The organism is Pseudomonas sp. NFACC32-1 (genome assembly GCF_900101215.1).
In the GTDB taxonomy this organism is placed as follows: Bacteria; Pseudomonadota; Gammaproteobacteria; order Pseudomonadales; family Pseudomonadaceae; genus Aquipseudomonas.
Genome location: NZ_FMUL01000001.1, coordinates 691133 through 748803, shown reverse-complemented (window position 1 = coordinate 748803; position 57671 = coordinate 691133). Strand labels below are relative to the sequence as shown.

The 57671-nt window shown below is 61.0% G+C and carries 45 protein-coding genes and 5 pseudogenes (1 of these 50 cut by a window edge); 36 read left to right on the top strand and 14 right to left on the bottom strand.

Features of this window, described 5'->3' with window-relative positions; translation table 11 throughout:
• The 6 genes from BLP99_RS03280 to BLP99_RS03255 form a co-directional block, all read left to right on the top strand.
• On the top strand, positions 1 to 1063 hold the 3' portion of the coding sequence (locus BLP99_RS03280) for a response regulator cyclic di-GMP phosphodiesterase PvrR (protein ID WP_092179699.1). The gene continues 125 nt to the left of window position 1, outside the view; 1063 of the gene's 1188 nt are visible here — the last part of the coding sequence; its start codon lies off the left edge, out of view; the stop codon is at positions 1061 to 1063.
• 78 nt (positions 1064 to 1141) lie between these two features.
• Entirely contained in the window at positions 1142 to 4357 is a 3216-nt protein-coding gene (locus tag BLP99_RS03275) for a hybrid sensor histidine kinase/response regulator (RefSeq protein ID WP_092179697.1), read from the top strand.
• A gap of 35 nt (positions 4358 to 4392) precedes the next feature.
• Entirely contained in the window at positions 4393 to 5040 is a 648-nt protein-coding gene (locus tag BLP99_RS03270; protein ID WP_053154013.1) for a response regulator, read from the top strand.
• Positions 5041 to 5279: 239 nt separating this feature from the next.
• Entirely contained in the window at positions 5280 to 5870 is a 591-nt protein-coding gene (locus BLP99_RS03265; protein WP_053154017.1) for a fimbrial protein, read from the top strand.
• A 69-nt stretch (positions 5871 to 5939) separates the two neighbouring features.
• Positions 5940 to 6677 (top strand): fimbrial biogenesis chaperone, encoded by a 738-nt coding sequence (locus BLP99_RS03260; protein ID WP_072458440.1) that lies wholly within the window; start codon positions 5940 to 5942, stop codon positions 6675 to 6677.
• Between the two features lie 176 nt (positions 6678 to 6853).
• On the top strand, positions 6854 to 9319 hold the full coding sequence (locus tag BLP99_RS03255; protein WP_082339815.1) for a fimbria/pilus outer membrane usher protein: 2466 nt from the start codon (positions 6854 to 6856) through the stop codon (positions 9317 to 9319).
• A 9-nt stretch (positions 9320 to 9328) separates the two neighbouring features.
• Here BLP99_RS03255 and BLP99_RS03250 read toward each other — a convergent pair whose 3' ends face one another.
• The gene (locus BLP99_RS03250; protein WP_053154022.1) at positions 9329 to 9697 is read right to left on the bottom strand and encodes a hypothetical protein; all 369 of its coding nucleotides are present in this window, start codon (positions 9695 to 9697) and stop codon (positions 9329 to 9331) included.
• 290 nt (positions 9698 to 9987) lie between these two features.
• Here BLP99_RS03250 and BLP99_RS03245 point away from each other — a divergent pair, with 290 nt between their 5' ends.
• The 7 genes from BLP99_RS03245 to BLP99_RS03215 all read left to right on the top strand — a co-directional run bounded on the left by BLP99_RS03245 (position 9988) and on the right by BLP99_RS03215 (position 18734).
• Complete coding sequence (locus tag BLP99_RS03245) at positions 9988 to 10974, top strand: fimbrial protein (protein ID WP_083526331.1); 987 nt, start codon at positions 9988 to 9990, stop codon at positions 10972 to 10974.
• A 146-nt stretch (positions 10975 to 11120) separates the two neighbouring features.
• Positions 11121 to 12686 carry a M10 family metallopeptidase C-terminal domain-containing protein gene (locus BLP99_RS03240; protein WP_072394671.1) on the top strand — a complete coding sequence of 522 codons (1566 nt, stop codon included), beginning with the start codon at positions 11121 to 11123 and terminating at the stop codon, positions 12684 to 12686.
• Positions 12687 to 12923: 237 nt separating this feature from the next.
• A complete protein-coding gene (locus tag BLP99_RS03235) occupies positions 12924 to 14777 on the top strand; it encodes an ABC transporter ATP-binding protein (RefSeq protein WP_072430498.1) in 1854 nt (617 codons plus the stop codon).
• Positions 14778 to 15005: 228 nt separating this feature from the next.
• Positions 15006 to 15797 carry an AraC family transcriptional regulator gene (locus BLP99_RS03230; protein WP_072394665.1) on the top strand — a complete coding sequence of 264 codons (792 nt, stop codon included), beginning with the start codon at positions 15006 to 15008 and terminating at the stop codon, positions 15795 to 15797.
• 57 nt (positions 15798 to 15854) lie between these two features.
• Positions 15855 to 17279, top strand: coding sequence for an NAD(P)/FAD-dependent oxidoreductase (locus BLP99_RS03225; RefSeq protein WP_072394662.1), 1425 nt, complete (start codon positions 15855 to 15857; stop codon positions 17277 to 17279).
• Complete coding sequence (locus tag BLP99_RS03220) at positions 17276 to 17617, top strand: cupin domain-containing protein (protein WP_092179695.1); 342 nt, start codon at positions 17276 to 17278, stop codon at positions 17615 to 17617. The genes BLP99_RS03225 and BLP99_RS03220 overlap by 4 nt, the downstream gene beginning before the upstream one ends.
• 43 nt (positions 17618 to 17660) lie before the next feature.
• Positions 17661 to 18734 carry a polyamine ABC transporter substrate-binding protein gene (locus BLP99_RS03215; RefSeq protein WP_092179693.1) on the top strand — a complete coding sequence of 358 codons (1074 nt, stop codon included), beginning with the start codon at positions 17661 to 17663 and terminating at the stop codon, positions 18732 to 18734.
• 81 nt (positions 18735 to 18815) lie between these two features.
• On the opposite strand, the pseudogene BLP99_RS26760 reads toward BLP99_RS03215, so the two are convergent.
• The 4 genes and pseudogenes from BLP99_RS26760 to BLP99_RS03205 form a co-directional block, all read right to left on the bottom strand.
• Positions 18816 to 19151, bottom strand: a pseudogene (locus BLP99_RS26760) (sensor histidine kinase); the annotation flags it as partial.
• Positions 19152 to 19670: 519 nt separating this feature from the next.
• Positions 19671 to 20006 (bottom strand): annotated as a pseudogene (locus BLP99_RS26755) (response regulator transcription factor); the annotation flags it as partial.
• A 219-nt stretch (positions 20007 to 20225) separates the two neighbouring features.
• Positions 20226 to 21269 (bottom strand): annotated as a pseudogene (locus BLP99_RS26750) (sensor histidine kinase); the annotation flags it as partial.
• A gap of 1287 nt (positions 21270 to 22556) precedes the next feature.
• Positions 22557 to 23657, bottom strand: a complete 1101-nt coding sequence (locus BLP99_RS03205) for an ABC transporter substrate-binding protein (protein WP_092179689.1) — start codon at positions 23655 to 23657, stop codon at positions 22557 to 22559.
• Between the two features lie 508 nt (positions 23658 to 24165).
• Here BLP99_RS03205 and gcvA point away from each other — a divergent pair.
• The 5 genes from gcvA to BLP99_RS03175 all read left to right on the top strand — a co-directional run bounded on the left by gcvA (position 24166) and on the right by BLP99_RS03175 (position 28747).
• Positions 24166 to 25071, top strand: a complete 906-nt coding sequence (gene gcvA, locus BLP99_RS03195) for a transcriptional regulator GcvA (RefSeq protein ID WP_072430575.1) — start codon at positions 24166 to 24168, stop codon at positions 25069 to 25071.
• A 75-nt stretch (positions 25072 to 25146) separates the two neighbouring features.
• The gene (locus BLP99_RS03190) at positions 25147 to 25974 is read left to right on the top strand and encodes a DMT family transporter (RefSeq protein WP_076407158.1); all 828 of its coding nucleotides are present in this window, start codon (positions 25147 to 25149) and stop codon (positions 25972 to 25974) included.
• Positions 25975 to 26012: 38 nt separating this feature from the next.
• Complete coding sequence (locus BLP99_RS03185) at positions 26013 to 26774, top strand: SDR family oxidoreductase (protein ID WP_092179685.1); 762 nt, start codon at positions 26013 to 26015, stop codon at positions 26772 to 26774.
• Between the two features lie 231 nt (positions 26775 to 27005).
• Positions 27006 to 28256, top strand: coding sequence for an MFS transporter (locus BLP99_RS03180; RefSeq protein ID WP_092179683.1), 1251 nt, complete (start codon positions 27006 to 27008; stop codon positions 28254 to 28256).
• A 98-nt stretch (positions 28257 to 28354) separates the two neighbouring features.
• Positions 28355 to 28747 (top strand): ester cyclase, encoded by a 393-nt coding sequence (locus BLP99_RS03175; protein WP_072394622.1) that lies wholly within the window; start codon positions 28355 to 28357, stop codon positions 28745 to 28747.
• 64 nt (positions 28748 to 28811) lie between these two features.
• Here the strand turns inward: BLP99_RS03175 and treS are convergent, their stop codons facing one another.
• From treS to BLP99_RS03140, 7 genes are all read right to left on the bottom strand, one after another.
• Positions 28812 to 30878, bottom strand: a complete 2067-nt coding sequence (treS, locus tag BLP99_RS03170) for a maltose alpha-D-glucosyltransferase (RefSeq protein ID WP_072394814.1) — start codon at positions 30876 to 30878, stop codon at positions 28812 to 28814.
• A gap of 281 nt (positions 30879 to 31159) precedes the next feature.
• On the bottom strand, positions 31160 to 31522 hold the full coding sequence (locus BLP99_RS03165; protein WP_072458448.1) for a response regulator: 363 nt from the start codon (positions 31520 to 31522) through the stop codon (positions 31160 to 31162).
• A 23-nt stretch (positions 31523 to 31545) separates the two neighbouring features.
• Positions 31546 to 32985: an ATPase domain-containing protein gene (locus BLP99_RS03160; protein WP_072430491.1), complete on the bottom strand. Its 1440-nt coding sequence runs from the start codon at positions 32983 to 32985 to the stop codon at positions 31546 to 31548.
• 179 nt (positions 32986 to 33164) lie between these two features.
• Entirely contained in the window at positions 33165 to 34454 is a 1290-nt protein-coding gene (locus BLP99_RS03155) for an NAD(P)/FAD-dependent oxidoreductase (protein ID WP_092179681.1), read from the bottom strand.
• Positions 34451 to 35197 carry an amino acid ABC transporter ATP-binding protein gene (locus BLP99_RS03150; RefSeq protein WP_072458451.1) on the bottom strand — a complete coding sequence of 249 codons (747 nt, stop codon included), beginning with the start codon at positions 35195 to 35197 and terminating at the stop codon, positions 34451 to 34453. Before BLP99_RS03150 ends, BLP99_RS03155 begins: the two co-directional genes overlap by 4 nt.
• The gene (locus tag BLP99_RS03145) at positions 35194 to 35850 is read right to left on the bottom strand and encodes an amino acid ABC transporter permease (RefSeq protein ID WP_072430488.1); all 657 of its coding nucleotides are present in this window, start codon (positions 35848 to 35850) and stop codon (positions 35194 to 35196) included. The genes BLP99_RS03150 and BLP99_RS03145 overlap by 4 nt, the downstream gene beginning before the upstream one ends.
• A 60-nt stretch (positions 35851 to 35910) precedes the next feature.
• Complete coding sequence (locus BLP99_RS03140; protein ID WP_076407163.1) at positions 35911 to 36669, bottom strand: ABC transporter substrate-binding protein; 759 nt, start codon at positions 36667 to 36669, stop codon at positions 35911 to 35913.
• Positions 36670 to 36832: 163 nt separating this feature from the next.
• Between BLP99_RS03140 and BLP99_RS03135 the strand changes: the two genes are divergently transcribed.
• The gene (locus BLP99_RS03135; RefSeq protein ID WP_092179679.1) at positions 36833 to 37609 is read left to right on the top strand and encodes an IclR family transcriptional regulator; all 777 of its coding nucleotides are present in this window, start codon (positions 36833 to 36835) and stop codon (positions 37607 to 37609) included.
• A 251-nt stretch (positions 37610 to 37860) separates the two neighbouring features.
• On the opposite strand, the gene BLP99_RS03130 is transcribed toward BLP99_RS03135, so the two are convergent.
• On the bottom strand, positions 37861 to 38826 hold the full coding sequence (locus BLP99_RS03130) for a LysR family transcriptional regulator (protein ID WP_072394597.1): 966 nt from the start codon (positions 38824 to 38826) through the stop codon (positions 37861 to 37863).
• A gap of 295 nt (positions 38827 to 39121) precedes the next feature.
• On the opposite strand from BLP99_RS03130, the gene argH reads away from it, so the two are divergent.
• From argH to BLP99_RS03050, 17 genes and pseudogenes are all read left to right on the top strand, one after another.
• Positions 39122 to 40549: an argininosuccinate lyase gene (gene argH / locus BLP99_RS03125; protein WP_092179677.1), complete on the top strand. Its 1428-nt coding sequence runs from the start codon at positions 39122 to 39124 to the stop codon at positions 40547 to 40549.
• 73 nt (positions 40550 to 40622) lie between these two features.
• Positions 40623 to 41501, top strand: a complete 879-nt coding sequence (locus tag BLP99_RS03120) for an amino acid ABC transporter permease (RefSeq protein ID WP_060742901.1) — start codon at positions 40623 to 40625, stop codon at positions 41499 to 41501.
• A 10-nt stretch (positions 41502 to 41511) separates the two neighbouring features.
• Complete coding sequence (locus tag BLP99_RS03115) at positions 41512 to 42276, top strand: amino acid ABC transporter ATP-binding protein (RefSeq protein ID WP_092179674.1); 765 nt, start codon at positions 41512 to 41514, stop codon at positions 42274 to 42276.
• 39 nt (positions 42277 to 42315) lie between these two features.
• Positions 42316 to 43140 carry an ABC transporter substrate-binding protein gene (locus tag BLP99_RS03110; protein ID WP_072430483.1) on the top strand — a complete coding sequence of 275 codons (825 nt, stop codon included), beginning with the start codon at positions 42316 to 42318 and terminating at the stop codon, positions 43138 to 43140.
• Between the two features lie 143 nt (positions 43141 to 43283).
• Positions 43284 to 44126: a polysaccharide deacetylase family protein gene (locus BLP99_RS03105; protein ID WP_092179672.1), complete on the top strand. Its 843-nt coding sequence runs from the start codon at positions 43284 to 43286 to the stop codon at positions 44124 to 44126.
• Positions 44119 to 45003, top strand: a complete 885-nt coding sequence (locus BLP99_RS03100; RefSeq protein WP_092179670.1) for a polysaccharide deacetylase family protein — start codon at positions 44119 to 44121, stop codon at positions 45001 to 45003. The genes BLP99_RS03105 and BLP99_RS03100 overlap by 8 nt, the downstream gene beginning before the upstream one ends.
• Complete coding sequence (locus tag BLP99_RS03095; protein WP_092179668.1) at positions 45003 to 46352, top strand: MmgE/PrpD family protein; 1350 nt, start codon at positions 45003 to 45005, stop codon at positions 46350 to 46352. The genes BLP99_RS03100 and BLP99_RS03095 overlap by 1 nt, the downstream gene beginning before the upstream one ends.
• Before the next feature lie 69 nt (positions 46353 to 46421).
• Positions 46422 to 47600, top strand: coding sequence for an MFS transporter (locus BLP99_RS03090; protein WP_072394573.1), 1179 nt, complete (start codon positions 46422 to 46424; stop codon positions 47598 to 47600).
• Positions 47601 to 47915: 315 nt separating this feature from the next.
• A complete protein-coding gene (locus BLP99_RS03085) occupies positions 47916 to 48767 on the top strand; it encodes a sugar phosphate isomerase/epimerase family protein (RefSeq protein WP_092179666.1) in 852 nt (283 codons plus the stop codon).
• A 13-nt stretch (positions 48768 to 48780) separates the two neighbouring features.
• On the top strand, positions 48781 to 49833 hold the full coding sequence (locus tag BLP99_RS03080) for an isopenicillin N synthase family dioxygenase (RefSeq protein WP_072430480.1): 1053 nt from the start codon (positions 48781 to 48783) through the stop codon (positions 49831 to 49833).
• Positions 49834 to 49907: 74 nt separating this feature from the next.
• Entirely contained in the window at positions 49908 to 50711 is an 804-nt protein-coding gene (locus BLP99_RS03075) for an ABC transporter substrate-binding protein (protein ID WP_072394812.1), read from the top strand.
• 106 nt (positions 50712 to 50817) lie between these two features.
• Entirely contained in the window at positions 50818 to 52326 is a 1509-nt protein-coding gene (locus tag BLP99_RS26700; RefSeq protein ID WP_072394565.1) for an amino acid ABC transporter permease/ATP-binding protein, read from the top strand.
• Between the two features lie 346 nt (positions 52327 to 52672).
• A pseudogene (locus BLP99_RS03065) lies at positions 52673 to 53182 on the top strand (aldo/keto reductase); the annotation flags it as partial.
• A gap of 282 nt (positions 53183 to 53464) precedes the next feature.
• On the top strand, positions 53465 to 54220 hold the full coding sequence (locus BLP99_RS03060) for an aldehyde dehydrogenase (RefSeq protein ID WP_072430479.1): 756 nt from the start codon (positions 53465 to 53467) through the stop codon (positions 54218 to 54220).
• Between the two features lie 141 nt (positions 54221 to 54361).
• Positions 54362 to 56053: a thiamine pyrophosphate-binding protein gene (locus BLP99_RS03055; RefSeq protein WP_092179664.1), complete on the top strand. Its 1692-nt coding sequence runs from the start codon at positions 54362 to 54364 to the stop codon at positions 56051 to 56053.
• A gap of 79 nt (positions 56054 to 56132) precedes the next feature.
• Positions 56133 to 56226 (top strand): annotated as a pseudogene (locus BLP99_RS26745) (type II toxin-antitoxin system RelE/ParE family toxin); the annotation flags it as partial.
• Positions 56227 to 56446: 220 nt separating this feature from the next.
• Complete coding sequence (locus BLP99_RS03050; RefSeq protein WP_092179788.1) at positions 56447 to 57010, top strand: NADAR family protein; 564 nt, start codon at positions 56447 to 56449, stop codon at positions 57008 to 57010.
• Between the two features lie 279 nt (positions 57011 to 57289).
• On the opposite strand, the gene BLP99_RS03045 is transcribed toward BLP99_RS03050, so the two are convergent.
• Positions 57290 to 57643 carry a hypothetical protein gene (locus BLP99_RS03045; protein WP_072458461.1) on the bottom strand — a complete coding sequence of 118 codons (354 nt, stop codon included), beginning with the start codon at positions 57641 to 57643 and terminating at the stop codon, positions 57290 to 57292.
• Positions 57644 to 57671: the final 28 nt, after the last annotated feature.

Below are 57671 nucleotides of genomic sequence, written 5' to 3'. Positions count from 1 at the left end.
TTGCCTTAACAAGCGTGATTTCGATCTGGTCCTGACCGATCTGTTGATGCCCGGCATGGACGGCATCCAGTTCATCCAGGGACTGGCCGCCTCCGGCGCCCGGCCCGCGCTGGCGATCATGAGTGTGGCGTCCAGACGAATGCTCACGAGCGCAAGCCTGGCCGCCCGTAACCTGGGCGTCAAAGTCATAGGGCTGATATCCAAGCCGGTCAAGCTCGCCGCATTGCGCAATCTCACCGATCAACTGGGCGGCCTGCGCCAGGCTGACCTGCCCCTTCCCGGCCCGCAGATCGACCACCTGGCCATCAGCAATGCACTGGAGAGCGGCGAGTTGCGCGCCTGGTTCCAACCCAAGAAGTCCCTGGCCAACGGGCGGATCGTGGCCGCCGAAGCGTTGGTGCGCTGGGTTCATCCCGAGCATGGGCTTCTGCTGCCCGGGGTTTTCCTGCCGGCACTCAAGGCGTTCGACCTGGAAGAATGCCTGCTCTGGCACATCCTGGAGCAAGCGATCATCGCTCAGAACCAATGGTGCAGCCAGGGCTATGCCATCCCGGTGTCGATCAACCTGCCCACGCATCTGCTCAACAGCCCGGACCTGGCGGACCGGATCCTCGCGTTCGTCCTCGAGCACCAGGGTGTTCCGGCGATGATCTGCTTCGAGTTGATGGAGTGCTCCATGCCCGAAGACATCAGCAACTTCTACGCCGGTGCATGCCGGTTGCGCATGAAGGGGTTTGGCCTTTCCCAGGACGACTTCGGCCAGGGCTACAGCTCGTATATGAACCTGGTCTCGACACCGTTCACCGAGTTGAAGATCGATCGGGCGCTGGTGCATGGCTGTACCACCAATGAAGAACTGACCCAGGCCCTGACCAGCATCGTCGCGCTCGGCCGCCAGCTGGGCCTGACGGTCGTGGCCGAAGGGGTTGAAACGGCGCAGGAGCTGGCGCTATTGCGTAGAATCAACTGCACCCAGGTGCAGGGTTTCCTGATCTCCCATGCCGTGTCGTCCAGCGAGTTCCAGCAATTGCTGACTCAGGATGGGCCGGCCTTGGTCGACTGACGACTGGAAATCCATTTTCATTTTGTCCAAGGTCGCGCGGTGCGCAACGTTTCCGAGCGTCCTTCAAAGGTTGGCCAAATGACCCATTCCGATGATCTTCTACAGAAACTGACCAGCAGCTCCTTGAAGATGAACAAAGGGCTGATCGTGCTGGGCGGTCTGGCGTCGCTATTGATCGGTCTCAGTGCCTGGGGCTTGAACCGAATGATCGAGGAGCAGCGCGACACCGTTCGGTTTCACTTCGCCAGGCTGATGGAAAACATCGGCGAACAGGACGCCTTCCTCGATGCGATTGCCCGGCAAAGCGCCAAAGGCCTGCCGCTGGATACCGGGCAGTTCCGGATGTTTGTCGAAGAGCCGTTGCCGGATGAAGGCGATGGCATCTACAAAGGCCAGGAACTGTCTTTCTCCCTGCCCTTCAGCGTGAAGATCAACCCGGCCACCATCGAGCCGGGGGAACGCCACCGGGTCTTCGGCCTGGGTGCCCATTTGGCCAGCTACTACAGCGCCTTCTGGTCGGCGTCGTATTACCAGTCGCCGCAGGTGTTCCTGTTCAACATGCCGGACAACTTCGATATCGCCGTGCCCGCTGCCGGCCGCCTGCGCGGCGTCGGCCAGATCCAGGGCGGCACCTACCAGCAGGTCATGAACCAGATATTGCAACGGCTGCATGAGGACAACCCTCGGCCTGCGGACAGTCGCGTGCACTGGGTGCGCTACAGCGCCGAAACGGACAACAGCGCCCCGCCGACCGTCCTGGCCTACATCAACATCGACATGCCGGCCACCCAGCTGGGTATCCGGGGTGCCAGCCCCTGGGTGGTGGTGGCTTCGCTGCTGAACCTGAACCAGCTCAACGAGATCGAGCGCATCATGGAGTGGTCGATCTACGATCGCTTCAGCCTGGTAGCCCCCAACGGTGCCCTGCTGGTAGGCGCCGAAAAGCCTGGGCAAGACCTCAAGGACGGGCTCAACTTTCGTCTCGATGGCCTGGTGTTCAAGATTTCCAGCGACGGGCAACAGCCCTGGACAGCCGTCTATGTGGTCGGCTTCAAGAGCTTCATCGACTATGCCTGGTGGCCCTTGCTGGGCATGTTGACGCTGATGCTCGCGAGCATCGGCGGTGGCTGGGCTTTCAACCGGTGGTACAAGACTCGCGTGGTCTTGCCCGCCCATGAGGCCCACCAGAGCATCGCCGAAAGCGAGGCCTTCAGTCGCGCGATCATCGACAGCGCTCCCACCGGCCTGTGCGTGATACGTCGCAGCGATCACAAGATCCTCCTGCAGAACCAGCGTCTTCAACAATGGCAGCCAAGTGACAAACTGATCGCCGCACTCGAGCAGAGGCAACTGCTCACCCGTGCGGGCCAGACGGAGCTGCAGATCGACGGTCGCCATCTGCAGGTGGGTTTCGTCGGGGCTCGCTATCACGGGCAGGAGGTCTGGATCTGCGCATTCAACGACGTGACCCGCCACATCGAGGATGCCGCGGCGCTGGAACAGGCACTGCACGCCGCCGATTCCGCCAATGCGGCAAAAACCCGTTTCCTGGCGACCATGAGCCATGAGATTCGCACGCCTTTATACGGCGTACTGGGCACGCTGGAACTCCTGGGCCTGACTGAGCTGGCCCCCCGCCAGCAGGAATACCTGCGCACGATCCAGCGCTCGTCGGCCACCTTGTTCCAACTGATCAGCGACGTACTGGATGTATCGAAGATCGAAGCCGGGCAGATGACCATCGAGGCCCAGGACTTCTGCCCGCTGGAACTGACCGAAGAGACCCTGCGGGCCTACAGCGCTTTCGCCCAGGCCAAGGGCTTGCAGCTTTACGCCTGTATCGACCCCGCCGTTCCCGACCAGGTGCGGGGCGATCCGCTGCGGATCCGCCAGATCCTCAACAACCTGGTGAGCAACGCGATCAAGTTCACCGACAACGGACGCGTCGTACTGAGGTTGCGAGTCCTGGACAAGAATGCCGACGTCGCCAGCCTGCTGTGGCAGGTCAGCGACTCCGGCATCGGCATCTCCCAAGCGCAACAGGCCCAGCTGTTCGACCCTTTCTACCAGGTTCGCGATGCGTCCAGCGAAGCGGGCGCCGGCCTGGGCCTGGCGATCTGCCGGTGGTTATGCGAACTGATGGCCGGCGAGCTGAAAGTGGTGAGCGAACCCGGGCTCGGCAGCAGTTTTTCATTGCAACTCAAGCTTGCCTGCGGCCAAGGCCATCTGGGCGACTGCCCGCAATTCGATCCGCACACCCCGCCCGTCTATGTACAGGCACCCACGCCTGAACTGGCGCAGCATGTCTGCAACTGGCTCGAACGACTAGGCCAGGAAACCCGTATCGTCAACCCGGAACAGCCGCCGTGCGCATCATCGCTGTTGCTCGATGTACTGCCCTCGTCCCAGGAGTCCTCCTGGACTGGCCCGCGGATAATCGCCAGGGCCGCCGGTCCTAACCCGCCGGAGTACACCCGCGCCGGTTGGACCGTGGATGCGTACGACATCCGGGCGATGGCATGGGCAATACGTTTCGCCCAGCAGGGCACCGACTCGCGGACATTCCCATCGACCATGGAGCCGCCACGACACCTGGACCTGAACATCCTGGTGGCCGAGGACAACCCGATCAACCGGGCGATCATCAAGGAGCAACTGCAGGCGCTGGGCTGCTCGGTAGTCGCCACGGCGAATGGCGAGCAGGCCCTGCATCAATGGTTGCCCGGCTCATTCGACCTGGTGCTGACCGATGTGAACATGCCGGTAATGAACGGCTATGAACTGGCCCAGGCACTGCGCAGGAACGAGCCGGACCTGCCGATCATCGGGGTGACCGCCAATGCCCTGCGCGACGAGGGAGAGCGCTGCGCTGCGGTCGGCATGAATGCCTGGCTGGTAAAGCCGCTCAACCTGCACATGCTGCGAACACAGCTGTTGAAACACTGCAAGCTCGCCGAGCCGCTCCCCTTCAGCCCGGCACCGCCTGCGGCCGACACGGTGCACAATGCCGACCGGCCACAGCTGTCGCCGAAAATGCGGGACCTGTTCCTCAGCACGATGCAGCAGGATATCGACACGCTCAATGCCACGCTCCAAGGCAACGACACCGCCGCGGTAGCCCGGCAACTGCACAGCATGGCCGGGGCATTGGGCGCCGTGCAGGCGGCCGACCTGGCGCAAACCTGCATCGACCTGGAGAACCGGTTGGAGGGCCGGCACATGACACCTGACCTGGCCAGCGACATCGAGGCTATGCTTGGGCGATTGAGAGCGATGCTCGACGCACTGGCATGACGGTATGACTCAATAACGTATTAGGGATAGCCAACATGGCCACACTCAACGTCGTGATCGCGGATGATCACCCCATCGTATTGCTGGGCGTGCGTGAGCTGATAGAACGCGACGACCGCTTCCGGATCGTCGGTGAGGCGGTCTGTTCGAATGGACTGATAGAGCTTCTCAAACACCAGCCGGTCGACCTGGTGATCACGGACTTCAACATGCCGGCCGACTCACCCTACGGTGACGGACTCAAACTGGTGGAGTACCTGCGACGGCACTTCCCGGAGGTGAAAATCCTCCTGCTGACGATGATCTCCAACCCGCTGATCCTGACACGGCTCCATGAACTGGGCGTGGTCGGTGTCATCCAGAAGAACCAGTTGCAGGACGACATCCAGCTTGCGCTCACGGCCATCGCCCAGGGACGCCCTTTCAAGAGTGCAAGGCCCCTGGCCCATAGCGTGAGGGAGCAGAACGTCGCGCTGGATGAACGGCTGTCGAGGCTATCGCCCAAGGAGTTCGAGATTCTGCGCCTGTTCGTCTCGGGGCTGAGCGTCACTGCCATCGCAAAAAGCCAGTCCAGGAGCGCGAAGACCGTCAGCACCCAGAAAATCGCCGCCATGCGTAAACTTGAAGTTTCCAGCGACCAGGATCTGCTGACGTATTGCCTGGAGAACAATATCTTCAGTTGAACAACTCTCTTCGCGCCTACTTGTCATTTCTATAACTTTCAACTTTCGCGCGCCCTCCTCCAACATTCATACATTGACGGTCTGTGCATGAGGCGCAGGCCCGTTCATCGCTCTAAACGCTCCGCCCACAACTAGCCCATTGACATCAATCAGAATTGTCTGATGGCCCGTGCCCCGGCAAAAAACTAAATTGGCCCGGCGTTTAGAACGCAACTTATCTCCGACATATGGATATTTAAATGAAGAACATATCGCTGACACTGCTGACACTTTCAATGCTCGCCGCCGCGGGTCAATCGTTTGCAGCTGATCCGGTAACGCCCACCCTGGCCGGCAGTGGCACTATCAATTTCAGCGGCATCATCAACAACGACGCCTGCTCCATCGAAAGTGCCGGCCTGAATAAAACCATCTCGGTGCCCATGGGTGAAGTGTCCATCAAGGACATGGGCACAGCAGCAGCACCCATCGGCAGCGGCAAGCTGAGCGCGGAAAACTTCGACATGAAGATCAACTGCAACGCCGGCACCAAGGTTGCGATGATTTTCGAACCGACCAAAGGCGCGGGCTCGGGCATCGTGACCGGCACCAAGGTCCTCAAGCTGACTGACGGTGTAGGCGCAGCCAAGAACATCGGTATCGCCCTGCTGAACGCCAATGGCGACCAGATCGACCTGAGCTCCCCAACTGCCGCCAGAATCGAAAACACCCTGCAGGACGGCAGCGCGACCCTGAAGTTCTCCGCTGCCTACGTCACTACTGCCGATCCGAAGACCGCCGTGGCCGGTCGCGGCGACGCCACCCTGCCGTTCACCCTGCAATACGAGTAAGGGCCGGACGGGGCTGATACTGCGCGGGACTTCAGGGTCCCGCCTTTTCTCAATTTCAGGCATCCAGTCATGTTCAACCGACACTTCCTATCGTTGTGCGTGGGTTTGCACTGCGCACTGCTCGCAGCACAGGCAAGCGCCGGCATCTCGCTGAGCGCGACCCGCCTGGTGTTCGACGCCGAGCACAAAGAGGTCAGCATCAAGGTACGTAACAATGGTGACGACCTGCTGATTCAATCCTGGATCGACGGCGAGACCGAGAAAGCGCCAGTCCCTTTTGCCGTGACACCGCCGCTGGCAAGGATCATGGCCAAGGAACAGCAACTGCTGCGGATTATCTATGAGGGCACCGGCATGCCAACCGACAAGGAATCGGTGGTATGGCTCAATGTCCAGGAAATCCCCCAGGCCGCCAAGACGCCGAACACGTTGCAACTGGCGGTACGCCAGCGCATCAAGGTGTTCTTCCGCCCTGTCGGCCTTGCGCCAGAAGCGTATCTGGCGCCTGAACAACTGTCGTGGCGACTGGGCGAGCAGCAAGGTCATGCGACATTGACGATAAGCAACCCGAGTCTCTATCACGTTTCATTGTCGGAAGTGGCCGTTCGTTCAGGCTCCAGCACTGAACACCCGGTGGACTCCATGATGATTGCGCCCGGCGAGACCAAAACGCTCCCTCTTAAACAGGCCACACATTCGAACTATTCGAGCGTCAACTTTTCAAGCATCAACGATTACGGTGCGCAAGTTCGCTATGCAGCGACTTTCACCGGTGCATCGGCCGTCAATGGAAAAGCAGTGCAATAACGATCGCCGTACTCACAGCAGTTCCCGACGCTCTCCGATTTCAATAACGAACCTTAACTTCTGTCGTCCGTAGCGATATAGGGCTGGGCATGTCTTTATTCCCACGCAGCAACTCCAACTCCCCGACAAAAACGACGTCGTCCATTAACTTTGGTCTTAACGCGTTATACCTGGCGATGTTGGCAGGCCTGACCCAGCTCGCAGAAGCTGGCGACCCGGCAGTTCAAGAACCCCTTCAAGTCAGCCAGTTCAATACCTCATTCCTGCAAGGCGCAGCGTCCTCCGTGGACCTGGATCTGCTGCTCTCGGCCAACAGCGTTTTGCCAGGAAATTATCGGGTGGACGTCTACAGCAACGACGTGCTGGTCGGCCGTCGCGATATCGATTTTCGGCGCGTTGAGAAAAGCGCAAAAGTGGAAGCCTGCCTGACCCTGGAAACCTTGCAGCAACTGGGGATCAACCTGAGCCGGCCCGAAGTGGCGGACCGCCTCAAAAACGCTGCGCCGGACGCCTGCCATGACCTGCCGGCCTTGATCGACCAGGCGACCGTCAACTACGACCCCAGTCGCCTGCGACTGTCGATCAGCATTCCGCAGATCGCCATGCAACGAGGCATGCGTGGTTATGTCGACCCCGCGCTGTGGGACGCGGGAGTGCCCGTTGGGTTCATCAACTATCAGTTGAGCAGCAATCGCAACAGCACCGACAGCGCCACGACGATTTCCAACAACCTGGGTCTGCGCAACGGCATCAACCTCGGCGGCTGGAGGCTGCGCAACGAATCCAACTTCAACAGCCAGACCGGCCGGCCGAATACGTTCACCAGCAACCGTAGCTATGTGCAACATGACGTCACGGCCCTGAAGGGACAGTTCAGCGCGGGGGACATTTTTTCCGACTCGCAGTTGTTCGACAGCGTCCGCTACCGCGGGCTGATGCTGAGCTCCGACGAGGGCATGCGCGCCGACAGCGAACGTGGCTACGCACCGGTCATCAGAGGCGTTGCGCAAAGCAACGCCACCGTGGAGATTCGCCAGAACGATTACATCCTGTACAGCACCAACGTGCCGCCTGGTCCTTTCGAGATCAGCGATATCTACCCCAGCGGCTCCAACGGTGATCTCCAGGTGACGATCATCGAAGCGGACGGCCGCCGACGTGAAACCATCCAGGCCTTCTCCAGCCTGCCGATCATGGTGCGCCAGGGGCAGGTCAACTACAGCGTCTCGGCGGGCCAGTACAAGAGCAACACCGAAGGCCTGGCATCGCCGCAGATGCTCAGCAGTACCTTGGCCTACGGCCTGAGCAGCAACACGACCGGCATCGTCGGCGTACAGGCAACCGATAATTTCAGGGCCTTGTCCATGGGCCTGGGTCGCAATACGCCCTGGGGGGCCGTGTCGTTCGACCTGACCCATTCGTCCAGCCAGTCCCACGGCCAGACCACACAAGGCAACAGCCTGCGGATGCTGTACGCCAAGACTTTCAGTGGCACCAACACCAACTTCACCCTCGCTGCCTACCGTTACTCGACCGAGGGTTACCGCACGCTGACCGAACATATCGAGGATCAGAGCTACGCCGAACAGCGTCGCGGCAACTCCAAGACCCGCACGGACCTGACCGTGAGCCAGAGCCTGGGCCGCAACCAGCAGTTCGGAAGCCTTTACCTGAACGCTACCGACCAGCGTTACTGGGGACGAGGCGGATCCCAGAGTGTGTCCGCCGGCTACAGCAACAACTGGGGTGACCTGACCTACAACCTCGGCGTGATCCACACCCAGGACGTGGGAAGTTTCGGCCCCTCGAACAACGACACACAGATGAACCTGTCGCTGTCGTTTCCCCTCGGTTCCAAACCACGGGCACCCCGGGCGTATTTCTCGACCACCAGCCAGAAATCCGGCGACAGCACTCAACTGGGGGTGAACGGCTACCTATCGGAAAACAGCGACACCTATTATTCCGTACAGGCAGGCAACAGCAGCACCAGCGGCAATTCGGGATCGGCGAGCATCAGTACCCGACAGCCCTTCGTGGACATCAATGCGGGCTACAGCCAGGGGCGCGGCTACACCTCGCAGAACCTGAACCTCGCCGGCTCGGTGGTAGCCCACGCGGGAGGGATCAACCTCGGGCAGACCCTGGGTGAAACCTTTGCACTGGCCGAGGTGCCAGACGTACCCGGCGGCGTCAAGATCAGCAGTTTCAGCGGAACCAAAACCGGCCGCAACGGCTTTGCGGTCATCCCCAACACCCAACCCTACCGGGTGAACTGGATCAGCCTCGACACTCGTGATCTGGGCGCCGATGTCGAGATCGAGAATGCCACCCAACAAGTCGTGCCTCGACGCGGCGCCGCCGTACTGGTGCGCTACGCCTCGCAAACCGGTCGGCGGGTCCAGTTCGAACTGTTCGATGCCATGCACAAGCATCTGCCGTTCGGCACGGTGCTGGAAGACTCAAGCGGCAAGCAGATCGCGATGGCCGATCCTTCCGGCAAGGCCCTGGCCCTGGTGCAGGACCCGAGCGCCACGCTCACCATCAAATGGGCGGACAAGCAATGCCAGGCGAGTTACTCCCTGCCCGAGCGCGACAAGGCTCTGAACTACGAGCGGGTCAGGCTCGAATGCAGGCCCTGACGGTGCGCCTCATGGCGCCGTCAGCGTCACCAGCCAGGTGCCATCGAGCACGGGCTTTCCGGCCGCGTCCACCAGGGCGTAGCGCTGATTGTAATAAGGCTCGTCCGTGCCGCTGTCCGCGATCAGGCGTGCCGAGACGCCGGGTGTCTGGTTGCCCTGGCCGCCCATGTGTGTGACATCGAGAGTAGCGCCGCGGGCCGCACGCGGGCATTCGACGAGTTCGATCGCGACGCCGGGGTTCATGTCCGTTCGGCACCCTGGCTCGACGATGCTCCCGGTAAAACGGATAACGCCTTCGGTCAACGCCGGTTCGGCCTGACACGCCCCGTTCAGGGCCACCCACAGCGACACGCCCATCACTACCTCTTTAACGCCCATAGCGACTGCTCCTTGGCTTGAGTCATCAAGGTCTATGTCGTCAGCGGCAGAGGGATCTTGAGTGTTGTGAAAGAGCTCGGGACCACCGTCCAAGCGATTCCGGCCCCAGCGCAGGCGTGTCCACCCGATCGGTTCGGTGCTGCGGACGTGGCGTATAGGAATCTTCCGATTCCAAAAGCCGACCACAGATCTTATCGTCGAATTCCAATATCCCTGTCCCAGCCTCCGTCAACCTTCCGACTTCAAATCGATCCCCGCGCAGCGTCGCACCCACCCAGAGCAGGTCTTGAATGACACCAGGAAAAATCATAGTACCCATCGTTTTCCTCGCCTTGACGGGCCAGGGAGCAGAGGCAGCCTGTTCCTTTGTGAAAGGACACGGCCTGACCACCATGCAATTCGATTTTCCGCCGACGATATCGGTGCCCCGGGATGCCCCAAATGGAACGGTCCTTTATGAAACGCCGACAAAAACCTTGCAAGGCGTAAACAGTTCCTACACGTGCCCCTCGGGGTATACCTATGGCATCAAAAACAGCCTTGGGACGACGACACCCGGCAACAACATATTCCCGATAGGCAATACAGGCATCGCCTGGCAGTGGATACGCGTCGAAATCAACAACACCGCGGCACGCGGCTACCCCAACATTGATAACGGCCCCTCCGGCACCTGGGGGTGGAATGGCTCCCAGCACGCGCTACGCCTGATAAAGATCGCCGACACCCAGGGCGAGCTGCTGAAGCTTCCTTCGGGAATATATGGCTATTACTACTTCGACAGCATCACGCCCCTGGCGATGAGCGTGACCAGCAGCACCTCCATCGTTGCCCAATCCTGCGACACGCCAGACGTGACCGTGGACATGGGCAAACACAAGCTCAGTTCATTTGCGGAATATGGTTCGCAATCCGCCCCGGTCAGTTTCAATATAAGGGTCAACAACTGCCCCAAGGGCATCAACAAGATTACCTACACACTCGCCCCGACCCCGAACAGTCCCGCATGGAATGCCAGCCTGGGTATCGTCAACCTCAACAATACGTCCACCGCCAAGGGCCTGGGACTGCAACTGCTTGGCAACGACCAGCAACCATTGGAACTCAACAAAAGCTATGTCCTTGGCGAGTCCCCCGCCGCGGGCGGAACCTTCAGCATCCCCCTGACAGCGCGGTATTTGCGCGTCCTGCCCTCGGGAAGCAGCGGGATACTCGATCCTGGCCTGAGCGCAGGAACCGCGAATGCAGACGTCTGGTTCATCATGAATTACCTGTGACGGACGCCCGCTTTCGATGAGATGCCTGAGCCCCGCTCATCCGTGGCCAGCTGGATTGCCTGCCATGCCAGTTGTCCAAAAACCCTGGCGCATCAATGGTACTGGGCTAGAGTCAACGCTTTGCGATGCTCTAAAGGACTGGAAACATGGCCACCACCTACAGCGCCCCTGGGACGATGATCGTCGATATCGCGGGACATGCGGATAATGCCCAGGACGTGGTGATACAGCCCGATGGCTCGATTCTGATCGCCGGCTTCAGCCAGTACAGCGACGACCTGGACGAGGGCATGGACTTTTCGCTCACCCGCCTTCTTGCCGACGGCAGTCTGGACAAGGACTACGGCAACGCCGGCCGACAGGTGATCCACAAGCAGATCCCTCTCGAAAAGACATACACGCTTCAGGTCCAGGCCGACGGTGCGGTGGTGACTGCCCACGAAGGGCATGACGATACCGCCATCGTCCAGCGCTGGGGGCCGGACGGCAAAGCCGACCTCACCTTCAACAGCAATGCCGCGGCCAGCCTGCCCAGCGGGTTTGGTTCAGCCCCCCTGGTACAGGCCAAGGCCGACGGGGGCGTGCTGGTCAGTGCGCTGGAAGGTCACACTCTGAAAGTGGCCCAGCTGAATGCCGACGGCACCCGGGACATGGCGTTTGGCACGCAAGGCACCTTGACGCTGCAAGCCGACGGCACGTTCGAGTTCATGCAAGGCCTGACCCCGATGGCAGATGGAGGCCTGCTGGTCCAGGGCGCGCCCGGCTTCCAGAACAGCTTGCTCAAGTACACGGCCGATGGGGAATTGGATACCGACTTTGGCGAGGGCGGCATCGCGTCGCTGTCCTTTCTCGGCAGCTACCGTGGCGACGTGGCCATACAGGACGACGGCAAGATCCTGGTGGCCAGCACCAGCACCTTCAAGGATTTTGCCGTGACCCGGCTCAACGCCGATGGCAGCCTGGACCTCAGTTTCGGCAACCAGGGGACGGTCAGCGTCGACCTGCCCGGCGACTCGGCCCTGGCCAGCGAAATCACTTTGCTGGACGATGGCAGGATCCTGCTGGCCGGACACGCCTACGCCAACCATGGCAGTGACTTTGCTGCGGTTCGCCTGAATGCCGATGGCAGCCTTGACACGACGTTCGGCAGCACGGATGGCACCGCCAGACTGGTGGGCTCCTCTGGCGAGGATAAGCTGCAAGGCCTGGAAACCGATGAGATCCTGCGTGGCCTGGCGGGAGACGATCTGCTGCAGGGCAATCTCGGCCGTGACCTGCTTTCCGGTGGCGCGGGAAACGACGTATTGCGCTATGCCAGCGTGGCCGACAGCTTCCGCTGCGCCGACAGTAGCGGCAGCGATCGCCTGCTCGACTTCAATCCCGACGAAGACCGTATCGATCTCAGTGCCCTGGGCTTCACCGGCATCGGCAATGGATACGACGGGACGCTGGCGATCCGAAACAATGCCGACGACACACGCACTTACCTGAAGAGCTTCGAGGCCAATGGCGACGGACAACGTTTCGAACTGGTGATCGACGGCAACGTTTCCTCCCGGCTCAACGAGAGCAACCTGCTGTTCAGTGCGGCGGACAACAGCGCGCCGGCCAGCGCCGATACTGGCGCGAAGTCCGCTGAGGTGCCCCCGCCGGGGCATGTGGAACTGACGTTGATAGGCACAGGTCCGAACCTGCATACGGACGTGGTCTGATCGGGTCACGGGCCAACCTTAGCTGGCGCCACTGCTCGCCGGGCAAGGCGTGACACGGTTCGCCCTTCAGCCCCCACTCGCCCCTCTCGTGAGGCTTTGCGGTGCAATGGGTCGGCCAATCATGGGCTCATGTCCGGTTTCGTCCAGGTACGCCTTGGCGCGCCGCCCCTGTCTCGCGGCCCCTCAGGCAGCCGTTAAGTGGCAAAATCCCCTATCAAGAACTTTCCGGAGACCCCAATGCTTCGTGTGTTTGAACGAAGACTCGACCCCTTCCCACCCGATGAAGCCCCACCGCCCCCGGTCGGTCTGGTCCGTTTCCTGTGGGCCTGCACCCGAGGCGCTCGCGGCTATATCCTCGCTTTTGCACTGCTCAGCGCCGGCGTATCGATTTATGAAGCCTGGCTGTTTTCCTTCCTGGGCCAGGTCGTGGACCTGCTCTCGACCTGGCAGGCTGGCGGCGAGGCGCAAGCACAGGAAAGCCGGGTGCTGTGGGGTATCGGCATGGTCTTGCTCGCCAGCATCGCACTGGTGGCGCTGCGCACGATGGTGCAGCACCAGGTATTGGCGATCAATCTGCCGTTGCGGCTGCGCTGGGACTTCCATCGCCTCATGCTGCGCCAGAGCCTTTCGTTCTTTTCCGATGAATTCTCCGGCCGGGTGACCACCAAGGTGATGCAGACGGCACTCGCCGTGCGCGAGGTCCTGTTCACCGTCATTGAAATCGCCCCCGGGATCGGCGTGTACTTCATCGCGATCATCGCACTGGCGGGCGGCTTCGCCCTGAAACTGATATTGCCGTTCATTGCCTGGATCGTATTGTTCGGCCTGGCCATGCTGTACTTCGTGCCGCGCCTGGGGCAAGTCGGCCAGGAACAGGCCCATGCGCGCTCGTCGATGACCGGGCGCATCTCGGACGCCTACACCAACATCACCACGGTGAAGCTGTTCTCTCACTCCAAGCGTGAGGCGCATTTCGCCCGCGCCGCCATGGAAGATTTCAAGCTCACCGGCTTTCGCCAGATGCGCCTGGTCAGCCAGTTCGAGATCGTCAACCAGGCCCTGGTGGTCGCGTTGATCCTTGGCGCCGGCGGCTATGCCTTGTGGTTGTGGCACCAGGGCGAAGTCGGCACCGGGGCCGTGGCGGCGATCACCGCCATGGCGCTGCGCATCAACGGTATGTCGCACTGGATCATGTGGCAGATGACCTCGCTGTTCGAGAGCATCGGCACCGTGCAGGATGGCATGGAGACACTGACCCGCGGCCCCAAGGTGGTGGATGCGCCCGATGCCGGCGTGCTGGTCCCCAAGGGCGGCGCGGTGACGTTCGATAATGTCAGCTTCAACTACAACGGTGAGCGCCAGGTGCTCGATGGTCTGAGCCTGCATATCCGCCCGGGCGAAAAGATCGGCCTGGTGGGCCGTTCCGGTGCCGGCAAGTCGACGCTGATCAATCTGCTGCTGCGGTTCTACGACGTCGACAGCGGAGAGATCCGCATCGATGGCCAGAACATCGCCAGGGTGACGCAAGACAGCCTGCGCAGCGCCATCGGCATGGTCACCCAGGATACCTCCCTGCTGCACCGCTCCATCCGCGACAACATCGCCTACGGTCGCCCGGAGGCCACCGATGAACAGATCCGTGCGGCGGCAGCCAACGCCCAGGCCGATGGGTTCATCCGTCAACTGAGCGACCGGCAAGGCCATAGCGGCTATGACACCCTGGTGGGTGAACGCGGCATCAAGCTGTCGGGGGGCCAGCGCCAACGTATCGCGATCGCCCGGGTGATGCTCAAGAACGCACCGATCCTGTTGCTTGACGAGGCCACCAGTGCCCTGGATTCGGAAGTCGAAGTCGCCATCCAGGAGAGCCTCGATGAAATGATGGAGGGCAAGACCGTCATCGCCATCGCCCATCGACTCTCGACGATCGCGGCCATGGACCGGCTGATCGTCATGGATGAGGGGCGCATCATCGAACAAGGCACCCATGCCGAACTGCTGGCGAAAAACGGCACTTACGCACGGCTGTGGCACCACCAGAGCGGTGGATTCCTGGGTGAGGACCAGGGCGTGGCCGAGGCGGTGGAGTAACCGCGCCTGTCGCGGGCCGATTGCATCGACAAGCCAGGCCCGTGAAGCGATGAACCGCAACTTTGCGGGGCAGGCAGCAAGAAACGGACAGGCCGGCTCGGCGGGTGCGCATGAACGACAACGAATGCGCCCGGGCCGGCACCCGCTCCTGTCACCGCAGCCGTGCCTTCCAAACCGGAGGCCTGCCAAGTAATCTGAAGTTCTCCGATCGAAGACGTTGGCCCGCTCATGGCTTGCCCGCCCGATGACACCACCCGCCGCACTCGCGATACCGTCCTGCGCTATCACCTGGCCTGGAAACATCGGGACCTGGAGGCGATCATGGCGCTGTACCATCCCGATGTGCAGTACAACGACTTCTTCCAGAACCGCACCATGGGCCTGGCGCAATTGCGCGTGTATGTGACAGGCACCCTGCCCCGGCAGCCGGATGAATACCTGGAGCACACCGATCGCATCCGGGCCGACGGCAGCACAGCCTTCATCCAGTACCAGACCGCACTGCAGGGCAGCGGCCAGCGGGTGGTTTTCCGCTCCAGCGAAGCCATCACCGTGCGGGACGGGCTGATCTGGCGGGTCAATGAATACGCCTCGCTGGTGCATGAACACCCGCAAGCCAATGCCAACCGGGCGCCGGCCATCAGCAAGCTGGGGTTGTCGGCCCGGCAGTTGACCTACATGGCCCGGGACCTGGACGAGTACTTCCAGCGCCAGCAACCCTTCCTCGATCCGGAGCTGGACCTGCAGACGGTGGCGGCAGCGACGGGTTACAGCCGCAACCAGATGTCATACCTGCTCAACCAGGTGCTGGGCCAGAGTTTCTACCGCTACGTGAACCAGGCCCGGGTGCAGTATCTGCTGCGCCGCCTGGCCGAAGAAGGTGAAGCGATGCCCATGGATGACCTCGCTGCCGATGCCGGCTTCAACTCCACCTCATCCTTCTACAAGACCTTCCGCGCCCATACCGGCTGTACTCCCAAAGCCTGGCTGAAGCTGCATTGCACGCGTACCCGCAGATAAGACAGCCGAAGAAGCCGTTGCCTAAACTCGTGCCTGAATCGGTAAGCGGGGTATGGCATGGGCGACTGGCGCGGTGTGAGTTTGTGGATGGAGCAACTCGAGGAGCCACTGGAGCCGAGGCCGGCATTGGCCGAAGATCTCCAGGCAGACGTGGCTATCATCGGCGCGGGCTACACCGGACTCTGGACCGCCTACTACCTCAAGCGCCAGGCTCCCCACCTGAATATCGTGATCGTCGAAGCCCAGATCGCGGGCTTCGGTGCCTCCGGCCGCAACGGAGGCTGGTTGATGGGGAACCTGCAGGGTGAGGACCGCCTGCTGGGCGCACTCTCGCCGACGGCCCGGGCAGAAGGTTTCGAGCTGCTGCACGGCATACCGGATGAAGTGGCGCAGGTCTGCCAACGGGAAGCGATCGACTGTGACCTGCGCAAGGGCGGCGTACTGTATTGCGCGGCCCGCTACCCCGAACAAGAACGCCGCCTGCGCGAACAACTGGATGGCTATCGGGCCCTGGGCCTGGATGACGCGGACTATCGCTGGCTGGACCGCGAGGAGCTGGATGCCCAACTGAAAGTGGCCTCTGCCTACGGCGGCCTGTATTCGCCCCACTGCGCCACCGTCCAGCCAGCCAAGCTGGTTCGTGGATTGGCGCGAGCCGTGGAAAAGCTCGGGGTGCGGCTTTTCGAACAAAGCCCGGTATCGAGCTGGAAGCCCGGAGAACTGTCGACCGCCCAGGGGAAGGTCCGCGCCGACTGGATAGTGCCGGCACTGGAAGGTTACTCCAGTGAACTTGCGCCCTTGGGCAAGCACCTTGTCGCTGCGCAAAGCCTGATCGTCGCCACCGAGCCGCTGTCGCCAGACCTTTGGGCGCGAATTGGCCTCAGCCATGGGCAGGCTTTCAGCGAGAACAGCCGCCAAGTGACCTATGGCCAGCGTACCCGGGACAACCGCCTGGTATTCGGTGCCCGCGGCGGCTACCGCTTCGGCGGCAGACTGCGTCAGGACTTCAACCTCAGCGGTGCCGAACGCGACCTGCGCCGGCAACTGTTCGGTGACCTGTTCCCGGAACTGCGCCAGGTACGACTGACCCATGCCTGGGGAGGCAACCTGGGAATCGCCCGGCGTTTTCAGCCCCACATGCTGGTGGACCGCCGCCAGCAAGTGGCGCTCTCGGGCGGCTATGGCGGCGAAGGGGTCGGCGCCAGCAATCTGGGCGGACGCACCCTGGCCGAGCTGATCCTCGGTCGTGAAAGTGTGCTCACCCGCCAGCCATGGGTCCTGGCCGAGCGCTCCATTGCCTCGCTGCCGCGATGGGAGCCCGAGCCTCTGCGCTGGCTTGGCTACAACGCGATCATTCGCAGTTTTGTGCTGGAAGACCGGCTACTGGCCAACCTTGAAACCCCACGGTGGCGGCGAAAAATGGCTGAAGGCCTGGCGTCCACCATGGAAAGCCTGATGCACAGTAAGGAGCCCTTCGCATGACCATCGAACACTTCCCAGACACCGCAGCACTGCCCTTGGGCCAGGCCCATCCGGTCGCAGTGCCGTTGGGTGAACCGGTGGCCCACGTATCCAGCAACGCAGTGGAACGCACCGACGGCGTCGAGGCCGGGGTGTGGGAATGCACACCCGGCCGTTGGCAACGGCAAATCGTGCAACAGGAGTTCTGCCACTTTATCCAGGGACGTTGCACCTTCACGCCGGATGAAGGCACGCCCATCGATATCCAGGCCGGCGACGCGTTGATGTTCCCCGCGAACACAACGGGCATCTGGGACGTACAAGAGACCGTTCGCAAAAGCTACGTACTGATTTTCTGACTGCCCCTTCCATAACGCTTAGAACAAAGGTTGAGGTATCTGTATGTTGAAAATGATCGCTCCATTGCTACTGGTCAGCGCCGCCGCACAAGCGGCGGATACCGTAAGGATCTACAACTGGAGCAGCTACATCGCCCCGGATACCTTGCAAGCGTTCACGGCCAGCACCGGACATCCCACTCAGTATGACCTGTACGACAGCAACGAAATGCTCGATGCCAAGTTGATGGCGGGGCACTCGGGCTACGACGTGGTGTTTCCGTCCAACCACTTCATGGCACACCAGATTACCGCGGGTGCGCTGAAGGTCCTGGATCGCAGCCGCTTGCCCAACTGGAACAATCTCAACCCGACACTGATGAAGGCCCTGGAAGCCAACGACCCCGGCAACCGCCACGGTTTTCCCTACCTATGGGGCAGTACCGGCATCGGTTATAACGTCGACAAAGTCAAAGCCGTACTTGGCGACACGCCCGTGGATTCCTGGGACCTGGTGTTCAAGCCGCAAAACATGAAAAAGCTGGCGCAGTGCGGGGTGGCGTTCCTGGATAACGGGCCGGAAATCCTGCCGATCGCCTTGAATTACCTCGGCCTGCCGCACCACAGCCAGCAGAAAGCCGACTACGCCAAGGCCCAGGCCTTGCTGATGAGCGTGCGGCCTTACATCAGCTACTTCCACAGTTCCAAGTACACCGGCGACCTGGCCAATGGCGATGTCTGCGTGGTGGTGGGCTTTTCCGGTGACGTGATGCAGGCCGCTTCGCGCGCAGAGGAAGCTGGAAACGGCCAGAAGATTGCCTACGTGATTCCCAGGGAAGGCTCGCCCATGTGGTTCGACATGGTCGCCATGCCCGCCGATGCGCCGAACGAAGCAGCCGGATACGCTTTCATGAATTACCTGCTGGACCCAAAAGTGATGGCCAACATCAGCAACCACGTGCACTACGCTAACGGTAACGCCGCAGCCGAGTCCCTGGTAACCCCGGCCATCAGGGAAAACCCGATGGTCTACCCGCCGCAAAGCGTGATGCAGAAACTCTTTGTACTCCAATCCGTACCGCTGCAGGTCGACCGCATGCGCACCCGCATCTGGAGCACGGTTAAAAACGGCGGTTAGTTCCGGGCCGGCAACCCAGTGACAACACTGCGACAGCGACAGGTCGGATGTTTCGGTCCGGCCTCCATTCGCGTACAGAGCCTAGTCCTGCGGAACATCGAGGGGGATATCGAGGGTGAACGTTGCGCCGTGTCCGGCCCCCTCGCTGTGCACGGTCAAGCGGCCGCCCATTTCCCGCGCGGCGAGGGCGCAGCTGTGCAGGCCGAAACCATGGCCGTCCGGGCGCGTCGTGAAGCCATGGGAGAAGATCCGCGGCAGGTGCTCCGGCGCAATCCCATTGCCGTTGTCGGATACCGTGATACGCAAGGTCGGTCCCTCGGTGAGGCAGGCACTGAAGGTGATGCACGGCTTGCGATCGAGCACGCCGCCCAACGCCTGCCTGGCATTGCTGATCAGGTTCACCAGGATCAGCAATACCCGGTGTCGGTCCAGGGACAGCAGGGGCAGGTCGGCAATCTCCTTGACCACCGCCACCTCCTGGCGCGACCGTGACCCGGCACTCATGCGCAAGGCGTCGTCGATCAGCTGCGAGACAGGCACTGTCTCGACGATACTGACAGCAACGGCATAGGACTGCTGGGCAGCGACAATGGTTTTGATATGGTCGATGCCCTTGGTGAGCTGCCCCAGCTCCTCGATGATGCCCTGCTGCTCCACTGTCACCACGTCCGCCAACCTGATCAGGTACTCGGGCAGCAACTTTCCCTTTTGGTCCCGGGTGAGGAAATCGCCCAGGTCATCGATGTGTTCGTTCATCATCTGGGCCACCCTGGCCAATCCCTGGGCCTTGGAGGCGCGCATCTGGCTGCTGACCAGTTCCGCCGAAACGTTCACGCTGTTGAGGACATTGCCGACGTTGTGCAGCACCGTCGTGGCGATCTCGGCCATGCCTGCCTGGCGAGACTTCGCATTCAGTTCGGTCTGCACCTGGCTCATGCGCAGCGCCGCACGGACGCGGGCCTTGAGCTCCAGGGGCGAGAAAGGCTTGGCGATATAGTCGTCGGCACCACTCTCCAGGCCGGAGACGCAGGCCTCGGCGCCGCCGCGGGCAGTCAGCAGGATCACAGGGATATGGGCGAATCCGGCGCTGGCCTTGATCCTGGCCGTCAGGCCAAAGCCGTCGAGCTCCGGCATCATCACGTCCGAGAGCACCACATCGATCGGTCGGCGCTGCAGTATCGCCCAGGCCTGTTCGCCATCGGCCGCGGTGACGATGAGGTAGTCATCGCGCAACAGTTCATGGAGGTAGCCAAGCATTTCCGGGCTGTCATCCACCACCAGTACCCTGGACTGCAAGGCGCCCTCCGGGAGTTGCTCATCATCTGCGCCTTGCGCTGAAGCCCGGGCGTCGCCACTGCCATGGCGACCGTCGTCGAAAAGCAGGTGGCGCTGCTCGGACGTGACCGGGGTGGTGGGCGACGGCAGCTCCTGCATGGCGCTGGCTTCGCTCGACACGCTGTCAGGCTCGGCCCCCCGCGCAAATCGGACAAAGAAGCAAGAACCCCGTCCTGGCTCACTGTCGACGCCCACCTCGCCTCCCATCAGCTCGGCGAGATCCTTGACCAGGGCGAGACCGATGCCTGTGCCGCTGTAATGCCGTGTGGCGGAATTATCGATCTGGGAAAAACGCTGGAACAGCAGTGGCAGCTTGTCCGGCGCAATGCCGATGCCCGAGTCATGCACCGCGAATTCGAATCGGTCGTCATCGAGAGCGCTTACCGCCAGATGCACGGTGCCGCCGGCGGGCGTGAACTTGATGGCATTGCTCACCAGATTGAGCAGGATTTTCTCCAGGTGTCGGGGGTCAAGGAACACCGTGCCGAGGGCAGGATCGATGTGACAGGTCAAGGTGCAGCCCTTGCCCTTGGCCACCATGGCGGCATCCTCGGCCAGCACCCCTACCATCCTGTTCAGGTCGATGGCCTCCGGACAACATTCGAACTTGCCCGCTTCGGCCTTGGAGAAATCGAGGATATCGTTCACTCGATTCATCAGGCGCAGCGCGTTGCGTTGGGCGCGCTCGATCTGCACACGCCAGTCCGCCGGCGGGCTGCTCGCCGCCGAGAGCTCTTCCAAGGGAGCTAGAATCAGGGTCAGAGGGGTGCGCAGTTCGTGGCTGACCGTGGCCACGAAATCGCTCTTCGCCTGGTTGGCCGTCTCGGCCTGGTTGCGCGCCTGAATCAGTTCGACGGCCTGGGCCTCCAGCAACTCGGTCTGCCGATGCAGGGTGTCGGTCCGCTCGGCGACCATTCTCTCCAGCGAGGCCTGGACCTGCTGTCGCTCGGCTTCGGCCTCGGCTTCCAGTACCCGAATGCGCAAGGCGTTCTCCTGGAATACCCGGACGGCGCGGGTCATGATCCCGATTTCATCGCCGCGTTCGGCGCTGGCGATCTCGGCATTCAGGTCACCGGCGGCCAGCCGGCGCATCACCGAGGCCAGGGCCACGATGGGCTGCGCGACGAACCGTGAGGTGCTCCAGGCGATGGCGCCGGCCAGCAGGATGGCGACGGTACCGGCGATGATTGTCGCAAGCATGCCGCGATCCTTGTGGACCTGGGCGTCCGACCGCGCCTGCCCGGCGAAGCGCGCAACCAGCAGGCCGGCGCTCCGTGCCTCGTTGCGAACCTGGTCGCGCGCATCGCTCAAGGCATTGCTCGCCTGGTGGAACCTGGCGAATGCCGCCCGGTAGCCGGCAATCTGGTCGCTGACCGTCAGCGGCGTCGCGTTGCCTTGCAGCCCCACGGAAGACGGGAGCACCCGCGAAAGACGGGAAAGTTCGTCCAGGATGAGGCCGACGGAACTGGCGACCTCGGCCGATGGCGACAGGCGAAACGACAAGGTCTGTGCCTCCAGGGTGGCAACACGCTCGGCGAAACGCTTGGATAACGCGGCTGCATTTTGCAGCAAGCCGGTGGCGGCCTGGATATCGCTGGCGTCGTGGGCAACCTGCTGGTCCGTTTCGCCCAGCATGGCTTCGAGGCGCCCGGTCGCCTCCCCGACGGCAGCGAGATGCCCCAAGGCCTCGCCTCCCCGGAGCCTGGGCGCATCGCCAAGCCGCTCGAGCGCCAGGCCGGCCGCGGCGACCGCCGCCGCCAGTTGCTCCAGTGCCTGTGCCTGCTGCGGCGTTCCCATCAGCTCACGCAATTGCTCGACCACCGGCGGGAGTGCGGCGCAGGCATTGCGCGCCGCCGTGGCGGCCGCCCCATCACCGGTCGCCAGCAGCCTGGCCACATTGGCGGTGATGATCCGTTCGCCGTTGCGCAGGATATCCAGGATGCGGTGCGAGTCTTCGATGTCGCTCACCCGTGCTGCGTGATCGGCGGCACGGGCCCCAAGGGTCTTCAGCCCGTCGGCGATACCCCGCTCGACGAGGATCGTCACCTCTCGCATCCGGCCGTAGTGGGCCGTCATGTTCTCCGTTTCGCCATCCATGGTCAGGGTGGCCGCCCGCAACGCCGCGATCGCCGTGGCGAGCCGCTCCAGACTGCCCTTGAGCGATTGCGCCTCAGCCACCGGAATGGCGCCGAGGGCGGCGATAGCCTTTGCCACCATGCCTTCGGCCTGGGACAGGCTTTCCTGGTCGCGAGTGGCGATGAAGTTTTCCACCCGCCCGGCGGCTCCGTTGACCGACGCCAGAATTTGCGCCGAATGGCTGGTCGAATCCACCGCCCGCACCATGCCTCGAAGGCCGTAGAGGTTCACCAGCGACACCGTCAGCATCAGGAACACCAGTGCGGCGACCGCCAGGCCAATCCTGACGGCGATGGGCCTGTCCGTGGCTGATTTGAATGTGAACATGGCGCCTCGCCTCCTCGCCCGCCCCTACTGCTTCGCGGCCTCCGGCAAAGGCGCTGGCGGCGCCGTCCTGTCAAGGGCCGCGTCGATCATCGCCGCAACGGAGGCCTGGCTATAGGAAGGGTTGGCGGCGCCGCCCACCGGCATGGTGGCGAGCCAGGTGTCCAGGTCCTTCGCATCGATACGGACCAGCGGCACCTCGACGAACTTCGGCACCTGCTTGCCCGCCAGGATCTGCTGGGCCACCCAGAAACCCACCTGGGAAACGCTCGGGGAAGCGGAGACCGAGACCGTCTCGTAGCCATTGGCATCGCGCTCCTGTTTCCACAGGGCGAGTTCGTCCTGGCGGTTGCCCATCACGATGATCGGCAAGGGCCGTCCCGCCGCCTTGAACGCCATGGCCGCTCCATAGCCGTCGCCCCCCTGGGTCGCGACGGCATCGATGTCGGGCAGCGACGGCAGCGCCAGCGCCACCTCCTTGCGTGCGACGGAAGCCGTCCAGTTGCCGTACACGGTCTTGGCGAATGTCAGGCCCGGATAGTCGCTGGCAGCCTTGTGAATGCCGTCGCTGATGTTCTTGTCGGTGGCATCACCGGCAATGCCGCGGATCTCCAGCAGCGTTCCGTTGCCCTTGAGACGCTGGGCGATGTAATCGATTTCCACGCGGCCCATGGCGGACCAGTCGTAGTCCACGGTATAGACGCAGCGTTCGGTGACCAGACTGGCCATGACCACCACCACGATGCCGGCGTTGCAGGCATCGCGGATCACCCCGTTGAGTGCCGTGTCGGACGCGGCCAGGATGACGATGGCGTTGACGCCCTGGACGATCATGTCCTGGATATGGGCCGCCTGCTCCGACGCCGAGTTGTTGGCGCTGACCACTGGCGCTTCCCGGATCAAGCCCTCCTTTTGCGCCTGGACCGCAACTTCCTGCCAGTTGCGCACCATTACCTTGCGGAAATCACTGCCCGCGTAGGAGTTGCTGAAGGCAATGCTGTAGCTGGCGGTAGGGCCGCCGGCGATGCCAGCTTCGCCTGCCTGGGCTGGATGGGCGGCAAGCATCGCCAGCCCGGCCAGGCAACCGGCGAAGCGCCCCATGATCTCCTGGAACGGCTTAGTGTTCATGCGGTTCTCCATTACGCTTGGGATTCGTGCCCGAATCATCGAGGTGTTCGCTGATTGGGTCGCCGAGGGCAGTGTTGATACGGATGAAACGATCGAGTCCAGGCAATACCACCAACCGTTCGCTGGGGCGCCTGGAAAGGAAAATCGACGGGGTCAAACGGTCGCCCGATAAGGCGTCATGGGAAGAACCGAACACATACAGACTCCTTTCCCTGGTGGCTGATACCTGAAACCGATGGATTGCTGCAATGGCGATGAGCATAGCCCCAACACGCCCGCTTCGCCCGCAGCCGGGGAGGACTTCAGCCAACGGAGCGATACGCTCGTGACACCTGGGCGACTGAGGGGGCCTACCCTTCGGGCGGCGTGGGGAAAGCATCCGGCGGCCCGGTTGCCAATGGCTATCCAGGCGTTGTCGGCACCGGCATCCCCTCCATCCAGGAGATGCTCTATCATGAGCGAACGTTCATGTCATGCCTATCTGCCGACTCGCCGGGACACTGTATTCATGAGAGACCTGCCGCCGACCGCGACACTGCGCGCCTTTGAAGTCGCCACCCGACACACGACCTTTACCTCTGCCGCCAATGAGCTGCACGTCACGCAAAGCGCGGTCAGTCACCAGCTCAAGCATCTCGAAGCGCTATGGGGGTTGCCGTTGTTCGAGCGCGGCAAGTCATTGAGCCTCACCGCAGCGGGTGCCACGCTGGCGCCCATCGTGCGGGAGTTCTTCATGAGCCTCGAAGCAACCCTGGCCGATCTGCGGGAGCAAAAAGGCAGGGTCCGGCTCGAAGTCAGCACCACGTACTCCTTCGCCCTGAAATGGCTACTGCCCCGCTTGCCGGGACTTTCTCGCCAGCATCCCGAGTTGCTGGTGTCCCTGGACACCACGGACAAGATCATCCATTTCTCCAGTGCCCAGGCGGATGTCGCGATCCGGCTCGGCAAAGGCACTTACCCGGGCCTGTATTCGGAATTCCTGTTCGGCGAGCAGGTGTTTCCGGTGGCGAGCCCCGATCTGCTGCAGCGCTTCGGGACACCGCGCAGCCCTGCCGAGCTGTTGCACTACCCGCTGCTGACCCGTGATGGCGCCGAGCTGGTACCGAAATGGGAAGCCTGGTTCGAAAAGGTCGGGCTGGAATTCCTGCCGCTCAAGGAAAGCGTCCGGTTCGGGGACACCAACATGACGGTCGAGGCCGCTTTGCTCGGCCAGGGCGTCGCCCTGGTGCGCAGCGGACATGTTGAAAACGAAATGAGCGATGGCCGCCTGGTGCGGCTGTTCGATGTGCCGTTCCCCTCGCCACTGGCCTACTACTTCGTTTGCCCGAAAGGCACCGAATCGCAACCCCACATCGTCAGCTTTCGCCAATGGCTGCTCGGTGAGGCGCTGAAATTCCAACGGGCCCATGGATGATGCATGAGAATTCATTCATGAAACGATGAGGAGACTTCGCTGTAGTTCCCGCAGACGGGCTGCCTAGAATGGTGCATGCCTATCCATATCACCTTGCTGGTTCTCTTCGCCGCGCTCCTGCATGCCAGCTGGAACGCGCTGCTGCGTGGCGGTGCCGACCGACTATGGTCGATGACGATCATGTGCGTCGCCATCGCTTCGGTCAGCCTGGTCTGCGCAGCGTGCATGGCGCCACCGGCGGCGGCCAGTTGGGGCTATGGGGTGCTGTCGGCACTGCTGCATATCGGCTACAACCTGTTTCTGGTGCGCAGCTATCGGGTTGGTGACCTGGGGCAGGTCTATCCGATCTCTCGAGGATCGTCCCCGGCGTTGATCACCCTGGGCGCCGCTGCCTTTGCCGGCGAAAGCATCGCCCCCGAGGCATTGCTGGGTATCGCCCTGGTATCGGGCGCAATCATTTCCCTGGCCTTGCGGGGGCGCAGCCTGTCGGTGCCCAGCCTTCCCTATGCGCTGGGAACGGGCTGTTTCATCGCGGCCTACAGCGTCACCGACGGCATCGGCACCCGTCTTTCCGGCGCGCCGCTCGCCTACACCGTGTGGATGTGTGCCCTGTGGGGCTTGCTGATGCCTGCGGTGTACATCGGCTTGCGTGGTGCCCGCAGCCTGTTCTCCATCAGGCCCGGCATGGGCGCCGCCCTGGTGGGCGGAGTGGTCTCCTTGCTGGCCTATGCAATAGTCATCTACGCCATGAACGAAGCCCCCATGGGCGCGGTATCGGCATTGCGCGAAACCAGCGTGCTGTTCGCCGCGCTGATCGGCTACGTGTTCCTTGGCGAGACGCTGACTGCCCGGCGGGTGCTGGCGTGCGCAGTGATCGTCAGCGGCATCCTCTTGATCGGCTGACATAACCGGTTTTCCTGACGCTATAGGAGGTACTCACGATGAACAACGTCTCCCAGGCACCGTTGATACTGATAACCGGCGGCGGTCGTGGAGTGGGCGCCGCCACCGCGCGGCTGGCCGCCGCGCGAGGTTATGACGTCGCGATCAGCTATGTTGCCAACCAGGCCTCGGCACTGGCGGTGGTGGCGGATGTGCAGGCATTGGGGCGCCGGGCGCTGGCCGTGAGGGCCGACAGCGCGGACCCCGGCCAGGTGGCCGACTTGTTCACGGCCATCGACCGCTCGTTCGGCCGCCTCGATGTGCTGGTCAATAACGCCGGGGTCCTGTCCGTTCAGTCGCGCCTGGAGGATCTGGGCTTCGAGCGCATGCAGCGCATCTTCGCGGTCAACTCCATCGGTCCGATGCTCTGCGCCCAGCAGGCAGTGAAGCGCATGGCCTACCGGCACAATGGTGCGGGCGGCGTGATGATCAATGTCTCCTCGGCATCGGCGCGCCTCGGCAGCCCCAACGAATATGTCGACTACGCGGCATCCAAGGGAGCCCTGGAAACCTTCACCATCGGGTTGGCCAAGGAGGTCGCCCGGGAAGGCATACGCGTCAACGGCATCCGCCCCGGGCACATCTACACCGAAATGCACGCCAGCGGCGGCGAGCCGGGACGTGTCGATCGCGTCAAGGACACGATTCCCATGGGCCGCGGTGGCCAGCCGGAGGAAGTGGCGCGGGCCATCCTGTGGTTGGCCAGTGCAGAGGCATCGTTCGTTACCGGTACGTTCCTGGATGTGACCGGGGGGAAATGAGCGGGTAGGCCGGATCCGTCCGTCCCGCCAGGGCACTACCCACCCCGGAATTCTCCGGCCGATTGGCTGAGCGGCGCTGTCGGACGGGTCAGGTGGATTTGAACGGATCAGGCCCCTGGCGGTGGCAGATTAAAAGCTGCCCCACTCCCCGGAACATCCATTGTTCGACGCGCCTCGAAGTGACGCCGTCCCTGAACCCATAACCTGATAGCCACCCTGGAGGAGATGGCTATGACGCACCCCCGTTTTTTTGGACAGACCGTACTGACCTGCACGTTCATCCTGGCAATGATTGGTTGGGGAATCGGTTTCTATGGGCCGCCGATCTACATGCAAGCGGTCATGGATCGCACGGGTTGGCCAATCGCCCAGGTCTCGACTGCCGTCACCCTGCACTTGCTCAGCGGTACGATTGTCATCGCCAACCTGCCGAAGCTTTACGCACGATTCACAATCCCCGGCATCACCCTGCTGGGCAGCATCGTCCTGGGCATCGGCGTGAATATCTGGGCTCATGCCAACCAGCCCTGGGTGCTGTATGCCGGTGCCGTCTGCTCGGGTATCGGCTGGGTCACGTTGGGTGCCGTTGCCGTCAATACCCTGATCGCTCCCTGGTACGTCAAGGAAAGACCCTGGGCGTTGGGCAAGGCTTACAACGGCGCCAGCATGGGTGGCGTGATCTTTTCGCCGTTGTGGGTGCTGCTGATCGAACGTTTCGGCTTTGCCACGGCAGCGTGGATGATCAGCACCATCGCCGTACTGCTCGTCGGTGTCTTCGCCTTCCTGGTGTTCAACAAGAGCCCACAAAGCCTGGGGCAACATCCCGATAACGCAGACCGGCCGGGACCTGTACCGATCGATGTCAGTGCCCCCCCTTGGACCCTCCTGCAGACGTTCAGGTCGGCCAGTTTCCGCAGCCTGGCAGTCGGCATGTCCCTGGGGCTTTTCGCCCAGATCGGCCTGATCGCGCACTTGTATTCGATCCTGGCGGGACGCATGGGAGCCCATGACGCCTCCTTCGCCATGGGCCTGGCCACCGCCAGTGCGATGGGCGGGCGATACGTCGCCGCAGGCCTCATGAGCCGAGGCATGAACCGCCGCCAGTTGGCCTGCCTCGGCTATGCCATCCAGATGCTGGGCACGCTGCTGCTTGCAGTCCTGGACCTTCATCCCACGGTGGTCTGGATAGCCGTGGTACTCATCGGCTCGGGCATTGGCAATGCCACCTCCCTGCCCCCCTTGATCGCACAAACCGAATTCAGCCGCGAACAAACAGCCAGGGTGATCGCCCTGATGGTCGCGATCAGCCAGGCCACCTACGCCTTCGCCCCGGCATTTTTCGGCGTGCTGCGCTGCGCCTTCACCGATCCCGGTCACGCGATCCGAGCCGTGGTAACAGGCGCGGTCGTGGTGCAGGTGCTGGCCATTTTTTCGTTCTATCGGGGAGTATCCATTCGCCCTTTCAAGAAAGTCGTTTCCTGATCTGTCGCATTCGAAGGTTCAAGTACGACAGGCTCTGGATCGCATTGACTGCTGCAAGGTCATACGGTCATGGCTAACAGAACGGAGTAATCGCCCTTATGACTTCGAACCTTGCAGCGCTTTATAACGCCTACATCGCCTGCCTGAATGCGCAGGACTGGGAAAACCTGGGCCACTTCGTGCACCCGGATGTGGTTCACAACGCAAGGCCTCTAGGCTTGCACGGCTATCGCAGCATGCTGGAAGCCGACTATCGGAACATTCCCGACTTGCGCTTTGAAATCCAATTGCTGGTGGTCGACCCACCCCGGCTGGCAGCTCGCCTGGCATTCAATTGCACGCCGACCGGAGAGTTCCTGGGCCTTGCGGTCAACGGGACACGGATCTGCTTCGCGGAAAACGTTTTCTACACGTTCGAGGACGGCAGGATCCGTGAGGTCTGGTCGGTCATCGACAAGGTCGCGATCGAAGCCCAGCTTCCATCGGCGTAGCGGATACTCAAGGCCGCAGGTCGGTTGAGCATCGACCTGAGCAACCACCTCGATTTCCCGAGCCCTAGATCATCGGTGAGCTGCTCACCACCCGCAGCGCCAACCCCTCGAACGCATCCAGCGTGATGGTGAATTCGCCTTCGGGCGTCAGGTCGCCTTCGACCCGTTCGTTGATGATGTCGACCACCGGCCCGGGTGCGATGTTGGGCAGGTGCAGGGTCTCAGTGATCGGGGTCGAACCGAAGTTCAGCGCGGTGATCTGGGTCCCTTTGCCGGCCGGCAGTTCGTGAACCATGATCAGCAGTCCTGGGTGCTCGACGTCCGGAATCAGTATCTGGCGACTGGCGGCGATGTCATAGGCACGGCGCGCAGCGAGGATCCTGCGCAGCTGCGAGACGAACGAATCCGGATCTTTCAACTGGCCTGGCAAGCTGCCGTACAGGGTCTTCGGACGTGGCATCTGACCGGCCGACAGTGTCGCATCAGGGTTGAGGTCCACCAGGTCGTAGGCACCGCGGTGAATCCAACGCGTGTCGCCGTCGCCCATCAGATGCTCGACCTGTTCGGCGGGCAACGGCAACGCGCCCACCAGGTCCCAGCCAGACAATGCGAATACGCCGGGCTGCATCGCGTTATACATCACCAGCAGCAGATGAACCTGGCGAATCTGCTGGATATCTGCCGTCGTAATGGTGTCGAGATCACGAATTCCCAGCGCCGCCGTGATGATGCTCGCCGTGGTGCAGGACACACCGTTGGTGACGAACTTCAGATTGTAGGGCGCATGCTCTCCAGCGAGGCGTTCGTACATCTGCTCGCGGATGTGCTCACGCAGGATGTTGCCGGGGAAGGTCTGCCCCTGATAGAGGTAAGTATCGTGCGCGTGCAGGGTCCAGAAATGCACCAGTTCCAGGGTCAACTCATCATGATTCTGCAGCGCATGAATCAGCGAGCCCGGATCGATGCCGAAGGTGTGCATCTGGCGCAGCATCAATCGCAGGAATTCCGTGTCGCCCGTCAGCAAGGCATGCTGGTAGGCGGGTCGGGTGATGAAATCGTAGGACAGATCCGCCCCTCCGTGGGACATGGCGGCGATGTCGTCTACTGTCAGGTTCAGTTCCTGGAAACTGAATCCGCCGGCCTTGCGAATCGCTCCAGCGAGCAACTGGTTTGCGGTGATCGATAGCGGATGGCTTTCGGACCAGGCGGTCCCCTCGAGCTTGCGCTCCACGCCGAGAAATCCGTTGGCGTCCAGACGCAGGATTTTCGCCCCCGAGACATCGATGGCATGCAGCGCGTCGCCGATGATCATCTGTTGAGCGGCAAAGGTCGGATCCAGCCAGTTCAGTGAAGGTTGCCCTTCCTTGAAGTAATGCAGATAGACCCAACGCCGGGGCTTGCCGTCGACCCCCATCACCACCGGGGTCGCACTCCAATCGGTTTCCTTGACGCCCGGTTCGAAGAAGATCACCCGTTGCAACTGTCCGACGATGTAATGCTTGTCTCGCAGAACGTCCACCTGCTGCGGGGTGAGGTTCTGCGCATCGCGTCCCTGGGCAATGTCGGGCAGCAGCGGCCAGTCCTCCTCGCGGATTTCCACCATGTGGTAGAGCCCCGGGTAATCCTCATACGCCATCTCGGCCAGACGAAAATCCGCACCCTTACCGGTATGAGACGGGATGACATCCTCGATGACGACCGCATTGTGCGCGGCGGCCATCCGGGTCAATGCTTGCAACTGCGCCTCGGTGCCCAATTGCGGGTCGATGTCGAAACTGATGCGGTCAAAATTGCCGTCGATCGTAGGTGTGTAGTCAGTGCCCGAAAGACCACCGGACCTTTTCAAAGGGCCATTGTGAATGCCCTGGATACCGATTTTCGACAGCGCATGCCATAAGGTCTCATCCCCCAGCGCTTCAAGCACAGTGCCATTTTCGCGGGTAACGATGGAAGCCGGATACGCGGTGAACCACACCGAAGCCAATGCCGAGGCGTCGCGAGGCCGGGTATGCGCATAAGGCTGCTGCCACAATCGACCCTGACCCGAGTAGAGCCTGGCGCGCTTCCTCGCTGCATTGAGCATCGATTGCTCGATCAGCCAGTCGACATGGTTTTTCTCAGCTGCCGTCATGGACACCATCACCTCCGTCAAGAAAACCGCAGGCGCCAGCTCTTCAACCGAGGCGCCGCTCGTTTCCATATGAGGCCGCTACGGGACATTCGTTGCATCGAATCAGGAGAAAGCCTGCCAGACGCAATCGGCCAGGTCGGAGCGAAGCTCGATCGGCTTGAAAGTGCGGGCTTCGGACAAAACACCAGGACGATGCCTTGCTGGGGGTGATTGCACTGCAACCTCCCATATCCCTTCGCAGCGGACGCGCAGCGTTCAGCTCGGCAGCTCTCGACGCGGCATCACTCTGCAACCAGCAGCCTCTTCACTTCGGCGACAATCGAGTCTATGTCGAATGGCTTGGGCAGCACCGCATCGAACAGGTCCGATCGCGTCATGCCCAGGTGCGCCTGGGCACCGCTCATCAAGATGATGGGCAGCGCATTGACGGACGGCAAGGCTCGCACGGCCGTGGCGAACTCAAGACCATCCATGACCGGCATCATGAAGTCAGTAATGATCAGGGCTGGACGTTCTCTTTCCAGCACTTCGAGTCCTTTTTGACCATTGCTGGCCGTTACCACCATGAAGCCCTCGTCCTCTAGCGCAAAACTGAGGATGTCAGCGATCAGATACTCGTCGTCGACGACCAGGATGGTGGTCATGTCAATTCAACCCGCTCAAAGACTTATGATATTGAACCAGGCAATGACTCAGCTGAGACTGAAGGTTCATTTCTCAAAGCCTTTTCAAGGAAAACATCTTGATCCCGGATGACCACCTCGAATCGCGACGGGTCATAAGAGCTGTCTCGTACCTTAAGAATGGAGAGCGTCCTTCTTAGTTCAGAGCGATCCTCGAGGAAGCGCATGAGCATCAGGTTGTCGACGATGCTGGACAGGTCCGAGTTCGGTGAGCTGACCTCGGAGCCGAATAGGTCACGCATCTCCCAGGAGGCGAACACCGTAACGCCCCTGGCCCTGAGCTCGTTCATGAGCGCGCTGTAGAAATCCGTAATCCGCGCGGGGTTGGTCGAAGTCCGTGTCATGCCGCTCAGGCTATCGATGAACAGGCGCTTGATACCCTTTTCCTTCACGATGTCCAGCAGTCGTGCGCCGAGTCCGTCCAGCAGGCCTTCGGTGGTGGGCTGCCAGGCAATGCTCAATGCTCCGCTTTTTTCCATGCCTTCGATATCGATACCCAGGGAGAGGCCTTTGAGGCGCAGTCGCTGCGGGCTTTCATAGAATCCAAAATGCAAGCCAGGGGCGTCTGCCGTCGACTGGGCGAGGAATTTGAGACCCAGCGTCGTCTTCCCGATCCCGGAAGGTCCAATGACCAGGGACACACTGGAGCTGTACAAGCCTCCGCCCAATATGTCATCCAGAGAGTCGATCCCGCTGGCGATACGCGTCATGTTGGCACTGTCCGGGGCGGAAGGACGACTGTACAGGCTTTCCAGGCGCGGATAGACAACCAGGCCGTCATCGTTGATTTCACATTCGTGAAGACCGGTCAGCGCGCTGCTGCCGCGGGTCTTGCGCAGCTGGATACGCCGTACCGAGCGCGTCCCGAACAGCTCCTCTCCCATTTCGATGACACCGTCGACCATCGTGTGCTCGGGGCTGCCGTCGTCAAGCCGTGAACTGGTAAGGAACAATACGGTGCAACCGGCGAAAGCGGCATGTCCCTGCAGCTCCGAGATGAATTTCTTGGTATCGATAGGCGAATCGGCCTTGGAACGCGCATTGAGCAGACCATCGACCACCATCACGGTCGCCTTTTGTCGGCTGATCTCGCGTCTGAGCAACTTCACGACTTCATCCAGGCCTTCGTTTTCCAACGTATCGAATGCGCTGACAAACTGGATTTCGGCGCCGATCTTGGATGCGTCGAAAAAACTCAGCGTAGAAAGAAACTGGAAAAGTCGATCATGTGATTCGGCCAACAGCGTGGCGACTAAAACCCGGCCGCCACTGCGGGCGTGATGGAATCCAAGCTGGTTCGCCAGGATCGTCTTGCCTGACCCTGGGCGTCCCTGGATTATGTATGAAGCACCCGCGACCAACCCTCCCTGGAGCAGCGCGTCGAGTCCTTCGATTCCGCTTTCAAGGCGTTTTAGCTTTTCCACAATGCGACCCTGATCTGAAAAAACAGGCTGTTCAAGCCCAATGAAGGGGATGCTAACGCCATTTCCGCTTCGGAGCCATTCAGGTCGAGCGTAAAGTTGGATTGGGGATCGCTCACCTTGAGCCGATACGCCCTCACGGACACCGCCTGGCCGATGCCCGCCGTTTCTTCAATCAGTGCTCAGAACAAGGCATCCAATAACCGGTAATAGCCGATTCCGGCCGCCAGATACAACCGCTGCAACCCGTGAAATGGAATTCGACGCAGCGGCATGACCGGGAACGGGAACGCCTGGGTCGCCCCCGACAGCTTCGCGGCCAGGTGCTTGCCTAACGCCGTGGACAGGGCGATGCCGCGACCGTTGTAACCGAGCAGGACGCACAGCCCCGGCGCAGGCTCATGGACATGCGGAAGAAAACTCTGGGTCAGCGCCACCCGACCACTCCACCGATACTCGACGGGCACCTGCGCCGCTTGCGGAAACAGCGCCGCCAGGGAACGCTCCAGGTGCGCCCAGTCGCGGGGCTGGGATGGCTCCGAAAACGGCCCACGTCCCCCCAGGAGCAAACGCCCCTGGGCATCCAGCTTGAAGTACAGCAGCAAGCGTCGAGAGTCCGAACAGACCTCGCCACCGGGCAGGATGCTCTTGCGGATCGCCGATGGCAGCGGACGGGTCGCAATGATGAAGCTGTTGGCTGCAACGACAGTCTGGCGCAAGCCGGGCCACAGGTCGTCGGTATAGCCATCCGTGGCCAATAGCACCCGTTGCGCACTGACCCTGGCCCCTTGCACGGTGGACAACGTCCAGCCCGACGGCTGTCGCTGCAACCGCGTGACACGGCTGTGGCCGTGGATCATCGCGCCCTGCCCCAATGCGGCCTTTGCCAGGCCACGGGCGTAACTCAGCGGATGCAAGCTGCCGGCCCGCGGATCAACCCAGCCACCCAGATAGTTGTCGGTACCGATGCGTTGGCTGATGGCAGTCCGGTCCAGCAGCTCCACCTGGACTCCACGGCGTTGCCACTGCCCGGCGCGCTGCTCGATGACTTTCATCGCGGCGGACGAACAAGCGGGTTGAATCCAGCCTTTCTGGGTCGCATCACAGTCGATTGCATACCGGCGGACCAACGAAAACACTTCGTCGGCGGCGCAACCGGCTACATCGAGCATCGCTTCGGCACGGGCCGCACCGAATTTGGCGTGCAATTGATCGGGATCGAACTTCAGCCCGGGAATCACCTGGCCGCCGTTGCGTCCCGAAGCCCCCCAGCCGGGCTCCCCGGCATCCAGCACACAGACATCGACCCCCGCCTCGGCCAATCGCAAGGCCGTGACCAAACCGGTGTAGCCGGCCCCCACGATGGCGATATCCACCTGTTTGTCTTCAGCCAGCGCCGGCGTTTGCACCGCCGGCGCAGCAGTCGCGGCCCAGAGCGAGGCCGGCAGTTGCGGTGCGAAAGGGGCATTCATGCCTGCACCTGCGCGTTGTGGTCGAGCAACCGGCGAAGAAAATCCTGGGTGCGTGGGTGGGTCGGGGTGCTCAATACTTCTCGGGCCGGCCCTGACTCGACGATCTTGCCGCCGTGAAGGAAGCAGACCTTGTCGGCCACGTCCCGAGCGAACGCCATTTCGTGTGTCACCACGATCATGGTCATGCCCTCGTTGGCCAGGTTGCGCATCACCGTCAACACCTCGCCCACCAGCTCTGGATCCAGGGCCGAGGTCGGTTCGTCGAAGAGAATCGCCTGGGGGTTCATCGCCAGTGCCCGGGCAATGGCGACACGTTGCTGCTGCCCACCGGACAGTTCGTCCGGGTAGGCATTCATCCGATGGGACAAGCCGACCTTATCCATCAGCGCCTCGGCATTTCTGCGGGCGACCTGAGGTTTTTCCTTCTTCACGTAGATGGGCCCCTCCATGACATTTTCCAGGGCCGTACGGTGCGGGAACAGGTTGAAGCGCTGGAAGACCATCGCCACCCGGGTGCGAATGTCGTGGATGCTCCTGGCGTTGCGGTCAACCCGTTCTTGGCTGACCAGAACGTCGCCCTGGTCATAACTCTCCAGGCCGTTGATACAACGCAGCAACGTAGACTTTCCCGACCCCGATGGGCCGATCAGGCACACCACTTCACCGCTCTTGACCTGCAAGTCGATGCCTTCGAGGACCGGCACGCTGCCGTAACGCTTGTGAATGCCCTTGATCTCGATCATGACGTTCTCCGGGTGCTGAAGCGTGCTTCCAGACGACGCAGCGCAAAGGACAGCGGCAGGCTCATCGCCAGGTAGAGCAATGCCACCAGGGTGTAGACCGTCATGTTCTCGAAGGTCGAAGAAGCGATCAATTGCCCCGCACGCGTCATCTCGGCCACGGTGATAGTGGAGACCAGCGACGAGTCCTTGAGCATCATGACCAGGGTGTTGCCGTAGGGCGGCAAGGCAATGCGCAATGCCTGGGGCAGCACCACTCGCCGCATCACCATCGCACCGCGCATGCCCAGGGATTCGGCCGCCTCGATCTGCCCTTGCTGGATCGCCTGGATACCGGCCCGGAAGTTCTCGGCCTGATACGCCGAATAAGCGATCCCCAGGCCAATGATGCCGGCCTGCATTGCAGTCAGCTGGATGCCGAATTCCGGCAGGACGAAATAGATATAGAACAGCTGCACAATGATCGGCAGCCCGCGGATGACGTTCACCACGCTGATGGCGAACAAGGCAATCGCCCTTATCCTGGAAACCATCATCAGGGCCAGGACCAACCCGATCAGCGAGCTGAGGACAAACGACCCGGCCGTCACCTCAAGAGTGACCACCGCCCCTTTGAGCAGGATTGGAAGGAAGTCCAAGGCATTCTGGAGAAACATAAGGCTACCCACGAAACAATGAGTGGACCCGCCCGCCGTTGCGGGCGGTCGACAAAACCGTCAGTTGAGCTTCCACTTCCTGATGATCTGGTCGAGGGAACCATCGGCCTTGATAGCGGCGATGCCTTTGTTGACCTGCGCAAGCTTCGCACTGTCCCCCTTGCGCATGATCAGGCAGACATCCCCCATCACCACGGGCTGGTAGCTCTGGACCAGATGCACCTTGTTCTGCGTGCCTTGAGCCAACTGGTAGGCGACCACCGGACGATCGGCAAAGCCTGCCTTGATCCGACCAAGCGCCAGGTCGCGCATCAGGTCGGGAATCGAGTCGTAGCCACGCACTTCCTTGAAGACACCGCGCTTGTTCAGCTCATCGATGAACACCGTGCCGACCTGGGCGCCGACCACCTCACCGGCAAAATCCTCCATGCGGGTGTACGGGGTCTGGTCGTCGGCCTTGACGATCAGACCCTCGCCATAGCTGAAGACCGGGTCGGAATACTGCACCACCTTTTCCCGCGCCGGCGTGCGAAGCATGGCGGCGGAAATCAGGTCGATCTTGTTTGAAGTCAGGGAGGGAATCAGCGAAGCGAAGGTGGTCTGCTGGATCTCCACCTCGAAGCCGCCAGCCTTGGCCACTGCCTGCGCGGCGTCGACCATCATGCCCTGGATACTCTGGCTCTTGACGTCGAGGAAGGTGAAGGGAATACCCGTCGCGGTTGCGCCAACCTTGTAGACGGGTTCGGCGGCGACGCTGGCCGAAGCGATGCCGCAGGCCAGAGCGACAACGAGCGTGAGTGCACGAAAGCGAGTAAGCATGGCGTATCTCCCAATGGACGCTTTTATTTGTCTTAAGTCCGGTAAGGGTGCCCCAGGTGTATGGCAGGAGGCTCAAAATGAATATAAACGATTTACTTGAATCGTAAAGAGATTTATAAGTATCGAATATCGATATGCATGAAGCAAAAACAAGGAATTCCACATGAGCGAAACCCCTCACCCTCTGTTCAATCAGTCACTGGAGAAAGGCCTGGCGGTGCTGCGAGCCTTCAACGCATCCCGGCGCACGATGAATCTGGCGGATATCGCGCAAGCGGCGGCTATCAATAAAAGCTCCGCGCAACGCATGATCCACACCCTCGAAGAGCTTGGTTACGTGCGCAAGCATCCGCAGACCAAACGCTTCCAGCTGACCCCGAAGGTCATGGAGATCGGCTACAACTACCTGGCCGCCGATACGCTGGTCGACGTGGCCAACCCGTTCCTTGCCGAGCTGGCCCAGGCTACCGGGGAGACGACCAACCTGACCGAACCCGACGGACTGGACATGGTGTACGTGGCACGCTTCGTGGCACCGAAATTCATCCCGATCCACATGCCCATCGGCAGCCGGATACCAATGTACTGCACCGGTTCCGGACGGGCCTTGCTGAGCGCCCTGCCCGACGACGAACTCACTGCCGTACTGCACGCCAGCGAGCGCAAACGCCATACCCAGTACACCCTGACCGCGGTCGACGACATCATCGAGCAGATCGAGACCACGCGGCGCAGAGGCTACGCCACGAACAAGGAAGAGTTGTTCCTGGGCGACATGTCCATTGCTGCGCCAATCATCGGCAGCCAGGGCCTGCCGGTAGCGGCCGTGCATGTGGTGGTGCCCAGCAGCCGCTGGACCATGGAGGAAGCCGAGCGCAAGCTGGCGCCCGCGGTCATCGAATGTGCACGGGCGATTCGTTCGTCGATACGGACCCTTTAGCAGATTGCTCCAGTGGACAGACACCCTGTCCCTTGCACAAATCCAATTATTACCACCGTCGCTTAGAGGGTGGACTGCGCATACAGGATAGGGTGATTGAGCCCTGGGCTAGTTCAACTGGGAGCCCTTCCAACGAAACACGCCGGGGCAGGTAGCAGTATTTGAACGAGAACAGCACCAACGGTTTGATGGTGCAACTTACCTATCACTCCGGTTGCCGCCAAGGCTCGTGAGTGACTCACACAGAAACATCAAACCGAAGCCTTCAGATCCACCCCCAGCGCCCGGGCAAAGGCCTTGACCAAGGGGCTGCGTACAGTGTTGTGACGCAGTATCAGACTGAACGGCGTGACGATGTTGATCAGGTCTGGACATACTGCGCGAAACTCTCCCCGCGCCACCATCGATGCGGCGTAATGCTGGGGCAGGAACCCGAGGAAACGCCCCGTCTTGATCAGCAGCGCCACGGCTTCCACTTGGGTGGCTGAGGCGGAGAAGCTGTCGTAGTGCGCAAACTTCAGTTTGTCGCGATGAATCGCGTAGCGATGGTTGACGCATTCGTACTCCTTGAGCACATGTGCGCCAATGTCCTCGTCCGCCATGGAGAACAGCGGGTGGCCAAGTGCGCAATAGACCTGCGAACGTTCTTCATAGAGTTCGTAGTAATCGAACTCTTCGCGTTTTTGATAAATCGGTACGATTCCCGCTACCAACCGCCCTTCGACGACACCTCTTTCGACTTCATCGAGTTGTGAAGCCTGAAGTTGAAACCGGACTTTGGGCGACTGTTCATTCATTTGCCTGAGCGCAGCAACTAACGGGGAATTATCATCCGAGATAGTATTATCTATAACCCCCACACCAAGATCACCAACAAGTTCGTTCTGTGCTGAACTAAGTCGGTCACGGAAGTTGTCGACCGAGGCAAATAAGTCTATCGATGCCTGATACACCAGACGCCCTTCTTCCGTCAGGTGAAAGCCCTCGCGCCCACGCGTACAAAGGCGCATCCCGATACGGATTTCCAAGTCGGAAATCTGTTTGCTGATGGCTGCCAGCCCCACGTTCAGCTCATTTTGTGCGGCACTAAAGCCTCCCGCCTCGACCACCGCCTTGAACACTTTGAGCAATTTGAAGTCCAGCCCGCTGAGGGCCAACGGTGCCCTTTGCGGGGTTCTTGGCGGCGGGTTTCCGGAATTGGAAAGTGGGGTTTCCATAATGCTTATTTACCTCTGGCGCTCTATTCAACAACCTGTGCCCAACAACAAGAACAAGCTGGCCCAATAATAATGAACACAGAAAACCAAGCTTGGCAACCGCCAATAAATTCCGAACATCAGCGCCAAAACGCTGGTCGCGAAACATCAAAAGCTGACAGTTCGATCAGCGCTCGCACCGATGCAACTGCCCTCTTGAAAACTGCTCTGGCCTGACTTCGCTCGCTGATTTTCGTAGCGACGTCGTGGCCTGGAGTACCCGTTTCAGTTCGCGAAACCGACGAGGAAAACAACAATGTCTCAAACCACCGACCGACTCTGGGGAGCTCGCTTCAAATGCGGCCCTTCCGAAGCCTTGGCGGCCCTGTCCCGTTGCCCTGAGCGCTACTTCCGGCTCACTCCGTACGACCTCGCCGGCTCCAAGGCCCATGCCCGGGAATTGCAGCGCGCCGGACTGCTGAACGAGCAAGAAACCCTGACCATGCTCGAAGCCCTGGAACGCATCGGCGCGGACTATCGCGCCGGCAGCATCGCCCCGACCCTGGATGATGAAGACGTCCACACCTTCATCGAGCGCCTGCTGACCGAACGGCTTGGTGCCTTGGGTGGCAAGCTGCGGGCCGGTCGTTCGCGCAACGACCAGACCGCCAACGATCTGCGGCTGTTCCTGCGTGACCACGTACGCACCGTGGCCGTTGAAGTGCTGGCCCTGCAGCAGGCGTTGGTGGAACAGGCCGAGCAACACATCGAAAGCATCTGCCCCGGCTTCACCCATCTGCAGCAGGCGCAACCGATCGTGTTTGCTCACCACCTGCTGGCCCACGCCCAGTCGATGCTGCGCGACGTACAACGGCTGGTGGACTGGGACGCACGGACGTCGCTGTCGCCACTCGGTGCGGCGGCCATGGCGGGCTCGGCGATCGCTCGCCTACCTCAGCAATCGGCAAAGGAAATGGGCTACAGCGGCGTCTGCGAAAACTCCATCGACGCCGTGGCCAGCCGCGATCACGTCGCCGAGTTCCTGTTCATCGCCAGCATGCTCGGCATCAATATCTCGCGCCTTGCCGAAGAGTTCTGCCTGTGGTCGTCGCGGCAATTTCGCTGGGTCGCACTGGACGATGCCTACGCCACCGGCAGCTCGATCATGCCCCAGAAGAAGAATCCGGACATCGCCGAACTGGCGCGAGGCAAGGCCGGTCGCCTGATCGGCAACCTGACCGGCCTGCTCTCCACGCTCAAATCCCTGCCCCTGTCCTACAACCGCGACCTGAGCGAAGACAAGAACGGTGTGCTCGACAGCGTCGACACGCTGCTACTGGTATTGCCCGCCATGGCGGGAATGGTGGCGACCATGAAAGTCAATGTCGAGGAGTTGCGCCGCCAGGCACCGCTGGGCTTCACCCTCGCCACCGAAGTTGCCGATTGGCTGGCGGTGCGCGGCGTACCGTTCAAGGAAGCTCACGAAATCACCGGTGCTTTGGTCCAGGCGTGCGAGAAACACGACATCGAACTGTGGGAGGCCTCCCCCGCTCTGCTGGCGGAAATCGATCCGCGCCTCACCCCGGAGGTACGCGAAAGCCTGACCCTCGAAGCCGCCATCGCTGCCCGCAATGGCTGGGGAGGGACCGCGCCTCAACAGGTACGCGAACAGATCGGACGCTTGAAAGCCGCCCTCGCCACCCAGCAGCAATGGACCGAGGACTATCAGGGCTTGCGCCTCTGAGCAACACACCGGACCTGTGGGAGCGAGCTTGCTCCCACAGCGATAGCGCTGCAACCGAGTACGGAGAAACAACATGAGCCAGACACAGGCAGAACGACTCCAGGCGGAGCGCAAGCTGGCGGAAAACCAGTTCGACATCACCCAGTACGATCATGTGCCCCGGCGCTACTACGGGCGTATCTTCTTCGCCACGCTGATCGTCATCGCCCTTGTTGGCCTGGTGCGTGCCTTCGCCGAAGGCAAGATCGAATGGTCGTACATCGGCCAGTTCCTGACCTCCGAGGCGATCATGTGGGGCTTGCTCAACACCATCGTCATGGCGGTATTGGCCATGGCGCTGGGCATCGTGTTCGGCGTGATCACCGCGATCATGCGCATGTCGGCCAACCCGATCCTGCGCTATGTGGCCGTGACCTACACCTGGCTGTTTCGCGGCACGCCGTTGATCCTGCAACTGCTCCTGTGGTTCAACCTGGCGCTGATCTTCCCCACCATCGGCATTCCCGGCCTGTTCGAAATGGACACCGTGAGCCTGATGACTCCGTTCGCGGCGGCCTTGCTGGGCTTGAGCATCAACCAGGGTGCCTACACCGCCGAAGTGGTGCGCGCCGGCCTGCTCTCGGTGGACACCGGGCAATATGAGGCTGCCAAATCGATCGGCATGCCACGCCTGCAAGCGCTGCGCCGGATCATCCTGCCCCAGGCCATGCGGATCATTATTCCGCCGGTAGGCAACGAGTTCATCGGCATGGTGAAGATGACCTCGCTGGCGAGCGTGATCCAATACTCGGAATTGCTCTACAACGCCCAGAACATCTACTACGCCAACGCCCGCGTGATGGAGCTGCTGATCGTTGCCGGCATCTGGTACCTGGCCACCGTCACCGTCCTGTCCTTTGGTCAGAGTCGCCTGGAGCGTCGTTTCGCCCGCGGCGCCGGCAAGCGTTCCTGAGGAGTTCCACATGAGAAGCATCGTCAAGGCCGTGAGCCTGAATAAATATTACGACCAGTTCCACGCGCTCAAGGACATCGACATCGAAGTCGAGCAAGGCGAAGTGCTGTGCATCATCGGCCCGTCCGGCTCGGGAAAAAGCACCTTGCTGCGCTGCGTCAACCAGTTGGAAAAAATCGACAAGGGCGGCCTGTGGGTCGACGGCGAACTGGTGGGCTACCGGATCGTCGGCAACAAGTTGCACGAACTCAACGAAACCCAGATCGCCCGCCAGCGGCTGTCCACCGGCATGGTGTTTCAACGGTTCAACCTGTTCCCTCACATGACCGTGTTGCAGAACATCATCGAAGGACCGTGCCAGGTGCTCAAGCGCTCCCCCAAAGAAGCGAATGAGGAGGCCCTGGAATTACTCGCCCGTGTCGGCCTGGCGGACAAGTGCAACAGCTACCCGATCGAGCTTTCGGGCGGCCAGCAGCAACGTGTGGCCATCGCTCGTGCATTGGCCATGCGTCCCAAGCTGATGCTGTTCGATGAACCCACTTCGGCACTCGACCCGGAACTGGTCGGTGAGGTGCTGTCGGTGATGCGCGATCTTGCGCAGACCGGCATGACCATGATCGTCGTCACCCATGAACTGGGCTTCGCTCGCGAAGTTTCCAATCGCATGGTGTTCATGGACGGCGGGCAGATCGTGGAGGCTGGAAGCCCCGAAGAAATACTAATAAGTCCACAGAACCCTCGCACCCAAAGCTTCATTTCTGCCGTTCGAACCTAAGCGTCCGTTGACGCTCACAACACTCATAAGAGAACGACCATGAAGAACTTCTTTATCCCCGCAGTACTCGCTGGCGTCATGGCTTGCGGCTTCACCTTCGCGGCCGAATTGCCGGCAAGCATCAAGGCCAAGGGCGAAATCGTCGTGGCGATCATGCCGAACTACCCGCCGATGGACTTCAAGGACCCGGCCACCAACACCCTCACCGGCTTTGACTATGACCTGGGCAACGCCCTGGCCGAGCGCCTGGGTGTGAAGATCAAGTGGCAGGAAACAGGCTTTGAACAAATGATCAACGCCCTGACCACCGACCGCGTGGACATGGTGCTGTCGGGCATGACCGACACCGCCGAACGCCAGGCCAGCGTGACCTTCATCGACTACTTCACCAGTGGTCCGCAGTTCTACACCTTGCAGAAAAACAAGGACACCAACGAGATCCTCGACCTGTGCGGCAAGAAAGTCGGCACCAGCCGCCGCACCACCTTTCCAGCGGAAATCGCCGAGTGGAGCAAGGCCAACTGTGAGGCCGCCGGCAAGCCGGGGATCAACGTGGTCGGCACCGAAGGCTCGGCCGATGCCCGGGCGCAACTGCGCCAGAGCCGCATCGATGCAGCCATGCAGGGCAGCGAAACCCTGCCTTACCTCAAGACCCAGGAAAAGGACATGTACAAGACCGTGGGCCTGCCGATCTCCGAGCAGTACACCGGCATGGGCGTGAGCAAGAAGAAACCTGAGCTCAGCGAAGCGGTGAAGGTCGCGCTGCAAAGCATGATCGATGACGGCAGCTACCAGGCGATCCTGAAGAAGTGGGATCTGGAACTGGGAGCGATCAAGACCGCGACCATCAACGCCGGGAAGTGATCGCACAGGCCATTTGATTCCGATGTGGCTGCGGGCTTGCTTGTGAGTGTTCCAACGTCAATGTTGCTTCACCCGAGGCCATCGCGAGCAAGCCCCGCGCCACAAAGGGTCTGGTGTCTACGACTAAAGATGGAGCACTACCGATGCCCTCCTCACCCACCTGGCCCGCGCCGCACAAGGCTTGCCTGGCCCTGGCCTTCGACCTCGATGGCCCGACCGGTGATGCCATGCTCAACGGCTCGATCTGGCGTAAACCCGAGTACTTCGGGTTCGGCGGCTATGGCCCTTACCGTGCACTGCCGCGCCTGCTCGATGTGCTCGACGAATTCCGGATCCCGACGACATTCTTCGTCCCCGCCTGGGTCGTGGAGAACTGGCCGAGACAATGCCAGTCGATTGTCGAGCGTGGGCATGAAGTGGCTTATCACGGCTACAAACACGAATCCTTTTATGCCCTGACACTGGATCGGCAAAAGGAAGTGATGCAGATCTCCCGCGAGGTGTTCTGGAAACACCTGCACATCCGCGCAGAAGGCTTCCGCACGCCGTCCGGCGACTGGCGCGCCGAGACCCCGGCCATGCTGGTGGAAGCCGGAGTGATCTATTCCAGCAGCATGCGCGGCGACGACCGGCCGTACCTGATGGAGGTAGCGGGTTTCGATACGCCGCTGGTGGAAATTCCAGGCCGATGGGAAATGGACGATTACGCGTCCCTCGCCTACACCCGCGCGCCGAACTTTCCTTCCGGGTTGGACCGTACGGCCAGTTACGCGCTGACCCTGGACAACTGGTGCCGCGAATATGACGGCGCGATGGACGAAGGGCTGTGCCTGACCACCCTCTTGCACCCGAAAATCATCGGTAAGCCGGGACGCATCCTGCTGCTGGAAAAGCTTTTCGAACACATGCGTCGGCGCGATGACGTGTGGTTCGCCACCTGCCGCGACGTCGCCCACTTCTGGTTGAAGGAACACCGTCATGGCTGATTCCCCCATCTGGCCGCAAGGCTATCGCTGCGCTGTGATACTGACCGTCGATTACAACGACATCCATGGCATTCTCACCCAAGCCCCGGAAGTGGCCGGGCGTGACAAAACCTTATCGGTATGGCGCTACGGTACCCAACGCGGCGTGGCACGCTTGCTCGGCCTGTTCAAGGAACTCGGGGTCTGCAGCAGTTGGTTCGTCCCCGGCATCGTGGCCGAGGAAAACCCAGCGCTCATCCAGGCGATCCAGGGCGACGGTCATGAGATCGCCTGCGCCGGCTACCGTCATCAGGATTACGATGCGCTAGACCTGGACGCCCAGGGCGCCGATGTCGCCAGGGGCTGCGAGACCCTGGCCAGGCTGACCGGCAAGCGCCCGGTCGGCTTTCGAATCCCGGCGGGCAATGGTGCGCCGGGCTTGATCGGCGCATTGAAGGACCAAGGCATCCGCTGGTCCTCGTCGTGGCGCGGCGACGACTTGCCATTCGCTCACCCGACTGCGCCCGGTGTCATTGAAGTGCCGCTGCATTATGAGCTGGAAGACGAGCCTTACTTCGCCTTCAACTTGAGCCCGGCGGTGCCACCGGCACAATCACGGATCGCCTCCTACAGCCACACCCTGGGCAACCTGCAAATGGATTTCGCCGGGTTTCACCGTTTTGGCCTGTGCTATGTACTTCGCCTGCACCCGGAAATCATCGCCACGCCGGGACGGATAGGCGTGTTGCGCGAGCTGATCGAGGGCATTCAACGGCACGACGACGTGTGGATCGCCACCGGCGCCGAGGTCGCGCAATGGTGGGCAAACAGCGCAGCGCCGGCGGCCGAGGATCATCCCGCCTCGGTATACGAGCGCCATTACCGGGATTACGTCTGATGAGCGAACGTTTGCAACGGTTGGCGCAATTCTGTGTCGATCTGCGGTTTGAAGATCTCTCGCCTGGGTTGATAGCCCAAACCAAGCGACACATTGTCGATACGTTCGGCGCAACCCTGGTCGGCGCCGAGAGTGAGATCGCCAAACAGGCACATAAAGTATTCGCCGGTGACGCGGGCGAGGTTCCGGTCTGGGGAACCGCTCTGCAGGTCGGCGCGGGCCCGGCGGCGATGTTGAACGGCATCGCCGCCCATGCGCTGGAGCTGGATGACACCGGTGGTTGCGATCACTCAGGGGCCGTCGTGCTGCCAGCGGCGATGGCGGCGGTTTCGCTGCGCGCACGGCCCGTGAGTGGTCGTGAATTCATCAGCGCCGTCGTGATCGGTTATGAGGTTGGCCGTCGAGTCCTCGAAGCCTGCGGCGGCTATAGCGCCCACAATGGCGCCGGCTGGCACTCCACCGCGACCTGCGGGGTGTTCGGCGCAGCCGCCGCCAGTGCGCGCATCCTGGGTCTGGATACCCGGCAAACCCTGGCCGCACTTGGCATTGCCGGCAGCTTCAGCGGTGGCCTGTGGGCCTTCATTCACGATGGCTCGCACAGCAAGAAACTGCACAGCGGGCGCGCCGCAGAAGGGGGTCTGCTGGCTGCGCGGTTCACCCAACAAGGCATCAGCGGGCCGACGCAGTTATTCGATGACGTCTGGGGCGGTTTTCTGAACACCCTTGCCCCAGCGACTTCAAGACCTGAAGCCCTCGATGCAGAGCTCGGCGTGAGCTGGAAGCTCGCCCGCTGCTCGATCAAACCCTATGCCTCCTGTCGCGGCACCCATTCGGCCATCGACGCCCTCGGCCAGCTGTTGGAGCAGTTGAAGGTATCCGTTGACCAGGTCGAAAACCTGCACGTCGGGTTGAGCAGTTTTCTTCACGGCATGTGTGGCGGCCGGGATGTCACCCGTCTCGCAGCCGCGCAAATGAGTCTGCCGTATGCCCTCGCCGCGCGGTTGGTGCATGGGCATTGCCAACTGCACGCTTATGACGATCGGCAACGCAACGATCCTCTGGTGACTCAGTGCATGTCGCGCATCCAGCTTGAAGTGGACCCGCGACTGGATGAGGATGGCGAGCCTGTGGTGACCCTGCGGACCGTGGACGGTCGGCAGGCAAGCCTGTGTGTGGAAGTGCCCTTGGGAGCGCCGGGCAATCCACTTGCCGATGAGGCCCTGGATGAGAAGTTCTTCAGTTTGACGACGCGGGTAATGCCCCAGGAACGGGCTGCGGAACTACTGAAGCAACTGCGACGCATGGAAGACCTGGAATCGATACGTACGCTGGAACGGTGGCTGGGGTGATCAGGGTATCGACGGCTCGGGCGTCATCGCGGTGCACGCCAACAATCTGAATAAGGACATTTGCACCTCGTGGCCACTTACTCCCTCGTCATTCGACGCTTGATGATCGTTTCGCTGACCATTGTGGTGAGCCGCGCCATCACCAGCCCGTTGCTTACGCTGTTTCTGAGCAACAAGCTGGGCCTCAATCAACAAGATGTCGGCTTGCTGCTGGGCATCGCGGTGTTCATCGCCACCCTGCTGGCCTTGTACGGTGGCTACATCATCGACCGCCTGGAGAAGCGCCGGCTGCTGATCCTGGCGATGCTCTCCAGCGCCGTGGGTTTCGTCCTGCTGACCTTTGCCGAAAACCTTTACCTGACTACCTTGACCGTGGTGATCACCGAGACCGCGTCAGCCCTGTTTCTGATCGGCTCCAAAGCGATCCTCAGCGAAAACCTGCCCATCGGCCAGCGCGCCAAAGCGTTTTCCCTGCGCTACACCCTGACCAACATCGGCTACGCCACCGGTCCCATGCTCGGCGTGGTGATTGCGGGGGTCTACCCGATTGCGCCATTCCTGATCGCCGCAGGCATCGCGTTCTTCAGCGTCTTTCTGATGATGGGAATCCCCAGCGATGGAACGCCGACAGCGGCCCTTGGCCCACCGCCCAGCTTTCTCAAGACGTTGAAGACCCTGAAGAACGACCGCACGCTGATCATGTTCACCTGTGGCTGCCTGCTCAGCACCGTGGTGCACGGGCGCTTCACGCTCTATCTGTCGCAATACCTGCTGGTCACTCACGACGCCAAGCGTGCACTGGAGATCATGGCCGCCCTGCTCGCCTGCAACGCAATCACGGTGATTGTGCTGCAATACCAGATCGGCCGGTTCCTCGACCGCGAGAAGCTGCGCTACTGGATCGCTGCGGGCACCAGCCTGTTCATGCTTGGCCTGATCGGATTCAGCCTGGCGGACGACATGCTGAGTTGGTGCGTGGCGATGTTCATTTTCACGCTCGGTGAAATGATCATCTACCCGGCCGAATTTCTCTTCGTCGATACCCTGGCCCCGGAAGAACTGCGCGGCAGCTACTACGGCGCCCAGAACCTGGCCGCCCTGGGCGGCGCCCTGAGCCCGGTGATCTGCGGGTACCTGCTGATACAAACCCCGGCACCGACGATGTTCTATGCCTTGAGCGCCTTGACTGCGATGGGCGGGCTGCTGTGTTTCATGAGCGGGCGTCGGGTAGCGGCCGTGCAGAAGTGATTCATGGAACGGCATTCTTGCTGTAAGACGGCTCGGCGGCGTGAGCAACGCCAGGTTCCGGAACATCGGATCCATGACTGACGATCAGGGCAGCGACCAGTGATCAATAGTTTAGAAATCTCTGAACTATCTTTTTGCGCTTCCCTATTTTTTCCGTCAACCGCCCCTCCCTACTATTGACCGCAACAAAGGAGCCTTCCATAGAGATCCGGCCCGAAGATTGCCTTTCCTGATTGTCACTGCCGTTCGTTGTGCGTTTCGGTTAGCCGCAACGTCGCCGTGTCAATCATGCGAAGGAACCTTTGGAGCAGATCGATGAAGTTGGAAATATTCCGAACGTTGTGGGGCTACACAGCGAGCAAGGCACAAGCGCTCGACGAGTTGCTTGAAGCAGGGTTCGATGGCATGGAAGCCCGCCTGCCCATGACCGCCAGCGAACGTGCCGAGTTCGCAGCCTTTCTACGCATCAACAAAGTCAGTTATATCAGCACCGTCTTCAGCGCCTACGACGTTCTGCCGGAGCAGTCGGCAACTCCCGACGAACACCTTCTGGACCTCGACAAGAAACTCGGTTGGGCGGCTGAGTTGGCACCGCGCTTCATCAATCTGCTGGCTGGCAACGATCGCTGGCCCCTGGCACAGCAAGTCGACTTCTTTGGCCGCGCGATGGACCTTACGCGCAAACATGGCCAGGTGTGCGCCTTCGAAACCCATCGCGCTCGCTCGTTATTCAATCCCTGGGTCACCCTCGAGTTGATTCGTCAACTGCCGGACCTGCGCTTCACCAGCGACATCAGTCATTGGGTCGTCACCTGCGAGCGCCTGCTCAACGATCCGGAAGACGATCTCAGCACCTTCGTCGAACGCGTTCACCATATTCAAGCCCGAGTCGGATACGACCAGGGACCGCAAGTGCCCCACCCCGCCGCCCCCGAGTACAGCCAAGCGCTTGCCTTCCATCAACAACATTGGGAGGCCATCTGGCGATCCCAGGAAAAACGCGGGTATCAGGTCAGCACGCTGACACCGGAGTTCGGCGCCGACGGCTACCTGCATCACCTGCCCTTCACCAACGTGCCGGTGGCTGATCTGTGGTCGCTGAACGTGTGGATGGCAACCACCGAGCGCGAGCATTTTCGGCGTTTCGCCTGCACCTCAACCCGATAAGGAGCGCCCACTCATGCCTGACAAAACGCCCACGACCGCCAACTTCAATCGCATTCCGGTGGTGGATATCGCCGGGCTGTACAGCGACGACCTCACCCAGCGACAGGCGGTGGCCGAAGAACTGGGTAACGCCGCCCGCGCAGTCGGTTTCCTGTACATCAAGAACCACGGCATCGAGTCGTCACTGATCGACGGCTTGCGTCAAGCGGCGAAGAACCTGTTTGCCCAATCGCTTGAATACAAAATGCAGCATTACATCGGCACTTCACGCAGCCACAAGGGTTTTGTGCCTGAAGGTGAAGAGGTCTATGCCAAAGGCAAACCCGATCACAAGGAAGCTTTCGATATCGGTTTCGAAGTGAGCGAAGACGATCCGCTGGTGATTGCCGGCACGCCACTGATCGGGGCCAACGAATGGCCGGACCTGCCGGGTTTCCGCCCCGCCGTCGAAGCCTACTACGCCGCGGTGTTTGCATTAGGTCGTCGCTTGTTCAAGGGCTTCGCGCTCGCTTTGGGCCTGGAGGAGGACTATTTCGAGGCAATGGTGACTCGCCCACCGTCGAAACTGCGCCTGATCCACTACCCATTTGACCTGGCGGCTCAAGACGCGCCCGGCATTGGTGCGCATACCGACTACGAATGCTTCACCATTTTGCTTGCCGACAAGCCAGGCCTCGAGGTGATGAACGATCAGGGGCAATGGATTGATGCGCCGCCCATGGACGGTACGTTTGTGGTCAACATCGGCGACATGCTGGAGGTCATGACCGCGGGCACATTCGTTGCTACGGCTCACCGAGTGCGAACCGTCAGCGAAGAGCGCTACTCGTTCCCACTCTTCTATGCCTGCGACTTCCATACGCAAATCAAGCCACTGCCGCAGTTTCTTGAAGGCGGTAAGGATTACGAGGAAATCACCATCGGTGAGCACATGTTTGGCCAAGCGTTGCAAACCTATCAATACCTGCGCCGCAAAGTCGAACGCGGCGAACTCAAACTGTATGAGCGCGCACGCAAGCCTTCGAGCTTCGGTCACTTGAAGAACCAGACGCAGGAAGCGTCCTGATGCCCCCGACCGTTCCAAGACAACCCTGTTTCAAACCAGTCCAATCCTACTTTTTCGACGTGGAGTCACCGATGATGCGCAATCCAATGAATATTGCTGTCCGCTTGTCCCTGCTGGCCTTCGCGATCCTCGGTGCGGCAGGAGCCCACGCAGCCACGACGGTGACACCCGGCGTCCTCAAGGTCGGCATGGAAATCACCTATCCGCCCTTCGAATCTTACGACGAACAAAAGAATGTCGTCGGCTCCGACCCCGAACTGGCGCGATTACTCGCCAAACATCTGGACCTCAAGGCCGACTTCGTTGACACCAAATTTCCCAACCTGCTTCTGAGCCTGAACGCCGGTCACTATGACGCGATCATCTCGGGCATGTACATCACCCCCCAACGGCAGACTCAGGCGCAAACCATCCCATACGCCAAGACCGGCGCAGCGATCATGGTGCTCAAGGACAGCTTGCTGAAACCGAAAGTACCGCAAGACCTCTGCGGCCTGAAAGTCGGCCTGGAAAAAGGCACCACTTGGGTCACGCAATTCAACAAACTCTCGACCGATTACTGCGTCCCGAATAACAAGGGCGCGGTCATGGTCAGCGAATTCCCGTCCGCCCCTGAAGTGACCCAGGCGCTGCTCTCCGGCAACGTGCAGGCTCAGGTGGAGATCGACGGCGCCGCCGGCATGATCGCAGAACGCACCAAAGGCCGGGTTGTGATCAGCACCGATCACTCGATCTATCAACAGACGCTGGGGATCTACGTCAAAAAGGACAACGACGCGCTCTATCAGGCGCTGCTCAAGGCTTTTGACGCGACGAAAGCGTCGGGTGAATACGCCGCCCTGTTGAAGAAATACAACCTGGAAGAACCGACTAACTGACTCAATGCAGCCCTGTGGGAGCGAGGCCGCTCCCACAGTCGGCGGCGTTCGCTTGACTGCCCGGCATAGGTGAAGCCTCCGTCGACGCCAGCAGTTGGAGGTACACATGCAATTTGAATGGCCCTACTTCTTTTCTCTGTTTTCGGTCTCGGACTTCTGGAAAGCCTGCATTACGGTGGTGGAACTCAGCACGCTGGCCTGGTTCATCGGCATGCTGCTGGGCTTCCTGCTGGCGTCGGCCAAGCTTTCGGCCACGCGTTGGATCAGCGTGCCGGCGTCGGTTTATATCTGGTTCTTTCGCAGCGTGCCGCTGCTCGTACTGGTGGTGTTCGTCTATAACCTGCCGCAGATGTTCCCGGTCACCCGTGGCGTACTGTCCAACCCGTTCTATTCCGGCCTGTTCGCGCTGGTGGTGACCGAGGCGGCGTACATGGCGGAAATTCATCGGGGCGGCTTGATATCCGTTGCCAAAGGCCAGAAAGAAGCCGGCCGTGCGCTGGGCATCGGCCTGATCGGTCTGCAGCGCCTGATCGTGATCCCGCAGGCGTTCCGCATTTCCCTGCCGACCCTGATCAATGAATACATCACAGTGGTGAAGCTGACCTCGCTGGTCTCGGTGATTTCCTTGACCGAACTGTTGACCGTGGGCCAGCGCCTTTACGCGCAAAACTTCCTGGTCATGGAAACCCTGTCGGCTGTGGCGGTGTATTACGTGCTGATCGTGACCGTGCTCGGCTGGCTGTTTCATTGGCTGGAGCAACACCTGGAGCTCAACAACCGCAAACCACAGACGCTGGATGACATCAGCCTGCGGCGTCTTCGCGCGGTACGGGCGGTGACCTCTCCGGCAGACGCTCGTACAGCGCCAGGGCCTGGTTCGGCACCCGCCCTGCAGCTGGTTGACATTCACAAGCGCTACGGCCAGCACGTCGTGCTCAAGGGCATCAACCTTGATGTCAACGTGGGCCAGGTGATCTCCATTATCGGTCCGTCGGGATCGGGGAAAACCTCACTGATTCGGACCATCAACGCCTTGGAAAACATCGACCAGGGCGAGATCATTCTATTCGGCGAAAGCTATATCAACGCCGGTGACAACACCAACACGCACCCAGTACGCCGTGGGATACAGCGCATCGGCATGGTGTTCCAGAGCTTCAACCTGTTTCCCCATCGCACCATTCTCGACAATGTCACCCTCGCCCCGCGTTATCACGGCCGCGACAAGTCCATCAGCGAGCAGCGCGCCTACGCTCTGCTGGACAAAGTAGGGTTGCTGGCTCACGCGCAAAAGTATCCGCATCAGTTGTCAGGCGGTCAGCAACAACGGGTGGCAATCGCCCGCGCATTGGCGATGGATCCCCACATCATGCTGTTCGATGAACCTACTTCAGCCCTTGACCCGGAACTGGTCGGCGATGTGCTCAAGGTGATCAGCGACCTGGCAAAAGAAGGCATGACCATGTTGATCGTGACCCATGAAATGGACTTCGCCATGTCAATTTCCGACAGGGTGGTTTTCATGGAGGACGGCCTGGTCAAACTGGATGCGGAGCCTGGGATGATCCGAGCTGACCAGTGCGGCGAGAGAATCAGGAAATTCATGAGGGTTTGAACTCGGTGTGATTGGCTCCTGGCACTCGAGATGGAAAATTCGTCAAGCACGCCGATTCCCACCCACGTTATGCGTTGCGAAGCTGCTGGCGAGTCATTCTGATGAGGACTCATCCGGATCTCGGATCATTGGCCCCGATGGCAAACCGTATGCGCACGCGACAATCACCTGCCTGATCTTCGATCATCCCGCAATCACACAGGGGACCTCTCATGGCCAAGACCGAGACCGATCCTGGCCCACCCGTTATCCGCGTGACACTGCGACGCCAAGGCCTTTGCGCCGACACTGTCTGACAATATCGCTGCGACTTGATCAATGGTGAACCATGAAATATGCATCCTCCAGAACCGATCGCATCGATCTCTATTGGTCACATTGGCCGGATAATGTCACGCCTGCCGAGGAAATTGTCCGTGGGTTCGAGGCTGATCTGTTCCCGGCTTCGCATGCGTTGGGATTGGGTATCGTCACTTGGTCGCCACTCGGCGCAGGCATGCTGACCGGTAAGTACCGCAAGGGCGAGAAAGGACGCGCCGAGGGCCTCGGTGGCAAGGTGTTCCAGGCAGAGAATAGCGAGCAGCGCACACAGGTCCTCGACACGGTGATCGCCATCGCCAACGAACTGGGCGTCAGCCCCGGTCAGATCGCCATCGCCTGGTCCGGCACGCACGGGTCGTTGCCCATCATCGGCCCGCGCTCGGTTGAGCAGTTGGCCGACAACCTCGCAGCCCTGTCGGTTGAACTGTCAGCCGAGCAGATTCATCGGCTCGACACCGTTAGCAGTTTGTCTGCTTCGATGCCAGCAAGGACAGCGGCCCCTTGGGCTCGCGCAGCAGCGCAGATCGTGGCTTGAACGTGGGTGGGTGATGCAAGCCGACGACAAGAAAGCCAGACTCAACTGTATGCATCACCTGCCCTGCCCCCCTTATCGCCTGACATGTTCCTGTCAGCCTCCCGTCACCCTGACGTCAGATCGTTGCGCCTAAAGTAATGCCAGGATTGCTCCTGCGGCGCCATCGTGAACCTGCGGGAGCGAGCCTGCCCGCTCCCGCAGGAACCTGGCTTAACCAGAGATTCCGCCCCCTTGGTTGCTTTTTGCCGGAGCTCTTGTCATCAGCCGGAAGGAGAAACGCAAATGAACCACCCTGACGGGCACGACAGCGCACTTGATCAATTCATCTGGCCATCGCCAGACGGTATCCTGGACCGGAAGGACCTGTTGCTTCGCCTGCGCGCCGAACAGCGGTTCATGGCCGCACAGGACCCTGCATGCAGGCTCGATCAACAAGACTACCTGCTTTCCCTGATCGATTCGGTATCAGCACGGGCCGACGGTGCCGCGCAACGCTCAGGTTTCGATGCCAGGCGAATGCGTAGCGTCATCACCGAAGCGGCCATGAGAAGCCATTGGGGCAAGCCCTCAGGCGGTCGCCGAACCCAGGGCATCGCCGCACATTACGATGCGCAGACTTGCATGGCCGCGGTACTCGATGTCGAGCTGAGCGACGAGGGGCGCTTGATTGTGCATGACACGGTGTTTGTCGCTGACCTGGGCACTGTAGAAAAACCCGGTCGCCTACGCGCCCAGCTGGAAGGCGCATGCATGATGGGGGTCGCACTCGTGGCATCTTCTGAATTTGGTGTGACGGCGGCGGATCTGTGCCCGACGATCGCCCAACGCTCCCGCTGGCCGCTCGTCTCATGGCTGCCAGGGCACATCGCGGTACATTTGATCAACCCAACGGGTGCGCTCCAGGCCTGCCAGCCCAGCCAGCTGAGCTATGTCCCCATCGTCCGGGCCTTGTGCGATGCGATTCGCAAAGCCTCGGACAAGCGTACCAGCGATTTGCCGCTCAAAAGCCAGTCGCTCGAAAGAGTGGGCGGACGTTAAATCCACTGACGGGCTTCAAATCAAACCCGGCGCCAGGGCTTTCAGCGTCGCCGCCACACCAGTGGTGCACTGCCATTTGGCAATCCGATAGCCACGAAAGCAGGGTAGATTATCTGTTCCAGACAAGTGAGGTTTCGCGCCATGCCTTCAACTCCCTGTGTCCCGTCCAGCCTCCGTGGGCAACGCGGCGCGGACCTGCTCGTGGAAGTACTGCGCAGCGAAGGCGTTCGCCACGTCTTCGGCAATCCGGGAACAACGGAGCTGCCTTTGCTCGATGCGCTCTCGGGCGTCTCCGATATTCACTACGTGCTCGGCCTCCAGGAGGCCTCGGTCGTGGCGATGGCCGACGGTTATGCCCAGGCATCCGGCCGCCCCGGTTTCGTCAACCTCCATACAGCAGGAGGCCTTGGCAATGCGATGGGCGCCATCCTGAACGCGAAGATGGCGAACACACCGCTGGTTATCACCGCGGGCCAACAGGATACCCGCCATGGCGTGACCGACCCGCTGCTTCATGGTGATCTGGTCAGCCTGGCCCGACCGAGCGTCAAATGGGCGGAGGAAATCCAGCACCCCGAGCATATCCCGATGCTGCTGCGTCGCGCTCTTCAGGACTGCCGCACGGGGCCGACCGGCCCGGTTTTCCTTTCGCTGCCGATCAACGTGATGGAGCAGCACACCGATGCCGATGCTGGCCAGCCGTCGCGAATCGAACGAGGAGCGGTGACCGCGGCGATTGACCCGTTGGCTGAGGCCTTAGCGACGGTTGCTCCGGGCCGTCTGGCGATTATCGTCGGGGAGGAGGTCTCCCAGTCGAATGCGCAAGTGGAAGTGGTGAGACTCGCCGAAGCACTCGGCGCGCCAGTCTTCGGGCCATCCTGGCCCGGGCATATCCCTTTCCCCACCGCTCATCCTCAATGGCGCGGAGCCTTGTCGCCCAAAGCTGCCGATATCCGCGAAACGTTCGCTGACTTCGATGCGGTCTTGCTTCTCGGCGGTCATTCGCTGATCAGTTACCAATACTCGCAAGGCCCGGCGATCCCCCCTCATTGCCGTCTCATTCAATTGACCGGCGATGGCCACCAACTGGGCAGAGTGCATGGAACGGCGCTGGGATTGATAGGCGACATAAAGCTGTCGTTGCAGTTGTTGCTGCCGTTACTGGATCAGATGCTGGCCCCACACAGCCAGGCCATCGCGACGCTGCGAAATGTCGCTGCGCACGAGCGCAGTACTCGCCGAATCGCAGTGGCCGAGCGCGCGAAGCGCGAATTCAATGCGCCCGTGACCACGCCTTTCGTTGCGGCCCATGAAGCTGTCCGGGCAATCGGCCCTGATGTGTGGATCGTCGACGAAGCGCCGGTCACCATCGCTCATGTGCGTGCTTGCCTGGATTCGCGTTCGGCCCGCCAGTACCTGTTTACACGCAGCGCCATCCTTGGATGGGGCATGCCGGCGGCTGTCGGTACATCGCTTGGCCTGGACCGCACCCCGGTGGTCTGCCTGGTCGGCGATGGCTCGGCGATGTACTCCCCCCAAGCGCTTTGGACAGCGGCACACGAGCGTTTGCCCGTCACCTTTGTGGTCATGAACAATGGCGAATACAACATCCTGAAAAACTACGCGCGTAACCAGGCGCACTACCGAAGTGCCGGTACGAACCAGTTCATCGGCATGGACATCCGGGACCCGGCCATCGACTTCCAGGCCCTCGCCTCCTCCCTGGGGGTCGCTTCGCGCAGGGTCGAGCGCGCCGGCGATATCGCTGAAGCGGTCGAGGATGGCATTCGCTCAGGCCGTCCCAACCTCATCGAATTGCCGATCATGGCTTGAAGCTAACGGCCGTTCACCTTTGGCGCGGCCCCATGAAAACTGCAGCCCTGCATCAGCGACCGCGATCGACATCATGGATGATGAGCTTGCACCGGGCCTTCGCAGCTATCACCTTATCTATTCACGCCAGCCTTCCTCATGGGACGATCAAAAGCCCACGCCCTATCGTGTTCGGATAACCGTCAGCGTGTCCGTATGAATCGGGCCTTGTAGTCCTTCGAAAACTGCTCACAAGCCTTGCCAAGCTCATCTGAGCTTTCATCGGTTGATCTTGATCAGGTTGAAGAGGTGCAATTATTCCCAATCTGTAGACGTTCGATCCACCAAGCTTCGTGGTTGCCTTGGTCAGCACAATAGCTGTAGCTTTGATCTTCAATAAGCGAGGATATGTCATTGGACGACTCTGAACATCTGAAACAACTGTGCGCTCGTTTCAACTCTGGAGAATGTCTGAGCTTTACGTTTTTCTGGGGGCACCAGCGTAGTAAAACTGGCGTCACGGCTTCGTGCTTCAGCCAATGGTTCGAGGCCGGGTTCATTGTCGACGGGCAACATTACCCGACAGCCGAACACTACATGATGGCCGAGAAAGCGGCCTTGTTCGACGATCAGGATATTCGTGCGCAGGTGCTCCACACGCCTACTCCAAATGCCGCCAAAGCGCTTGGCCGCAACGTGCGCGGATTCAATGATAAGGTTTGGCTGCAACACCGATACGACATCGTCGTTCGAGCGAACCAGGCCAAGTTCTCCCAGAATCCGCAGTTGAACGATTATCTTCTACAAACCGGTTCGCGGGTTATTGTCGAAGCCAGCCCGGTTGATAACATCTGGGGTATAGGGCTCGCACAGGACAGCGCGGATGCGAACAATCCGAATCTGTGGAAAGGCTTGAATCTACTGGGATTTGCGCTGATGCAGGTGCGGGACGGGACTGATATGCCTGCTCCAAGGTAGTGTCCTGACCTTACTCACGAAAAGCGCAAAAGCCTTGGCGAACGACAGGGCTTATTGCATGCGACCTTATCAAGAAAGCGCGTCAACCAACAGAAGCTGAGTCGCCCGAATTTTTGTCGACACCTTCAGGCGGCTGCTTCTGGCCGTTTTCTGCCTGTCGCCACCGGCAGAAATCGGCCAGAAGCGGTCATTCTGATTCATCTAGAAAATCAGAGGCGATTCAGGCCGAGCTGTACCCGTCCTTTAACTACCTGCCCAGAAGTTCGCTTGAGGTAAGGACTAAATCGTGTTGCTGCCCTCAACGAATGTGCCGCCGACGTGCAACTGCTCAATGATTCTGAAGGCCAAGAGGCCATAGACTACTTCAGGTTTGGTGTCATTTCGGACGTACCGGATGTGCGTTACGACATGTGCGGTGCCGAAGCGTCGATTCGCCTCCGATGTTCCTTCGAGTACGCTTGCAACGATATCGGCCTCAATCAATGGCTCGTGATTACATGCCCCCTGCGGCGGTAGACACTCGCAGATCGGCTCATGCTGCTCACCAACTTCTAGGCGCAGTTGCAGGAGATTATGCCGAGGCCCGGTAATACGTGAAGCGGCAAGGTACTCTCCGAGGCGGACGAAATGCATGTAATTTGCCTCTACTGTTTGGTTAAAG

What these genes read in the sequence shown, in the direction of transcription:
- BLP99_RS03075 (WP_072394812.1), top strand. Translation starts at nt 49,908, where the DNA reads ATGCGCAATCCAATGAATATTGCTGTCCGCTTGTCCCTGCTGGCCTTC.
- BLP99_RS03130 (WP_072394597.1), bottom strand. Translation starts at nt 38,826, where the DNA reads ATGGAAACCCCACTTTCCAATTCCGGAAACCCGCCGCCAAGAACCCCG.
- BLP99_RS03155 (WP_092179681.1), bottom strand. Translation starts at nt 34,454, where the DNA reads ATGAATGCCCCTTTCGCACCGCAACTGCCGGCCTCGCTCTGGGCCGCG.
- BLP99_RS03250 (WP_053154022.1), bottom strand. Translation starts at nt 9,697, where the DNA reads ATGGGCGTTAAAGAGGTAGTGATGGGCGTGTCGCTGTGGGTGGCCCTG.
- BLP99_RS03055 (WP_092179664.1), top strand. Translation starts at nt 54,362, where the DNA reads ATGCCTTCAACTCCCTGTGTCCCGTCCAGCCTCCGTGGGCAACGCGGC.
- BLP99_RS03045 (WP_072458461.1), bottom strand. Translation starts at nt 57,643, where the DNA reads ATGCATTTCGTCCGCCTCGGAGAGTACCTTGCCGCTTCACGTATTACC.
- argH (WP_092179677.1), top strand. Translation starts at nt 39,122, where the DNA reads ATGTCTCAAACCACCGACCGACTCTGGGGAGCTCGCTTCAAATGCGGC.
- BLP99_RS03135 (WP_092179679.1), top strand. Translation starts at nt 36,833, where the DNA reads ATGAGCGAAACCCCTCACCCTCTGTTCAATCAGTCACTGGAGAAAGGC.
- BLP99_RS03225 (WP_072394662.1), top strand. Translation starts at nt 15,855, where the DNA reads ATGGGCGACTGGCGCGGTGTGAGTTTGTGGATGGAGCAACTCGAGGAG.
- BLP99_RS03080 (WP_072430480.1), top strand. Translation starts at nt 48,781, where the DNA reads ATGCCTGACAAAACGCCCACGACCGCCAACTTCAATCGCATTCCGGTG.
- BLP99_RS03270 (WP_053154013.1), top strand. Translation starts at nt 4,393, where the DNA reads ATGGCCACACTCAACGTCGTGATCGCGGATGATCACCCCATCGTATTG.
- BLP99_RS03275 (WP_092179697.1), top strand. Translation starts at nt 1,142, where the DNA reads ATGACCCATTCCGATGATCTTCTACAGAAACTGACCAGCAGCTCCTTG.
- BLP99_RS03240 (WP_072394671.1), top strand. Translation starts at nt 11,121, where the DNA reads ATGGCCACCACCTACAGCGCCCCTGGGACGATGATCGTCGATATCGCG.
- BLP99_RS03215 (WP_092179693.1), top strand. Translation starts at nt 17,661, where the DNA reads ATGTTGAAAATGATCGCTCCATTGCTACTGGTCAGCGCCGCCGCACAA.
- BLP99_RS03105 (WP_092179672.1), top strand. Translation starts at nt 43,284, where the DNA reads ATGCCCTCCTCACCCACCTGGCCCGCGCCGCACAAGGCTTGCCTGGCC.
- BLP99_RS03180 (WP_092179683.1), top strand. Translation starts at nt 27,006, where the DNA reads ATGACGCACCCCCGTTTTTTTGGACAGACCGTACTGACCTGCACGTTC.
- BLP99_RS03185 (WP_092179685.1), top strand. Translation starts at nt 26,013, where the DNA reads ATGAACAACGTCTCCCAGGCACCGTTGATACTGATAACCGGCGGCGGT.
- BLP99_RS03255 (WP_082339815.1), top strand. Translation starts at nt 6,854, where the DNA reads ATGTTGGCAGGCCTGACCCAGCTCGCAGAAGCTGGCGACCCGGCAGTT.
- BLP99_RS03220 (WP_092179695.1), top strand. Translation starts at nt 17,276, where the DNA reads ATGACCATCGAACACTTCCCAGACACCGCAGCACTGCCCTTGGGCCAG.
- BLP99_RS03110 (WP_072430483.1), top strand. Translation starts at nt 42,316, where the DNA reads ATGAAGAACTTCTTTATCCCCGCAGTACTCGCTGGCGTCATGGCTTGC.
- BLP99_RS03175 (WP_072394622.1), top strand. Translation starts at nt 28,355, where the DNA reads ATGACTTCGAACCTTGCAGCGCTTTATAACGCCTACATCGCCTGCCTG.
- treS (WP_072394814.1), bottom strand. Translation starts at nt 30,878, where the DNA reads ATGACGGCAGCTGAGAAAAACCATGTCGACTGGCTGATCGAGCAATCG.
- BLP99_RS03205 (WP_092179689.1), bottom strand. Translation starts at nt 23,657, where the DNA reads ATGAACACTAAGCCGTTCCAGGAGATCATGGGGCGCTTCGCCGGTTGC.
- BLP99_RS03230 (WP_072394665.1), top strand. Translation starts at nt 15,006, where the DNA reads ATGGCTTGCCCGCCCGATGACACCACCCGCCGCACTCGCGATACCGTC.
- gcvA (WP_072430575.1), top strand. Translation starts at nt 24,166, where the DNA reads ATGAGAGACCTGCCGCCGACCGCGACACTGCGCGCCTTTGAAGTCGCC.
- BLP99_RS03245 (WP_083526331.1), top strand. Translation starts at nt 9,988, where the DNA reads ATGACACCAGGAAAAATCATAGTACCCATCGTTTTCCTCGCCTTGACG.
- BLP99_RS03165 (WP_072458448.1), bottom strand. Translation starts at nt 31,522, where the DNA reads ATGACCACCATCCTGGTCGTCGACGACGAGTATCTGATCGCTGACATC.
- BLP99_RS03235 (WP_072430498.1), top strand. Translation starts at nt 12,924, where the DNA reads ATGCTTCGTGTGTTTGAACGAAGACTCGACCCCTTCCCACCCGATGAA.
- BLP99_RS03120 (WP_060742901.1), top strand. Translation starts at nt 40,623, where the DNA reads ATGAGCCAGACACAGGCAGAACGACTCCAGGCGGAGCGCAAGCTGGCG.
- BLP99_RS03260 (WP_072458440.1), top strand. Translation starts at nt 5,940, where the DNA reads ATGTTCAACCGACACTTCCTATCGTTGTGCGTGGGTTTGCACTGCGCA.
- BLP99_RS03095 (WP_092179668.1), top strand. Translation starts at nt 45,003, where the DNA reads ATGAGCGAACGTTTGCAACGGTTGGCGCAATTCTGTGTCGATCTGCGG.
- BLP99_RS03190 (WP_076407158.1), top strand. Translation starts at nt 25,147, where the DNA reads ATGCCTATCCATATCACCTTGCTGGTTCTCTTCGCCGCGCTCCTGCAT.
- BLP99_RS03100 (WP_092179670.1), top strand. Translation starts at nt 44,119, where the DNA reads ATGGCTGATTCCCCCATCTGGCCGCAAGGCTATCGCTGCGCTGTGATA.
- BLP99_RS03265 (WP_053154017.1), top strand. Translation starts at nt 5,280, where the DNA reads ATGAAGAACATATCGCTGACACTGCTGACACTTTCAATGCTCGCCGCC.
- BLP99_RS03085 (WP_092179666.1), top strand. Translation starts at nt 47,916, where the DNA reads ATGAAGTTGGAAATATTCCGAACGTTGTGGGGCTACACAGCGAGCAAG.
- BLP99_RS26700 (WP_072394565.1), top strand. Translation starts at nt 50,818, where the DNA reads ATGCAATTTGAATGGCCCTACTTCTTTTCTCTGTTTTCGGTCTCGGAC.
- BLP99_RS03150 (WP_072458451.1), bottom strand. Translation starts at nt 35,197, where the DNA reads ATGATCGAGATCAAGGGCATTCACAAGCGTTACGGCAGCGTGCCGGTC.
- BLP99_RS03140 (WP_076407163.1), bottom strand. Translation starts at nt 36,669, where the DNA reads ATGCTTACTCGCTTTCGTGCACTCACGCTCGTTGTCGCTCTGGCCTGC.
- BLP99_RS03060 (WP_072430479.1), top strand. Translation starts at nt 53,465, where the DNA reads ATGAACCACCCTGACGGGCACGACAGCGCACTTGATCAATTCATCTGG.
- BLP99_RS03145 (WP_072430488.1), bottom strand. Translation starts at nt 35,850, where the DNA reads ATGTTTCTCCAGAATGCCTTGGACTTCCTTCCAATCCTGCTCAAAGGG.
- BLP99_RS03115 (WP_092179674.1), top strand. Translation starts at nt 41,512, where the DNA reads ATGAGAAGCATCGTCAAGGCCGTGAGCCTGAATAAATATTACGACCAG.